The 57,400-nt window shown below is 61.2% G+C and carries 52 protein-coding genes (2 of these 52 only partly in view); 31 read left to right on the top strand and 21 right to left on the bottom strand.

All coding sequences use genetic code 11. The features are described from left to right. The 16 genes from hutU to HU743_RS00640 form a co-directional block, all read left to right on the top strand. Positions 1 to 1,391, top strand: partial view of a urocanate hydratase gene (gene hutU / locus HU743_RS00715; RefSeq protein ID WP_186552114.1) — the 3' portion only. The gene continues 301 nt to the left of window position 1, outside the view; only the last 1,391 of its 1,692 coding nucleotides appear in the window; its start codon lies off the left edge, out of view; it ends in the stop codon at positions 1,389 to 1,391. 163 nt (positions 1,392 to 1,554) lie between these two features. Then, complete coding sequence (locus HU743_RS00710) at positions 1,555 to 3,027, top strand: cytosine permease (RefSeq protein ID WP_186646154.1); 1,473 nt, start codon at positions 1,555 to 1,557, stop codon at positions 3,025 to 3,027. A gap of 69 nt (positions 3,028 to 3,096) precedes the next feature. Beyond that, positions 3,097 to 4,065, top strand: a complete 969-nt coding sequence (locus tag HU743_RS00705; protein ID WP_186552112.1) for an ABC transporter substrate-binding protein — start codon at positions 3,097 to 3,099, stop codon at positions 4,063 to 4,065. 70 nt (positions 4,066 to 4,135) lie between these two features. After that, positions 4,136 to 4,987: a proline/glycine betaine ABC transporter permease gene (locus HU743_RS00700; RefSeq protein WP_186646152.1), complete on the top strand. Its 852-nt coding sequence runs from the start codon at positions 4,136 to 4,138 to the stop codon at positions 4,985 to 4,987. After that, positions 4,984 to 5,814, top strand: coding sequence for a glycine betaine/L-proline ABC transporter ATP-binding protein (locus tag HU743_RS00695; protein ID WP_186646150.1), 831 nt, complete (start codon positions 4,984 to 4,986; stop codon positions 5,812 to 5,814). The genes HU743_RS00700 and HU743_RS00695 overlap by 4 nt, the downstream gene beginning before the upstream one ends. 154 nt (positions 5,815 to 5,968) lie before the next feature. Then, the gene (hutH, locus tag HU743_RS00690; RefSeq protein ID WP_186646148.1) at positions 5,969 to 7,492 is read left to right on the top strand and encodes a histidine ammonia-lyase; all 1,524 of its coding nucleotides are present in this window, start codon (positions 5,969 to 5,971) and stop codon (positions 7,490 to 7,492) included. Positions 7,493 to 7,621: 129 nt separating this feature from the next. Then, positions 7,622 to 9,154, top strand: coding sequence for a histidine ammonia-lyase (gene hutH / locus HU743_RS00685; RefSeq protein WP_186646146.1), 1,533 nt, complete (start codon positions 7,622 to 7,624; stop codon positions 9,152 to 9,154). Positions 9,155 to 9,254: 100 nt separating this feature from the next. Beyond that, entirely contained in the window at positions 9,255 to 10,460 is a 1,206-nt protein-coding gene (gene hutI, locus HU743_RS00680; protein WP_186646144.1) for an imidazolonepropionase, read from the top strand. 10 nt (positions 10,461 to 10,470) lie between these two features. Then, positions 10,471 to 11,274 (top strand): N-formylglutamate deformylase, encoded by an 804-nt coding sequence (hutG, locus tag HU743_RS00675; protein WP_186646136.1) that lies wholly within the window; start codon positions 10,471 to 10,473, stop codon positions 11,272 to 11,274. A 228-nt stretch (positions 11,275 to 11,502) separates the two neighbouring features. Next, positions 11,503 to 12,474, top strand: a complete 972-nt coding sequence (gene pip, locus HU743_RS00670; RefSeq protein ID WP_073471584.1) for a prolyl aminopeptidase — start codon at positions 11,503 to 11,505, stop codon at positions 12,472 to 12,474. Continuing rightward, the gene (dtd, locus tag HU743_RS00665; protein ID WP_186646134.1) at positions 12,471 to 12,908 is read left to right on the top strand and encodes a D-aminoacyl-tRNA deacylase; all 438 of its coding nucleotides are present in this window, start codon (positions 12,471 to 12,473) and stop codon (positions 12,906 to 12,908) included. The genes pip and dtd overlap by 4 nt, the downstream gene beginning before the upstream one ends. A 349-nt stretch (positions 12,909 to 13,257) precedes the next feature. Continuing rightward, the gene (locus HU743_RS00660) at positions 13,258 to 15,042 is read left to right on the top strand and encodes a glucan biosynthesis protein G (protein WP_186646132.1); all 1,785 of its coding nucleotides are present in this window, start codon (positions 13,258 to 13,260) and stop codon (positions 15,040 to 15,042) included. Continuing rightward, positions 15,035 to 17,605 (top strand): glucans biosynthesis glucosyltransferase MdoH, encoded by a 2,571-nt coding sequence (gene mdoH / locus HU743_RS00655; RefSeq protein WP_186552161.1) that lies wholly within the window; start codon positions 15,035 to 15,037, stop codon positions 17,603 to 17,605. The genes HU743_RS00660 and mdoH overlap by 8 nt, the downstream gene beginning before the upstream one ends. Before the next feature lie 194 nt (positions 17,606 to 17,799). Next, entirely contained in the window at positions 17,800 to 18,597 is a 798-nt protein-coding gene (locus HU743_RS00650) for a transporter substrate-binding domain-containing protein (protein WP_186646130.1), read from the top strand. A gap of 176 nt (positions 18,598 to 18,773) precedes the next feature. Continuing rightward, positions 18,774 to 19,736 (top strand): amino acid ABC transporter permease, encoded by a 963-nt coding sequence (locus HU743_RS00645; protein ID WP_186646128.1) that lies wholly within the window; start codon positions 18,774 to 18,776, stop codon positions 19,734 to 19,736. Beyond that, positions 19,729 to 20,463 carry an ATP-binding cassette domain-containing protein gene (locus tag HU743_RS00640; protein ID WP_186646126.1) on the top strand — a complete coding sequence of 245 codons (735 nt, stop codon included), beginning with the start codon at positions 19,729 to 19,731 and terminating at the stop codon, positions 20,461 to 20,463. Before HU743_RS00645 ends, HU743_RS00640 begins: the two co-directional genes overlap by 8 nt. A 164-nt stretch (positions 20,464 to 20,627) precedes the next feature. Here HU743_RS00640 and HU743_RS00635 read toward each other — a convergent pair whose 3' ends face one another. The 10 genes from HU743_RS00635 to ubiE form a co-directional block, all read right to left on the bottom strand. Next, positions 20,628 to 22,544, bottom strand: coding sequence for a methyl-accepting chemotaxis protein (locus HU743_RS00635; RefSeq protein ID WP_186646124.1), 1,917 nt, complete (start codon positions 22,542 to 22,544; stop codon positions 20,628 to 20,630). A 333-nt stretch (positions 22,545 to 22,877) separates the two neighbouring features. Beyond that, the gene (locus HU743_RS00630) at positions 22,878 to 23,585 is read right to left on the bottom strand and encodes a 16S rRNA (uracil(1498)-N(3))-methyltransferase (protein ID WP_186646116.1); all 708 of its coding nucleotides are present in this window, start codon (positions 23,583 to 23,585) and stop codon (positions 22,878 to 22,880) included. Then, entirely contained in the window at positions 23,582 to 24,373 is a 792-nt protein-coding gene (gene tatC / locus HU743_RS00625; RefSeq protein WP_186552153.1) for a twin-arginine translocase subunit TatC, read from the bottom strand. Before tatC ends, HU743_RS00630 begins: the two co-directional genes overlap by 4 nt. Next, positions 24,370 to 24,810 carry a Sec-independent protein translocase protein TatB gene (tatB, locus tag HU743_RS00620; protein ID WP_186646114.1) on the bottom strand — a complete coding sequence of 147 codons (441 nt, stop codon included), beginning with the start codon at positions 24,808 to 24,810 and terminating at the stop codon, positions 24,370 to 24,372. Before tatB ends, tatC begins: the two co-directional genes overlap by 4 nt. Positions 24,811 to 24,820: 10 nt before the next feature. Continuing rightward, on the bottom strand, positions 24,821 to 25,102 hold the full coding sequence (locus tag HU743_RS00615) for a twin-arginine translocase TatA/TatE family subunit (protein ID WP_186552151.1): 282 nt from the start codon (positions 25,100 to 25,102) through the stop codon (positions 24,821 to 24,823). A gap of 25 nt (positions 25,103 to 25,127) precedes the next feature. Beyond that, entirely contained in the window at positions 25,128 to 25,460 is a 333-nt protein-coding gene (locus HU743_RS00610; protein ID WP_007909355.1) for a phosphoribosyl-ATP diphosphatase, read from the bottom strand. Further along, complete coding sequence (gene hisI / locus HU743_RS00605; RefSeq protein WP_007909357.1) at positions 25,453 to 25,854, bottom strand: phosphoribosyl-AMP cyclohydrolase; 402 nt, start codon at positions 25,852 to 25,854, stop codon at positions 25,453 to 25,455. The genes HU743_RS00610 and hisI overlap by 8 nt, the downstream gene beginning before the upstream one ends. A gap of 137 nt (positions 25,855 to 25,991) precedes the next feature. Beyond that, a complete protein-coding gene (gene ubiB, locus HU743_RS00600) occupies positions 25,992 to 27,596 on the bottom strand; it encodes a ubiquinone biosynthesis regulatory protein kinase UbiB (protein WP_186646112.1) in 1,605 nt (534 codons plus the stop codon). After that, entirely contained in the window at positions 27,593 to 28,216 is a 624-nt protein-coding gene (locus tag HU743_RS00595) for an SCP2 domain-containing protein (protein ID WP_186646110.1), read from the bottom strand. The genes ubiB and HU743_RS00595 overlap by 4 nt, the downstream gene beginning before the upstream one ends. Next, a complete protein-coding gene (ubiE, locus tag HU743_RS00590; RefSeq protein ID WP_186531921.1) occupies positions 28,216 to 28,986 on the bottom strand; it encodes a bifunctional demethylmenaquinone methyltransferase/2-methoxy-6-polyprenyl-1,4-benzoquinol methylase UbiE in 771 nt (256 codons plus the stop codon). Before ubiE ends, HU743_RS00595 begins: the two co-directional genes overlap by 1 nt. A gap of 154 nt (positions 28,987 to 29,140) precedes the next feature. Here ubiE and HU743_RS00585 point away from each other — a divergent pair, with 154 nt between their 5' ends. The 3 genes from HU743_RS00585 to HU743_RS00575 all read left to right on the top strand — a co-directional run bounded on the left by HU743_RS00585 (position 29,141) and on the right by HU743_RS00575 (position 30,987). Continuing rightward, on the top strand, positions 29,141 to 29,416 hold the full coding sequence (locus HU743_RS00585) for a polyhydroxyalkanoic acid system family protein (protein WP_186552148.1): 276 nt from the start codon (positions 29,141 to 29,143) through the stop codon (positions 29,414 to 29,416). 232 nt (positions 29,417 to 29,648) lie between these two features. Next, positions 29,649 to 30,071 carry a phasin family protein gene (locus HU743_RS00580; protein WP_186552147.1) on the top strand — a complete coding sequence of 141 codons (423 nt, stop codon included), beginning with the start codon at positions 29,649 to 29,651 and terminating at the stop codon, positions 30,069 to 30,071. A gap of 10 nt (positions 30,072 to 30,081) precedes the next feature. Beyond that, positions 30,082 to 30,987, top strand: coding sequence for a phasin family protein (locus HU743_RS00575; RefSeq protein ID WP_186646108.1), 906 nt, complete (start codon positions 30,082 to 30,084; stop codon positions 30,985 to 30,987). Between the two features lie 237 nt (positions 30,988 to 31,224). On the opposite strand, the gene HU743_RS00570 is transcribed toward HU743_RS00575, so the two are convergent. From HU743_RS00570 to argS, 9 genes are all read right to left on the bottom strand, one after another. Beyond that, a complete protein-coding gene (locus HU743_RS00570; protein ID WP_186646106.1) occupies positions 31,225 to 31,845 on the bottom strand; it encodes a TetR/AcrR family transcriptional regulator in 621 nt (206 codons plus the stop codon). 29 nt (positions 31,846 to 31,874) lie between these two features. After that, positions 31,875 to 33,557, bottom strand: a complete 1,683-nt coding sequence (gene phaC / locus HU743_RS00565; protein WP_186646104.1) for a class II poly(R)-hydroxyalkanoic acid synthase — start codon at positions 33,555 to 33,557, stop codon at positions 31,875 to 31,877. Between the two features lie 139 nt (positions 33,558 to 33,696). After that, a complete protein-coding gene (phaZ, locus tag HU743_RS00560) occupies positions 33,697 to 34,551 on the bottom strand; it encodes a poly(3-hydroxyalkanoate) depolymerase (protein ID WP_186552143.1) in 855 nt (284 codons plus the stop codon). A gap of 94 nt (positions 34,552 to 34,645) precedes the next feature. Further along, positions 34,646 to 36,325, bottom strand: a complete 1,680-nt coding sequence (gene phaC, locus HU743_RS00555) for a class II poly(R)-hydroxyalkanoic acid synthase (RefSeq protein WP_186552142.1) — start codon at positions 36,323 to 36,325, stop codon at positions 34,646 to 34,648. A 256-nt stretch (positions 36,326 to 36,581) separates the two neighbouring features. After that, positions 36,582 to 36,953, bottom strand: a complete 372-nt coding sequence (locus HU743_RS00550; protein WP_041477560.1) for a DUF971 domain-containing protein — start codon at positions 36,951 to 36,953, stop codon at positions 36,582 to 36,584. 139 nt (positions 36,954 to 37,092) lie between these two features. Beyond that, positions 37,093 to 38,430 (bottom strand): ATP-dependent protease ATPase subunit HslU, encoded by a 1,338-nt coding sequence (gene hslU / locus HU743_RS00545; RefSeq protein WP_186552141.1) that lies wholly within the window; start codon positions 38,428 to 38,430, stop codon positions 37,093 to 37,095. A gap of 55 nt (positions 38,431 to 38,485) precedes the next feature. Beyond that, positions 38,486 to 39,016, bottom strand: a complete 531-nt coding sequence (gene hslV / locus HU743_RS00540; RefSeq protein ID WP_003186641.1) for an ATP-dependent protease subunit HslV — start codon at positions 39,014 to 39,016, stop codon at positions 38,486 to 38,488. Positions 39,017 to 39,290: 274 nt separating this feature from the next. Further along, complete coding sequence (locus HU743_RS00535) at positions 39,291 to 40,001, bottom strand: SPOR domain-containing protein (protein ID WP_186619638.1); 711 nt, start codon at positions 39,999 to 40,001, stop codon at positions 39,291 to 39,293. A 1-nt stretch (position 40,002) separates the two neighbouring features. Then, positions 40,003 to 41,739, bottom strand: a complete 1,737-nt coding sequence (gene argS, locus HU743_RS00530; RefSeq protein WP_186646102.1) for an arginine--tRNA ligase — start codon at positions 41,737 to 41,739, stop codon at positions 40,003 to 40,005. On the opposite strand from argS, the gene HU743_RS27325 reads away from it, so the two are divergent. Then, positions 41,738 to 41,860, top strand: a complete 123-nt coding sequence (locus HU743_RS27325; protein WP_264082125.1) for a hypothetical protein — start codon at positions 41,738 to 41,740, stop codon at positions 41,858 to 41,860. The genes argS and HU743_RS27325 overlap by 2 nt on opposite strands. Positions 41,861 to 42,010: 150 nt before the next feature. Here HU743_RS27325 and HU743_RS00525 read toward each other — a convergent pair whose 3' ends face one another. Next, a complete protein-coding gene (locus HU743_RS00525; RefSeq protein ID WP_186646100.1) occupies positions 42,011 to 44,230 on the bottom strand; it encodes a primosomal protein N' in 2,220 nt (739 codons plus the stop codon). Between the two features lie 288 nt (positions 44,231 to 44,518). Here HU743_RS00525 and rpmE point away from each other — a divergent pair, with 288 nt between their 5' ends. The 3 genes from rpmE to HU743_RS00510 all read left to right on the top strand — a co-directional run bounded on the left by rpmE (position 44,519) and on the right by HU743_RS00510 (position 47,020). After that, on the top strand, positions 44,519 to 44,743 hold the full coding sequence (gene rpmE, locus HU743_RS00520; RefSeq protein ID WP_186552137.1) for a 50S ribosomal protein L31: 225 nt from the start codon (positions 44,519 to 44,521) through the stop codon (positions 44,741 to 44,743). A gap of 41 nt (positions 44,744 to 44,784) precedes the next feature. Then, positions 44,785 to 45,567: a thermonuclease family protein gene (locus HU743_RS00515; RefSeq protein ID WP_186646422.1), complete on the top strand. Its 783-nt coding sequence runs from the start codon at positions 44,785 to 44,787 to the stop codon at positions 45,565 to 45,567. Between the two features lie 184 nt (positions 45,568 to 45,751). After that, the gene (locus HU743_RS00510; RefSeq protein WP_186646099.1) at positions 45,752 to 47,020 is read left to right on the top strand and encodes a malic enzyme-like NAD(P)-binding protein; all 1,269 of its coding nucleotides are present in this window, start codon (positions 45,752 to 45,754) and stop codon (positions 47,018 to 47,020) included. 253 nt (positions 47,021 to 47,273) lie between these two features. Here the strand turns inward: HU743_RS00510 and HU743_RS00505 are convergent, their stop codons facing one another. Further along, complete coding sequence (locus HU743_RS00505) at positions 47,274 to 49,721, bottom strand: penicillin-binding protein 1A (protein WP_186646097.1); 2,448 nt, start codon at positions 49,719 to 49,721, stop codon at positions 47,274 to 47,276. A 216-nt stretch (positions 49,722 to 49,937) separates the two neighbouring features. Here HU743_RS00505 and HU743_RS00500 point away from each other — a divergent pair, with 216 nt between their 5' ends. The 8 genes from HU743_RS00500 to HU743_RS00465 all read left to right on the top strand — a co-directional run. After that, positions 49,938 to 51,002 (top strand): pilus assembly protein PilM, encoded by a 1,065-nt coding sequence (locus tag HU743_RS00500; protein ID WP_186549543.1) that lies wholly within the window; start codon positions 49,938 to 49,940, stop codon positions 51,000 to 51,002. After that, the gene (locus tag HU743_RS00495) at positions 51,002 to 51,568 is read left to right on the top strand and encodes a PilN domain-containing protein (protein ID WP_186631897.1); all 567 of its coding nucleotides are present in this window, start codon (positions 51,002 to 51,004) and stop codon (positions 51,566 to 51,568) included. Before HU743_RS00500 ends, HU743_RS00495 begins: the two co-directional genes overlap by 1 nt. Further along, positions 51,565 to 52,188 carry a type 4a pilus biogenesis protein PilO gene (pilO, locus tag HU743_RS00490; protein WP_186549539.1) on the top strand — a complete coding sequence of 208 codons (624 nt, stop codon included), beginning with the start codon at positions 51,565 to 51,567 and terminating at the stop codon, positions 52,186 to 52,188. Before HU743_RS00495 ends, pilO begins: the two co-directional genes overlap by 4 nt. Further along, entirely contained in the window at positions 52,185 to 52,712 is a 528-nt protein-coding gene (locus tag HU743_RS00485) for a pilus assembly protein PilP (protein WP_186631892.1), read from the top strand. The genes pilO and HU743_RS00485 overlap by 4 nt, the downstream gene beginning before the upstream one ends. 13 nt (positions 52,713 to 52,725) lie before the next feature. After that, positions 52,726 to 54,804, top strand: a complete 2,079-nt coding sequence (pilQ, locus tag HU743_RS00480; protein ID WP_186646094.1) for a type IV pilus secretin PilQ — start codon at positions 52,726 to 52,728, stop codon at positions 54,802 to 54,804. Positions 54,805 to 54,808: 4 nt separating this feature from the next. Beyond that, positions 54,809 to 55,327: a shikimate kinase AroK gene (gene aroK / locus HU743_RS00475; RefSeq protein ID WP_045122260.1), complete on the top strand. Its 519-nt coding sequence runs from the start codon at positions 54,809 to 54,811 to the stop codon at positions 55,325 to 55,327. A gap of 152 nt (positions 55,328 to 55,479) precedes the next feature. After that, positions 55,480 to 56,580: a 3-dehydroquinate synthase gene (gene aroB / locus HU743_RS00470; protein WP_186646092.1), complete on the top strand. Its 1,101-nt coding sequence runs from the start codon at positions 55,480 to 55,482 to the stop codon at positions 56,578 to 56,580. A 10-nt stretch (positions 56,581 to 56,590) separates the two neighbouring features. Next, positions 56,591 to 57,400, top strand: partial view of an AAA family ATPase gene (locus tag HU743_RS00465; protein ID WP_186619628.1) — the 5' portion only. It continues 795 nt past the right edge of the window; 810 of the gene's 1,605 nt are visible here — the first part of the coding sequence; it begins with the start codon at positions 56,591 to 56,593; its stop codon lies beyond the right edge, outside the window.

Genomic DNA, 57,400 nt, shown 5'->3' with positions numbered 1-57,400 from the left:
ACGCGCCACGCGTACTGATTGCCAACTCCAACCTGGTGCCGCACTGGGCAAGCTGGGAACACTTCAACGAACTCGACGCCAAAGGCCTGGCCATGTACGGCCAGATGACCGCCGGCAGCTGGATCTACATCGGCAGCCAAGGCATCGTCCAGGGCACCTACGAAACCTTCGTCGAAGCCGGTCGCCAGCATTACAACGCTGACCTTAAAGGTCGCTGGGTGCTGACAGCAGGCCTCGGTGGCATGGGCGGCGCACAACCGTTGGCCGCCACCCTGGCCGGCGCCTGCTCGCTGAACATCGAATGCCAGCAGGTCAGCATCGATTTCCGCCTGAAAAGCCGTTACGTCGATGAGCAAGCCAAAGACCTCGACGACGCCCTGGCGCGCATCGACAAATACACCAAAGAAGGCAAAGCCATCTCGATTGCCCTGCTCGGCAACGCAGCGGAAATCCTCCCGGAGCTGGTCAAGCGCGGCGTGCGTCCGGACATGGTCACCGACCAGACCAGCGCCCACGACCCGCTCAACGGTTACTTGCCGGCCGGCTGGAGCTGGGACGAATACCGCGCCCGCGCCAAGACCGAACCGGCCGCGGTGATCAAGGCTGCCAAGCAGTCGATGGCCGTGCACGTCAAAGCCATGCTGGAATTCCAGAAGCAAGGCATCCCGACCTTCGATTACGGCAACAACATTCGTCAGATGGCTCAGGAAGAGGGCGTCGAAAACGCCTTTGATTTCCCAGGCTTCGTGCCGGCCTACATCCGTCCGCTGTTCTGCCGTGGCATCGGCCCGTTCCGTTGGGCGGCGTTGTCGGGTGATCCGCAAGACATCTACAAAACCGACGCCAAGGTCAAAGAGCTAATCCCCGACGACGCGCATTTGCACAACTGGCTGGACATGGCCCGCGAGCGCATCAGCTTCCAGGGTCTGCCGGCGCGTATCTGCTGGGTCGGTCTGGGCTTGCGCGCCAAGCTGGGTCTGGCCTTCAACGAAATGGTCCGCAGCGGCGAGTTGTCGGCGCCGATCGTGATCGGTCGCGACCACCTCGATTCCGGCTCGGTCGCAAGTCCCAACCGCGAAACCGAATCGATGCAGGACGGCTCCGACGCCGTGTCCGACTGGCCATTGCTCAATGCGCTGCTCAACACCGCGAGCGGTGCGACCTGGGTGTCCCTGCACCACGGCGGCGGTGTCGGCATGGGCTTCTCGCAGCATTCGGGGATGGTGATCGTCTGCGACGGTACCGATGAAGCGGCCGAGCGCATCGCGCGCGTGTTGCATAACGACCCGGCTACCGGGGTCATGCGTCATGCCGATGCCGGCTACCAGATCGCAATCGACTGCGCGAAAGAGCAGGGGCTGAATCTGCCGATGATTACCGGCAGCAAGTAACACGCTTTTGCTTTATGTGGGAGCGAGCTTGCTCGCGAAAGCAATCTTTCAGCCAGCAAAGATGTTGAATGTGCTGGCCTCTTCGCGAGCAAGCTCGCTCCCACAGAAAAGCAGCTCCACCGAAGCTCAGTGAACCCGAATAACAATCCACAGAGGTTGAATCATGGCGGTTAACCACGAACGTGCAGGCAGCAAACCGTTGATCGAAAGGCGTTCGATCGATTACATCCCGGAAGCGGAAAGACACGGTCGTCTGTTCAGCCAGTTCACCCTGTGGATGGGCGCCAACCTGCAGATCACCGCGATTGTCACCGGGGCCCTGGCCGTGGTGCTGGGCGGCGATGTGTTCTGGTCGTTGATCGGTCTGCTGATCGGGCAACTGCTCGGCGGTGGCGTGATGGCGCTGCATGCGGCGCAAGGTCCGAAACTGGGCTTGCCGCAGATGATTTCCAGTCGTGTGCAGTTCGGCGTTTACGGCGCGGCGATTCCCATCGTGCTGGTGTGCCTGATGTACCTGGGCTTCACCGCCACCGGTACGGTGCTGTCCGGGCAGGCGCTGGGTCAGTTGTTCAACGTCAGCGACAGCGTTGGCATCCTGATTTTTGCCAGCGTGATCGTGCTGGTGACGGTGCTCGGTTATCGCGTGATCCACTGGATCGGCCGCGTCGCCAGTGTCATTGGCGTGATCGCCTTCGTGTTCCTGTTCTGGCGGCTGATGAGCCAGACCGACGTTGGCGCACTGCTGCAAATTCGCCACTTCAGCTGGAGCAGTTTCCTCCTCGCGGTATCGCTCGCCGCCTCTTGGCAGATTGCTTTTGGGCCTTACGTCGCTGACTACTCCCGTTACCTGCCGAGCAATACGTCGGCGGTCAAAACCTTCTTTGCCGCCGGTGCAGGTTCGGTGGTGGGCGCTCAGGTTGCGATGATTCTCGGGGTCTTTGCCGCGGCCTCGGCCAACGGTCAATTCGCCGGACATGAAGTGGCCTACATCGTCGGTTTGGGCGGCACCGGCGCCACCGCTGCGCTGCTGTATTTCAGCATCGCGTTCGGCAAGGTCACCATTTCGACGCTGAACTCCTACGGCAGCTTCATGTGCATCGCGACCATCATCAGTGGTTTTCGCGGCCACTTGCAGGTCACGCGTTTGCAGCGGCTGGTGTTCGTGCTGTTTATCGTCGGCGCGGCAACCTTGATTGCCTTGCTCGGCCAGCATTCGTTCCTTGGTGCGTTCAAGTCTTTCATCCTGTTCCTGCTCGCGTTTTTCACGCCGTGGAGCGCGATCAACCTGGTGGACTACTACTGCATTACCCGCGAGCGCTATGACGTGCCGGCGCTGGCCGATCCGAACGGTCGCTACGGCCGCTGGAACCTGCTGGGTATCGGCGTCTATGTGTTCGGCGTGCTGGTGCAGCTGCCGTTCATCTCGACCAAGTTCTATACCGGGCCGCTGGTGGCTGCCCTCGGTGACGTGGACATTTCCTGGATCATCGGTCTGGTGCTGCCCGCCGCCGTCTATTACGTCTGCGCAAAAAAATGGCACAGCGCAGTGCCCGATCACCTGATTCTGCCGGTCGAGCAGAACAGCGTTGTACAACCTAAAACAAGCGGGGCCGGTCGCGCTGCGGCGCAGGCCTGAATTGGACGTGGACAGGCTGGATGCCTCTTGACTGCCGTAAGCCCATTCATGATTAGGAGCGTCACAACAATGAAATCGAACAAGACCCTGCTGACCACATTGCTGTCCATGGGCCTGTTGGCCAGTGCCGGCGCGACCCAGGCTGCCGGCTGGTGCGAATCGGGCAAACCGGTGAAATTCGCCGGCCTGAACTGGGAAAGCGGCATGCTGCTGACCGACGTCATGCAAGTGGTGCTGGAAAAAGGCTACGGCTGCAAGACCGACAGCCTGCCGGGCAACTCCATCACCATGGAAAACGCCCTGAGCAGCAACGACATTCAAGTGTTCGCCGAAGAGTGGGTCGGCCGCAGCGAGGTCTGGAACAAGGCCGAGAAGGCCGGCAAGGTCGTCGGTGTCGGCGCGCCGGTGGTGGGTGCAATCGAAGGCTGGTATGTGCCGCGCTACGTGATCGAAGGCGACGCCAGGCGCAAGCTGGAACCGAAAGCGCCGGAGCTGAAAAACATCGCTGACCTGGGCAAATACGCCGCCGTGTTCAAGGACGCCGAAGAGCCGTCCAAGGGCCGTTTCTACAATTGCCCGGCCGGCTGGACCTGCGAACTCGACAACAGCGAAATGCTGAAAAGCTATGGCCTGGAAAACAGCTACACCAACTTCCGTCCGGGCACCGGACCTGCGCTGGATGCAGCCGTGCTGTCGAGCTACAAGCGTGGCGAGCCGATCCTGTTTTATTACTGGTCGCCAACCCCGCTGATGGGGCAGGTGGATCTGGTCAAGCTTGAGGAAAAACCCGGCGTCGACAAGACCGTGAGCATCAAGGTCGGCCTGTCGAAAACCTTCCATGACGAAGCGCCGGAACTGGTCGCCGTGCTGGAAAAGGTCAACCTGCCGATCGACCTGCTCAACCAGAACCTGGGGCGCATGGCCAAGGAGCGCATCGAGTCGCCAAAACTGGCGAAAATCTTTCTCAAGGAACATCCTGAAGTCTGGCACGCATGGGTGAGCGAAGACGCAGCCAAAAAGATCGACGCGGCCTTGTAGGTCGAGCCATTCCGGCTGCCGCCACCGGCAGCCGGACGCTTGATCGCAACCCCTTGATTGAGAGTCTCTTATGTTTCCCGAAAGCTTTACCTTTTCCATCGCCGACTGGGTCAACGGTTGGGTCGATTCGCTGGTCACCAACTACGGCGATGTGTTCCGCCACATCTCCGACACCCTGCTCTGGGCCATCGTCAACCTCGAAGGTCTGCTGCGCGCGGCGCCGTGGTGGCTGATGCTGGCGATCGTCGGTGTCGTCGCCTGGCACGCCACGCGCAAAGTGGTAACGACGGCCGTCATCGTCGGTCTGTTGTTCCTCGTCGGCGCGGTCGGCCTGTGGGACAAGCTCATGCAGACCCTGGCGCTGATGATGGTGGCGACGCTCATCTCAGTGCTGATCGGTATTCCGCTGGGGATTCTCTCGGCACGCAGCAATCGCCTGCGTTCGGTGTTGATGCCGCTGCTCGATATCATGCAGACCATGCCCAGTTTCGTGTACCTGATTCCGGTGCTGATGCTGTTCGGCCTGGGCAAGGTCCCGGCGATTTTCGCCACCGTGATCTACGCCGCGCCGCCGCTGATTCGCCTGACCGACCTCGGTATTCGCCAGGTCGACGGTGAAGTGATGGAGGCGATCAACGCTTTTGGCGCCAACCGCTGGCAGCAGCTGTTCGGTGTGCAACTGCCGCTGGCCCTGCCGAGCATCATGGCCGGGATCAACCAGACCACCATGATGGCCCTGTCGATGGTGGTGATCGCCTCGATGATCGGTGCCCGTGGCCTGGGCGAAGATGTGCTGGTGGGGATTCAGACCCTCAACGTCGGACGTGGTCTTGAGGCCGGTCTGGCGATCGTGATTCTCGCAGTGGTCATCGACCGCATTACCCAGGCGTACGGTCGGCCACAGCACGAGGTGAGCAAATGATTAACGCAACCGTGAGCAAGATCGAAGTCAAAAACGTCTTCAAGATTTTCGGCAACCGCGCCAAGGATGCGCTGGCCATGGTCGGTCAGGGCAAGACCAAGGATCAGGTGCTGAACGAAACCGGTTGCGTGGTCGGGGTCAACGACCTGTCGCTGAGCATCGGCACCGGCGAGATCTTCGTGATCATGGGCCTGTCCGGCTCGGGCAAATCCACCTTGGTGCGCCACTTCAATCGCCTGATCGACCCGACCAGCGGGGCGATTCTCGTCGACGGCGTGGACATCCTGCAATACGACATGGACGCCCTGCGCGAATTTCGCCGGCACAAGATCAGCATGGTGTTCCAGAGCTTTGGCCTGCTGCCGCACAAGAGCGTGCTCGACAACGTCGCCTACGGCCTGAAAGTGCGCGGCGAGAGCAAGCAGATGTGCGCCGAACGCGCGCTGCACTGGATCAACACCGTGGGCCTCAAAGGTTACGAAAACAAATACCCGCACCAGCTCTCTGGCGGCATGCGTCAGCGTGTCGGCCTCGCCCGGGCATTGGCGGCGGACACCGACATCATCCTGATGGACGAAGCGTTCAGTGCGCTGGATCCGTTGATCCGCGCCGAGATGCAGGACCAGTTGCTGGAGCTGCAAAAGACCCTGCACAAGACCATCGTCTTCATCACCCACGACCTCGACGAAGCCGTGCGCATCGGCAATCGCATTGCGATTCTCAAGGATGGCCGATTGATTCAGGTCGGTACGCCGAGAGAGATCCTGCATTCGCCAGCGGACGAGTATGTCGACCGGTTTGTGCAGCGGCGGGCGGCGGTGGTGTAAGCGGATTTGTGGAGAGACCGCTTTTGTGGCGAGGGAGCTTGCTCCCGCTCGAGCGCGCAGCGGTCGCAAGTTTTGGGCCTGCTTCGCAGTCCAGCGGGAGCAAGCTCCCTCGCCACAGGTTTCATGTATCAACAGAATCGGTATGAGGCTTCAGATGTCCCAGGCTGAAAAAAACGTGATCACCGGTGCCCACCTGCGTTGGCAGGACGTGGTCGCTGTCGCCCGTCATGGCGCGCGGCTGGAGCTGTCCAGCGAGACTTGGACGCGTATCGAAAACGCCCAAGGCATCGTCCAGCGCATTGTCGCCAGCGGTGAGCGCGCCTACGGTGTCAACACCGGCCTGGGCGGTTTGTCTAACGTCTCCCTGCAAGATGAACAACTCAGCCAGCTCTCGCGCAACACTCTGCTCAGCCATGCCTGCGGTGTCGGCCCGGTCCTCAGCAACGAGCAAACCCGCGCGATCATCTGCGCCGCCATTCACAACTACAGCCACGGCAAATCCGGCCTGCATCGGCGAGTCGTTGAAGGACTGCTGGCGCTGCTCAATCGCGGCATCACCCCGCAGGTACCGTCGCAGGGTTCGGTGGGTTATCTGACCCACATGGCGCACATCGGCATAGCGCTGCTCGGCGTCGGCAATGTCAGCTATCGCGGGCAGATCGTGCCGGCGCAACAGGCGCTGGCCGAGGAGGGCCTGCAACCTGTGCCGCTCGGCGCGAAGGATGGTTTGTGCCTGGTCAACGGCACGCCGTGCATGACCGGCCTCAGCTGCCTGGCCATCGCCGATGCGACACGCCTGCTGCAATGGGCCGATGTCATCGGTGCGATGAGCTTCGAAGCCCAGCGTGGTCAGATCGATGCGTTCGATGCCGAGATCATCGCGCTGAAAGCGCATCCGGGCATGCAGCAGGTCGGCGCCAATTTGCGTGCGCTGCTTGAGGGCAGCGAAGTGATCGCTTCGAGCAAGGGCATTCGCACCCAGGATGCGTTGAGCATTCGTTCGATCCCGCAGGTGCACGGCGCCGCGCGAGATCAACTGGAACATGCGATCAAACAGGTCGAAACCGAACTCAACGGCTGCACCGACAACCCGTTGCTGCTCGGCACGCCGGACAACTTTCGGGTCATGTCGCAAGCCAACCCGCACGGGCAGTCGGTGGCGATGGCGGCGGACCTGCTGGCGATTGCCATGGCCGAAATCGGCTCGATTGCCGAGCGCCGCCTCGATCGCCTGGTCAACCCGCACGTCAGCGGACTGCCGGCGTTTCTGGTGGCCAATCCGGGAGTCAACTCCGGGATGATGATCGTGCAATACGTCGCGGCGTCGCTATGCGCGGAAAACCGTCAATTGGCGCAACCGGCGGTCCTCGACAATTACATCACCTCGGGCCTGCAGGAAGACCACCTGAGCATGGGCACCAACGCCGCGCTGAAGCTGCACCGTGCGCTGGAAAACTGCACGCAGATCCTCGCCATCGAATACCTGCTGGCGGCGCAGGCGCTGGAATTTCTCAAGGAACAACGCTTCGGCGCTGGCACCGATGTCGCTTGGCGCCTGCTGCGCGAAACGGTGCCGGCCTACGATCAGGATCGCTGGCTGGCGCCGGACATCGCCGCTGCGGCGAGCGTGTTGAAAGCGCCGAATGTGCTGCACAGCGTTTTACCGAATTTGCACTGACAACTACCCCTGCCAGCGTGCCAAGGCGCGGATCGTTCAAAAGACGAGAGGCGACGGATAACGGAATGCTCCGGAGCGACTGGCAGTTTCTCTTTATTCAAGAGACGAACTCACAAAAGGAGCACATTAATGACTGCGCTGAACCTGATCCCCGGCCAACTGAGCCTGGCCCAACTGCGTGACGTCTACCAGAACCCGGTCACGTTGACCCTCGACAACAGCGCCAGCGCGCAGATCGAAGCCAGCGTCGCCTGCGTCGAGCAGATCCTTGCCGAGAACCGCACTGCCTACGGCATCAACACCGGTTTCGGCCTGCTGGCCTCGACGCGCATCGCCAGTGAAGACCTGGAAAACCTCCAGCGCTCGCTGGTGCTGTCGCACGCAGCCGGTGTCGGCCAGCCGATCAGCGATGAGCTGGTGCGGCTGATCATGGTGCTCAAGGTCAACAGTCTCAGCCGTGGGTTCTCCGGGATTCGCCGTCTGGTGATCGACGCACTGATCGCGCTGATCAATGCCGAGGTTTACCCGCACATTCCACTGAAAGGTTCGGTGGGTGCATCGGGCGATCTCGCGCCATTGGCGCACATGTCGCTGGTGCTGCTGGGCGAGGGCAAGGCGCGCTACAAGGGCGAGTGGATGGAAGCGACCGAGGCGCTGAAAATCGCTGGCCTGACGCCGTTGACGTTGGCAGCGAAGGAAGGCCTGGCGCTGCTTAACGGCACTCAGGTTTCTACAGCATTTGCGCTGCGGGGATTGTTTGAAGGTGAGGACCTGTTTGCCGGTGCACTGGCGCTCGGCAGTCTCACCGTTGAAGCCGTGCTGGGTTCGCGCTCGCCGTTCGATGCGCGCATTCACGCCGCCCGTGGTCAGAAGGGCCAGATCGACGCCGCTGCGGCTTATCGCGATCTGCTCGGTGAGCGCAGCGAAGTGTCCGCCTCGCACCAGAACTGCGACAAGGTTCAGGACCCGTACTCGCTGCGCTGCCAGCCGCAAGTCATGGGCGCGTGCCTGACGCAGTTCCGTCAGGCTGCTGAAGTGCTGGCGATCGAGGCCAACGCGGTGTCGGATAACCCGCTGGTGTTTGCCGCCGAGGGCGATGTGATTTCCGGCGGCAACTTCCACGCAGAACCGGTGGCGATGGCCGCTGACAACATGGCCCTGGCCATCGCCGAAATCGGCTCGCTGAGCGAACGCCGGATATCGCTGATGATGGACAAACACATGTCGCAACTGCCGCCGTTCCTCGTTGCCAATGGCGGTGTGAACTCCGGTTTCATGATTGCCCAAGTGACGGCGGCGGCGCTGGCCAGCGAGAACAAGGCGCTGTCCCATCCGCATTCGGTCGACAGCCTGCCGACCTCGGCCAACCAGGAAGACCACGTGTCGATGGCCCCGGCGGCGGGCAAGCGTCTGTGGGAAATGGCTGAAAACACCCGCGGGATTCTTGCGGTGGAATGGCTGGCGGCGGTGCAGGGCCTGGATCTGCGCAACGGCCTGGAGACCTCGCCGAAACTGGAACAGGCGCGGGCGATCTTGCGCAAGGAAGTGGCGTTTTACGAGAAGGACCGGTTCTTCGCCCCGGACATCAATGCGGCGACCGAGTTGCTGGCTTCGCGGTGTTTGACTGAGCTGGTTCCGGCGAAGCTTTTGCCGAGCCTGTAAGGGACTATTCGCGAGCAGGCTCGCTCCCACAGTTGGAATGCGTTTCCCTGTGGGATCGAGCCTGCTCGCGAAACGATTTTGAACAAGACGAGGACTTGGGATGAAAACCCTCTGGCAGCACTGCCACGTCGCAACCATGACCAACGGCGCCTATTCGATCATCGAGGATGCCGCGATCGTCACCTCGGGCGCGCTGATCGAGTGGATTGGCCCGCGCACTCAGTTGCCGTCCGGCGAATACCCGGCGGTCAATGATCTGCAAGGCGCCTGGGTCACTCCCGGCCTGATCGACTGCCACACCCACACGGTGTTCGGCGGCAATCGCAGCGATGAGTTCGAAAAGCGCCTGCAAGGCGTCAGCTATGCCGAGATCGCAGCGCAGGGTGGCGGCATCGCCAGCACCGTGCGCGCCACTCGCGAAGCCACTGAAGACGAGCTGTTCGCCAGCGCCGCCAGACGTCTGAAAAGCCTGATGCGCGATGGCGTGACCACCGTTGAAATGAAGTCTGGCTACGGTCTCGATCTGGCCAATGAGCGCAAGATTCTGCGAGTCATCCGTCGCCTGGCCGAAGCGCTGCCGATCAGCGTACGCAGCACTTGCCTGGCGGCGCACGCCTTGCCGCCGGAGTACAAGGACCGCGCCGACGATTACATCGATCTGGTCTGCGATCAGATGCTGCCGGCCCTCGCCGCTGAAGGTCTGGTCGATGCCGTGGATGCGTTCTGCGAATACCTGGCGTTCTCGCCGGCGCAGGTCGAGCGGGTGTTCGTCGCCGCACAACGACTCGGTCTGCCCGTGAAGCTGCATGCCGAGCAACTCTCCTCGTTGCACGGTTCCAGCCTCGCCGCGCGTTATCAAGCCTTGTCCGCCGATCATCTGGAGTTCATGGACGAGGACGACGCCATCGCCATGGCGGCCGCCGACACCGTCGCGGTCCTCCTGCCGGGGGCGTTCTACTTTCTGCGCGAGACGCAGTTGCCGCCTATGGACGCCCTGCGCAAGCACAAAGTGAAGATTGCCATCGCCAGCGACCTAAATCCCGGCACCTCGCCGGCGCTGTCGTTGCGCCTGATGCTGAACATGGCCTGCACCTGTTTTCGCATGACCCCGGAAGAAGCCCTTGCCGGCGCGACGATTCATGCCGCGCAAGCGCTGGGCATGGCCGAGAGCCACGGCTCGCTGGAGGCCGGCAAGGTCGCCGATTTCGTCGCCTGGCAAATCGATCGGCCGGCGGATCTGGCCTATTGGCTCGGCGGTGATCTGGACAAGCGCGTCGTGCGTCACGGCGTTGAATCAAATCTGTAGGAGAGCGGTTGTGGACAAGGTTCTGAACTTCAAACAAGGCCGCGTGCCGCTGCTGATCAGCATGCCGCACGCAGGCGTGCGTCTGACCCCGGCGGTCGAGTCCGGGTTGATCCCGGCGGCCAAAAGCCTGCCGGACACTGACTGGCACATTCCGCAGCTCTACGATTTTGCTGAAGAACTGGGCGCCAGCACCCTGGCTGCGGAATATTCGCGCTTCGTCATTGATCTCAACCGGCCGTCCGACGACAAGCCGTTGTACGCCGGGGCGACCACTGGTTTGTATCCTGCGACGTTGTTCGACGGCATTCCGTTGTTCCAGCAAGGTCTGGAGCCGTCTGATGAAGAGCGGGCGACGTATCTGCAACAAATCTGGACGCCGTACCACCGCACCTTGCAGGAGGAGCTGGCGCGGCTGAAAGCCGAGTTCGGCTACGCGCTGCTGTTCGACGCGCACTCGATCCGTTCGATCATCCCGCATCTGTTCGACGGTAAACTGCCGGACTTCAACCTCGGCACGTTCAATGGCGCCAGTTGCGATCCGCAGTTGGCCTCGCAACTGGAAGCAATCTGCGCCCGCCATGATCAGTTCAGTCATGTGCTGAACGGTCGCTTCAAGGGCGGCCACATCACCCGCCAGTACGGCAACCCGGCGCAAAACATCCACGCCGTGCAACTGGAACTGTGTCAATCCACTTACATGGAAGAGTTCGAACCGTTCCGCTACCGCGCCGACCTGGCCGAACCGACGCGGGTGGTGCTCAGGGAATTGCTGCAGGGCCTGCTGGCCTGGGGCAAAAAACACTACAACACCTGACCTGCGAGGGGGGCGCTTGTGTGGCGAGGGAGCTTGCTCCCGCTTGAGTGCGCAGCGCTCACAGGTTTTTCGGGCCGCTGCGCAGCCCGGCGGGAGCAAGCTCCCTCGCCACAGGTTTTGATTGATGTTCTGGAACATGCTCATTGACGCAAATCGGGTTTATGATGCCCAACGGCAGAATAATAGAAGTCCCCTCAGGGATGACCTCGACCCCTTACGGAGCGCGCAATGCAGACTTTGTTTCCGCAGATCAAACCTCACGCCCGGCACGATCTGGCTGTCGATGACACCCATACACTGTATGTCGACGAAAGCGGCTCGCCGGAGGGTCTGCCGGTGGTGTTCATCCACGGTGGCCCCGGGGCTGGCTGCGACGCGCAGAGCCGACGCTATTTCGATCCGAACCTGTATCGCATTGTTACCTTCGACCAGCGCGGTTGCGGTCGCTCCACCCCGCATGCCAGCCTGGAAAACAACACCACTTGGGATCTGGTCGAAGATCTTGAGCGCATCCGCAAGCACCTGGGCATCGAAAAATGGGTGCTGTTCGGCGGCTCGTGGGGTTCGACCCTGGCGCTGGCCTACGCGCAGACCCATCCGGAACGCGTCCATGGCCTGATCCTGCGTGGGATCTTTCTCTGCCGTCCGCAGGAAATCGAGTGGTTCTACCAGGCCGGCGCCAGCCGCCTGTTTCCCGATTACTGGCAGGACTACATCGCGCCGATCCCGCTGGACGAGCGCGACGACCTGCTCAACGCTTTCCATAAACGCCTGACCGGTAATGACCAGATCGCCCAGATGCACGCGGCCAAAGCCTGGTCGACGTGGGAAGGGCGTACCGCGACCCTGCGGCCGAACCCGCTGGTGGTCGATCGTTTCTCCGAGCCGCAGCGCGCGCTGTCGATCGCGCGGATCGAATGTCACTACTTCACCAACAATGCTTTCCTTGAGCCGAACCAGTTGATCCGCGACATGGGCAAGATCGCTCACTTGCCCGGCGTGATCATTCATGGTCGCTACGACGTGATCTGCCCGCTCGACAACGCCTGGGAATTGCATCAGGCCTGGCCCAACAGCGAATTGCAGGTGATCCGCGACGCCGGGCACGCGGCATCCGAACCGGGCATCACCGATGCGTTGGTGCGCGCCGCGAGCAAAATGGCTCAGCGCCTGCTCGACCTGCCACTCGAAGAAGCATGAAGGCGCTGTTACAGCGCGTACGTGGTGCGCGGGTTGAAGTGGCCGGCGAAGTGGTTGGCGCGATCGATCAGGGGTTGCTGGTGCTGGTGGCGGTCGAACCCGACGACACGCGTACCAGCGCCGACAAACTTCTGCATAAAGTGCTTAACTATCGGGTATTCGGTGACGCTGAAGGCAAGATGAACCTGTCGCTGAAGGATGTGAGCGGCGGATTGCTGCTGGTCTCTCAGTTCACCCTCGCCGCTGACACCAAAAGCGGCTTGCGGCCAAGCTTTTCGACAGCGGCGCCACCGGCCTTGGGCGAAGAATTGTTCGACTATCTGTTGAGCCAGGCGAAACAGGTGCATGGCACTGTGGCATCAGGTAGATTCGGCGCCGATATGCAGGTGCATCTGGTCAACGATGGTCCCGTTACGTTTTTGTTACAGACCTGACAGTGGCTGAAACACCTTTTTCGGAAATTTCGACGTTTTCAGGCTGTTTTCGCGATAAATACTTTGTTACCCCTGATGCGTTGTCATCCGGGCTACTAGATAATCGCGCGCTGCGGGGATCGACATTCGTTGATCCGTTTTTGCTTAGGTAGAGACTTGTCTGGATCCGATTGGGGAATCATTTTGCCCCGGCGGAGTCGGAACATTGCTCGCCAACTTGGCAAGGGTGCGCTGGAAGGTCGGTTGTTCATAGCCGAAAACCCCACAGGCACTTCATCTGGCCGTTGGTTTATTGATCTGTTTTCGGCGAGGGTTGCTCGTGATTGTTAGTCCCTGTAATGCAGCAAAAATGTCTGCCAAACGCATGCGAAGTGCTCTGGTAGCGGGTTCGGCGCTCCTGTGCCTGCTCAGCGCCGGTCAGCTTTGGGCGTTCAATCTTGACGACGTATCGGCCAAGGCTAAAGAGCTGGCCGGGCAGAAGTTCGAAGCCCCGCGCAGCAACCTGCCGAACGAATTCCGCGAAATGAAGTTTGCGGACTATCAGAAAATTCGCTTCCTCACCGAGAAAGCCGAGTGGGCGGACAAGAAGACGCCGTTCAAACTGTCTTTCTATCATCAGGGTATGCACTTCGATACACCGGTGAAAATCAATGAAATCACGACGAACACCGTCGAAGAGATCAAATACGATCCGACCCGCTTTGATTTCGGCGACCTGAAATTCGATCCGAAAGCCACCGAGCAACTGGGTTACGCCGGTTTCCGTGTGCTGTACCCGATCAACAAGGCCGACAAGCAAGACGAAATCATGACCATGCTCGGCGCGAGTTATTTCCGCGTTGTCGGCAAGGGTCACACCTATGGCCTGTCGGCCCGTGGTCTGGCAATCGATACCGCGCTGCCGTCGGGCGAGGAATTCCCGCGTTTTCGCGAATTCTGGATCCAGCAGCCGAAGCCGGGCGACAAGCACCTGGTGATCTTCGCCCTGCTCGATTCGCCGCGCGCCACGGGTGCCTACCGACTGACCCTGCGTCCGGGCAGCGACACCATTGTCGACGTCAAGGCGCAAATGTTCCTGCGTGACAAGGTCGGCAAACTGGGCATCGCGCCGCTGACCAGCATGTTCCTGTTCGGTGCCAACCAGCCGTCGAAAGTCCTTAACTACCGCCGTGAGCTGCACGACTCCAGCGGTCTGTCGATCCATGCCGGCAACGGCGAGTGGATCTGGCGCCCACTGAACAACCCGAAACACCTGGCCGTGAGCAACTTCAGCGTCGAAAACCCGCGCGGTTTCGGTCTGCTGCAGCGTGGCCGCGACTTCAGCCATTACGAAGACCTCGACGATCGCTACGACAAGCGTCCAAGCGCCTGGATCGAGCCGAAAGGCGATTGGGGCAAGGGCACCGTCGATCTGGTAGAAATTCCGACCGCTGACGAAACCAACGACAATATCGTTGCGTTCTGGAGCCCGGAAAAAATGCCGGAGCCGGGCCAGCCGCTGGACTTCGCCTACCGCATGCACTGGACCATGGACGAAGCCGCGCTGCACGCACCGGACAGCGCCTGGGTGGCACAGACCCTGCGTTCGACCGGAGACGTCAAACAGTCGAACCTGATCCGTCAACCCGATGGCAGCGTGGCCTACCTGGTCGACTTCGAAGGTCCATCGCTGGCCGCGCTGGCACCGGATGCCGACGTGCGCAGTCAGGTCAGCGTCGGCGACAACGCCGAGCTGGTCGAGAACAGCGTGCGCTACAACCCGGAAACCAAGGGCTGGCGCCTGACCCTGCGGATGAAGATCAAGGACGCGAGCAAAGCGACCGAGATGCGCGCCGCGCTGGTGCAGCCGATCGTCACCGCTGATCTGACCAAATCGTCGCTGCCGGCCTCCAACTCGTCGGTCGCCAAGGCTGACAAGGTCGCCGCCAAGCAACAGGAAAAACTCGACAAGGAAGCCAAGGCCGCCGAAGCCAAACAGGCCGAAGCCAAGCCAGCCGCAGATGCCAAGGACAAGGCCAACAAAGACGCCAAGCAGCCAGTCGCTGCCGACGCGGCCCCAGCCACACCGGAATCGGCGCCGACTGAAGAAGTCCTGACCGAGACCTGGAGCTATCAGTTGCCTGCCGATGAGTAACTCTCAAGTACAGCCAGAGACTCTGTCCGAGTATCTGGCGCATCTGCCGATGACCGACGAGCAGCGCGCGGAACTCGCGGGCTGCCAGTCGTTCAGCGAGTTGCATGAACGCCTGTCATCTTCGACGTTCGACGATCCTGCCGAAGCCGCTCAGGCTTCGGTGGGCAAGCGCTTGACCCTGAGCACCGCCGAAGAACTTGCCGACGCAGAAATGTTGGTGCTCGACGCCAGCGGCCGGGTCAGCATGAAGGCTACGCCGCCGATCCGTCGGACCAAGGTTGTGCCGGAGCCATGGCGCACCAATATTCTGGTGCGCGGCTGGCGCCGCCTGACCGGCCGGACCAATCCGCCGCAGCCGCCGAAAGACGCCAACGTGTTGCCGGCCGCGCGCTGGCGCACGGTCGGCTCGATCCGTCGCTACATTCTGTTGCTGCTGATGCTCGGCCAGACCATCGTCGCTGGCTGGTACATGAAAGGCATCATGCCGTACCAGGGCTGGTCGTTCGTCGATCTGGAAGAAGTCCTGCATCAACCGCTGCTGCAAACCGCCACGCAAGTGCTGCCGTATGCGCTGCAAACCAGCATCCTGATTCTCTTCGGAATTCTGTTCTGCTGGGTCTCGGCCGGTTTCTGGACCGCGTTGATGGGCTTCCTCGAGTTGCTCACTGGTCACGATAAATATCGTATCTCCGGCAAAAGCGCCGGCAACGAGCCGATCCCGAAAGACGCACGCACCGCGCTGGTAATGCCGATCTGCAACGAAGACGTGCCGCGCGTGTTCGCCGGTCTGCGTGCGACGTTCGAATCGGTAGCGGCCACCGGTGACCTGGATCGCTTCGACTTCTTCGTCCTCAGCGACAGTAACGACACCGACATCTGCGTCGCCGAGCAACAGGCCTGGCTGGACGTCTGCCGCGAAGCCAAGGGCTTCGGCAAGATCTTCTATCGCCGTCGCCGTCGCCGGGTCAAACGCAAGAGCGGCAACCTTGACGACTTCTGCCGTCGTTGGGGCGGTGACTACAAGTACATGGTGGTACTCGACGCCGACTCGGTGATGAGCGGCGAATGCCTGACCAGTCTGGTGCGCCTGATGGAAGCCACCCCGGACGCCGGGATTATCCAGACCGCGCCGCGGGCGTCGGGCATGGACACTCTGTATGCGCGCATGCAGCAGTTCGCGACCCGTGTGTACGGCCCGCTGTTCACCGCCGGTCTGCACTTCTGGCAGTTGGGTGAATCCCACTACTGGGGACACAACGCGATCATTCGCATGAAGCCGTTCATCGACCACTGCGCCCTGGCGCCGTTGCCGGGCAAAGGTGCGTTCTCCGGTGCAATCCTCTCCCACGACTTCGTTGAAGCGGCGCTGATGCGCCGTGCCGGCTGGGGCGTGTGGATTGCCTACGACCTGCCGGGCAGTTACGAAGAGCTGCCGCCGAACCTGCTCGACGAACTCAAGCGTGACCGTCGCTGGTGCCACGGCAACCTGATGAACTTCCGCCTGTTCCTGGTCAAGGGCATGCACCCGGTGCACCGCGCGGTGTTCCTGACCGGCGTGATGTCCTACCTGTCGGCGCCGCTGTGGTTCTTCTTTCTGGTGTTGTCGACGGCGCTGCTGGCGGTGAACACGCTGATGGAACCGCAGTACTTCCTCGAACCGCGCCAGCTCTATCCGTTGTGGCCACAATGGCATCCGGACAAGGCGATTGCGCTGTTTTCGACGACCATCGTGCTGCTGTTTCTGCCGAAGCTGTTGAGCATCATCCTGATCTGGGCCAAGGGCGCGAAAGAGTTCGGTGGCAAGTTCAAGGTGACCCTGTCGATGCTGCTGGAGATGCTGTTCTCCATGTTGCTGGCGCCGGTGCGGATGATTTTCCATACCCGTTTCGTTCTGGCCGCGTTCCTCGGCTGGGCGGCAACCTGGAATTCGCCGCAGCGTGACGACGACTCGACGCCGTGGAGCGAAGCGGTCAAGCGTCACGGCCCGCAGACCCTGCTGGGCTTCTTCTGGGCGCTGCTGGTGATCTGGCTGAACCCGAGCTTCCTGTGGTGGCTGGTGCCGATCGTCGGTTCGCTGATGCTGTCGATCCCGGTGTCGGTGATTTCCAGCCGTGTCGGCCTGGGCCTCAAGACCCGCGACGAGAGCCTGTTCCTCATTCCCGAGGAATACAATCCGCCGCAAGCCTTGCTGGCAACCGATCAGTACACCCACGAGAACCGTTGGCACGCACTGAACGACGGCTTCGTTCGCGCAGTGGTCGATCCGCAGCAGAACGCCTTGGCGTGCTCGCTGGCGACCTCCCGTCACGGTCAGGCCGAACCGATCGAGTGGCTGCGTCAGGAGCGTGTGCGGCACGCGATCAAGGTCGGCCCGGCCGGGCTGAACAACCATGATCGCCTACAACTGCTCAGCGACCCGGTGGCGTTGGCGCGTCTGCACGAGCAAGTCTGGGCCGAAGGTCACGCCGAGTGGCTGGACGCCTGGCGCGCTTCGGTGAAAGCCGATCCGCATGCACCGTTGCTGCCGTTGCGACCGGTGAGCCTGCAGGCTCAACCGGCATAAATAGAGAAGCCCCGCACATGCGGGGCTTTTTTTTAAGCTTTTACGGCCTGACCAGTAACAACAATTCCCGGCAAAAAACCTTGTGCAAACGAACGAGTGCGTTAGCATCCGTCCCCGAATTGGCGCGCCTGGGCTTTTTTGCCTGCCTCTGTCGGTTTTCGCGCCGCACACGCAATGGTTTTGGGGACTTGAAGATGAAGAAGTATCTGTCGATGCTGCTGGTCGGCGTCACGGCACTGGTTGCAGTCAATGCGGCGCAGGCCGGCGCGATCGATGACGCGGTCAAGCGCGGCACCTTGAAAGTCGGCATGGATCCGACCTACATGCCGTTCGAGATGACCGACAAGCGTGGCGAAATCATCGGTTTCGAAGTCGACATCCTCAAGGCCATGACCAAGGCCATGGGCGTCAAGCTGGAGCTGGTTTCCACCGGTTACGACGGCATCATTCCGGCGCTGATGACCGACAAGTTCGACATGATCGGCAGCGGCATGACCCTGACCCAGGAACGCAACCTGCGCCTGAACTTCAGCGATCCGTTCATCGTCGTCGGCCAGACCCTGCTGATCCGCAAGGAGCTGGAAGGTACCGTCAAGTCCTACAAAGACCTGAACACCGCCGACTATCGCATCACCTCCAAGCTCGGCACCACCGGCGAAATGGTCGCGAAAAAACTGATCTCGAAAGCCAAGTACCACGGCTACGACAACGAGCAGGAAGCCGTGCTCGACGTGGTCAATGGCAAGGCCGATGCCTTCATTTACGATGCGCCGTACAACGTCGTCGCGGTGAACAAGGTCGGTGCCGGCAAACTGGTGTTCCTCGACAAGCCGTTCACCTACGAGCCGCTGGCCTTCGGCCTGAAGAAGGGCGATTTCGACAGCCTCAACTTCATCAACAACTTCCTCCACCAGATCCACGAAGACGGCACCTACGATCGCATCCATGACAAGTGGTTCAAGAGCACCGAGTGGCTCAAGGACATGGAATAACCCGGTCACCTGTGGCGAGGGAGCTTGCTCCCGCTCGGCTGCGAAGCAGTCGTAAACTGGTTGACTCGTTCTACCCGACATTGCGCGATGGCTGATTTCAGGGCTGCTGCGCAACCCAGCGGGAGCAAGCTCCCTCGCCACAGAGGAAGTGGGCCCTGAATGTTATGGATTTTCCTTTGATGAAACAGAAAAAAGCCCAATGGCCCTGGCACGTCCTCACCGTGCTGGTGCTGGTCGGCCTGGCGGGCGCGTTGTATTACGCGACGTCGCTGATGTCCTACGAATGGCGCTGGAACCGCGTGCCGCAGTACTTCGCCTATCAGGCCGAAGAGACCCAGCGCGCCGCGGACATTTCCACCGTCACGGAACTGGTGCGCAAGGGCAGCAGCGCTCAGGTCACGCTGCGCAACGACGCGGGTGACGAACAGCACCTGACCGTCGACGAGAACAGCCTGCAATTCGCTCAGGGCGACGATGTCGCTGAAGGCGACGTCGTGGGCGTGACCCGGCACTGGGCGGCAGGACCGCTGTTGTGGGGCCTTTGGACCACGCTTTGGTTGTCGGTGGTCTCCGGCGTGCTCGGGTTGCTGATCGGCCTGGTCACCGGTCTGTGCCGCCTCTCCAGCAACCCGACCCTGCGCGACCTTTCAACGATTTACGTTGAATTGGTGCGTGGCACGCCGCTGTTGGTGCAGATCTTCATTTTCTACTTTTTCATTGGCACAGTAATGAACCTGTCCCGCGAATTCGCCGGGATCGCCGCGTTGTCGCTGTTCACCGGTGCCTACGTGGCGGAAATCATCCGTTCCGGTGTGCAGTCGATTGCCCGCGGGCAGAACGAAGCGGCGCGTTCGCTCGGTCTGAGTGCCGGTCAGTCGATGCGCCATGTGGTGCTGCCGCAAGCATTCAAGCGCGTGCTGCCGCCACTGGCCGGTCAGTTCATCAGTCTGGTCAAGGACACCTCACTGGTGTCGGTCATCGCTATTACCGAACTGCTGAAAAGCGGCCGGGAAGTCATCACCACGTCGTTCTCGCCGTTTGAAATCCTGTTCTGCGTGGCCGGCCTGTACCTGTTGATCAACCTGCCGCTGTCGAAAATCGCCAGCCGGCTTGAGCGGAGGCTCGCGCAAAGTGATTGAAGTCCGCGATCTGGTAAAAGTCTTCGACACCCGGGGCCAGGTGGTGCGTGCCGTGGATAACGTCAGCACCACGGTCGCCAAGGGCGAAGTGCTGGTGGTGATCGGCCCGTCCGGTTCCGGCAAGTCGACCTTTCTGCGCTGCCTCAATGGATTGGAAGAATTCGATTCCGGCTCGGTGAGCATCGACGGTCTGCAACTGGCCGACGCGAAAACCGACGTCAACGCCTACCGCCGCGAAGTCGGCATGGTCTTCCAGCATTTCAATCTGTTTCCGCACATGACCGTGCTGGAAAACCTCTGCCTGGCGCAGAAAGTCGTGCGCAAGCGCGGCAAGAAAGAGCGCGAGGCCAAGGCCATGGCGCTGCTGGAAAAGGTTGGCATTGCACAGAAGGCCAACGAGTTTCCCTCACGCTTGTCCGGCGGCCAGCAGCAGCGCGTGGCGATTGCCCGGGCGCTGGCGATGGAGCCGAAAGTCATGCTGTTCGACGAGCCGACCTCGGCGCTGGACCCGGAAATGGTCGGCGAAGTGCTGGACGTAATGAAGAACCTGGCCGTGGAAGGCATGACTATGGTCTGCGTCACCCACGAGATGGGTTTTGCCCGGGAAGTGGCGGATCGGGTGTTGTTTTTCGATCACGGCAAACTGCTCGAAGACGCTGCGCCGGCGGAGTTCTTCGCAGCGCCGAAGGATCCGCGAGCTCAGGCTTTCCTGCGTCAGGTTCTCTAGCTCACACCTTTCTGTGGCGAGGGAGCTTGCTCCCGCTCGGCGGCGAAGCCGTCGTAAACCGGTCAATCCGAATTCATTTGAGCGAATTCGGTTGACTGGTTTTGGGGCTGCTTCGCAGCCCAGCGGGAGCAAGCTCCCTCGCCACAGTAGTTTTGCAGTAATGTTTAAACCTTGAAACGGCCCACCAGCATCTGCAGATGCGTCCCCAGCCGCGCCAGCTCCACGCTGGAAGCTGCGGTCTCTTCACTCGCCGCCGAGGTCTGATCCGACACATCGCGCACATTCAGCACGCTACGGTTGATCTCTTCGGCCACCGCGCTTTGCTGCTCGGCAGCAGCGGCGATTTGCTGGTTCATCGCCTGAATCGCCGACACGGTGCGAGTGATGCTTTCCAGTGAGCCACCGGCACGGCGGGTCAGTTCGACGCTGCTGTCGGTCAGGCTGCGGCTGTTGTCCATGATCGTTGCCACTTGCTGGGTGCCGTTTTGCAGGCCGACGATCAGTTCTTCGATCTCTTCGGTGGACTTCTGCGTGCGTTGCGCGAGGCTGCGCACTTCATCGGCCACCACGGCGAAACCACGCCCGGCCTCACCGGCACGGGCCGCTTCGATGGCGGCGTTGAGCGCCAGCAGGTTGGTTTGCTGAGCCACCGACTTGATCACGTCGAGGACGCTGCCGATCTTGTCGCTTTCGCGCTTGAGCTCGCTCATGGCTTCGGTGGAATGCCCGACCTCAACGGCCAGACGCTCGATCTGGGCGATGGCTTCGCCGACAACCTTGTCGCCTTCGCGGGCCTGTTGGTCAGCGGCGACGGCGGCTTCGGAGGCTTCCTCGGCGTTGCGCGCGACTTCCTGCACGGTGGCGGCCATTTCGTTCATGGCGGTGGCAACCTGATCGGTCTCGATTTTCTGATTGTTGACCCCGGCGCTGGTCTGCTCGGTCACCGCGGACAGTTCTTCGGCCGCGCTGGCGATCTGTGTCACGCCGTCGCTGATGCCGCCGATCAATTCGCGCAGGCCCTGGGTCATGGTTTGCATCGAGCGCTGCAGCTGGCCCAGTTCGTCGCGGCGCAGGGACACCAGGTTGTGAGTCAGGTCGCCCGCCGCGACGCGCTCGGCGACTTTCAGGGTCTGGGTCAGCGGAATGATGATCTGGCGGGTGATCGCCCAGGCGGCAATCAAGCCGAAGGCCAATGCCAGCGCGGTGGCGATCAGCAGCAGGTTCTTGGCGCGCGCCGCGTCGGTATCGCGCACGACGGTTTGCGATTCGGTGAGTTTCTTGCTGAGCGCCATCAGGATGTCACCCTGCGCGGTCATGTTCGCCAGTGCAGCGGTGTTCTTAATCTGCGAATCACGGAATTGGGCAACGGCGGCGCGGTAGGCCTTGAGCGAGTCGGTGGCTTGCTGCAGGTTGGCGATGTGCTGTTCCGGCACGCGGGACGGCAGGCTCTCGAGATTTTTCAGGGCATTGTCGATGGCGGTCAGCGCCGGTTGTTCGGCTTCAGCCTTGCCGCTGTAGGTATAACCACGTACCTGATAGCGCGCCTGCTGCAGCAATTTGCTCAGCTCGATCACCGCGTTGTATTGCGCGACGCTGTCGCCTTGCAGCAGCGCGCTCTCGACGTCGCCGACCTTGGCCACGGCATTATCGGCATTGGCGCCGAGCTTGCTGCGCGCGTCTTCGCGCTGCACGGTGGCCTGGGTCATTTCGCCGAAGGCGCGTTTGTATTGCGCCACGGCGGCCAGTTGCTGATCGACCATCGCCACATCGGACGGCTGCTCGATCATGCCGCGTGCCGATTGCAGGCCGCTTTCGAGTTTGTTGAGGAACTCATTAACCGCGCCCGGGCCTTGTTCGCCACGGCGCATGTCGTAGTCCATGCGCGCCAGGCGCAGGTCTCGGGTCAGCTCGTTGAGGCTGGAGATGAAGCCGAGCTTGTCGCCGCGGCTGATGATGCCGCTCATGCCGGTCCAGCCGGTGAAGGTGATCAACAGCGTCAGCAACAGCACCAGGCCAAAACCGATGCCCAGCTTAAGTTTGACGCTGACGTTTCCAAGACTTTCGGCTAACCATCGGTACATGCGACCACTCCCTTCGGACCACTAATTGGACTTATGGGGACTGTATCGGCCGGGTGATGGCAATCTGTAACGCCTCTTTTCCTCCATCGCTCGTGATCCTGTGCAAGGGAGCATGCCCGCGCTCGTGATCCTGTGGCAAGGGAGCATGCTCGCGCTCGTGATCCTGTGGCAAGGGAGCTTGCTCCCGCTCGTGATCCTGTGGCAAGGGAGCTTGCTCCCGCTCGGCGGCGCAGCCGTCGTAACACCAACAGTTGCGTTGCTTGTTGGAGAAAAAACGATGGCCGCTTCGCGCCCAAGCGGGAGCAAGCTCCCTCGCCACAAAAGGTTGGTGGGTTAGAAGAGTCGAGCGAGCAGGGCGGTGACGGCGGTTTCGACGCGCAGGATGCGCTCGCCCAGTTGCACCGGTTGCAGGCCGGATTTGGCCAGCAAATCGATTTCGTAGGGAATCCAGCCACCTTCGGGGCCGATGGCCAGGGTCACCGGTTCGCTCAGCGCGCGTGGGCAGGGCGGGAAATTGCCGGGATGGCCGACCAGGCCGAGGGTGCCCTCGGTGATCGCTGGCAGTCGATCTTCAACGAAGGGCTTGAAGCGCTTCTCGATGATGATCTCGGGCAACACGGTATCGCGAGCCTGTTCAAGACCGAGAATCAACTGCTCACGAATCGCCTCAGGCTCTAGGAACGGCGTCTGCCAGAAGCTTTTCTCGACGCGATAGCTGTTGACCAGAATCACCTTTGCCACGCCCATGGTTGCCACGGTCTGGAATACCCGGCGGAGCATTTTTGGCCGCGGCAGGGCCAGCACCAGGGTCAGCGGCAGCTTGGTCGGTGGCGGTTGATCGAGGCTGACGCGCAGCTCGGCTTCGCCGGCATCAAGGCGCAATAATTCAGCCGAGCCCATCAGGCCGTTGATACGCCCGACGCGCAGGCTGTCACCGACCTGCGAACGGTGAACCTCCTGCATATGGGTCAGGCGGCGATCACGCAGCACCACCCGGTCGGCCGCAATGAAGTCGGCCTCTTCGAGCAACAGCAGGTTCATGCCTGGGTCGCTGGCGGCTGGTCGTTGTGATCGTCGGCCGGGTCTTCGTCCGGGCGTTCGCGTTTGCTGATCAAGCCGCCGAACAGAATGCCGATTTCAAACAGCATCCACATCGGTACCGCCAGCAGGGTCTGCGAGAAGATGTCCGGCGGGGTGAGGATCATGCCGACCACGAAGCAGCCGATGATCACGTACGGACGGATCTTCTTCAGGTAGGCCACATCGACCACGCCGATCCACACCAGCAGTACCACGGCCACCGGGATTTCAAACGCCACGCCGAAGGCGAAGAACAGCGTCATGACGAAATCGAGGTAGCTGGCGATGTCGGTCATCATTTCCACGCCGGCCGGGGTGGCGGCGGCGAAGAATTTGAAGATCAGCGGGAATACGAAGTAATAGGCGAACGCCATGCCGGTGTAGAACAGCAGGATGCTGGACACCAGTAGCGGCACCGCGATGCGCTTTTCATGCTTGTACAGGCCCGGCGCGATGAAGCCCCAGATCTGATGCAGGATCACCGGGATCGCGAGAAACAGCGAAACCATCATAGTCAGCTTCAGCGGCGTCAGGAACGGCGACGACACATCGGTGGCGATCATCGTCGCGCCGACCGGCAGGTACTGGCGCAGCGGCGTCGAGACGAAGGTGTAGATCTGCTGGGTGAAGGCGAACAACCCGGCAAAAATGATGAAGATCGCCGCCACACAACGCAGCAGGCGAGTGCGCAACTCGGTGAGGTGCGAAACCAGCGGCATGTGCTGGTCGTTTTCGGGGAGATCGCTCATGGGGCTCGCGGCGGCAGTGTAGGGTCTTTAGGCGCTGGTGCAGTCGGCGCGGCGGTCGGGGCTACGTGTTCAACCGAGGTTTCAGCAGGAATCGCGTCGGTCGCCGCAACAACGGGAGCCGCTGCGGGAGGCGTCGTCGGCGCATGAATCGTCGGCTCTGCCACTGGCTGCACAGGCGTTGGCTCCTGGTGAACCGGGGTGAAAATCTTCCGTGCCTCCTGTTCCAGCGACAGAATGTGCTCGTTGTGCAGTTGCCGACGAATTTCGTCGGCACCGATCTCACGTTCAACTTCCTGTTTGATCGCGTTGAAGCTGCGCTTCAGCCGGCCGACCCACAGCCCGGCGGTGCGCGCAGCGCCCGGCAGACGCTCGGGGCCCAGCACCAGCAGGGCGACGAGGCCGACGAGCAGCAGTTCAGAGAAGCTGATACCAAACATTAGTCAGTGCTCACACGTCTTTGCGGATCGGCTCTTCGACTTTCTGCGCCTGCACGTCGATGGTGTGCGGCGGGTTGGCCTGAGCGGTGGTTTGCGGCTGCACCGGTGGCACAGGTTGCGCCGGAGGGGTCACGCTCGGCTCGGCCGGTTTTTCGTCATCGTTCATGGCTTTGCGAAAGCCCTTGATCGACTCGCCCACGTCGGTGCCGAGGTTTTTCAGTTTCTTGGTGCCGAACACCAGCACCACGACTACCAGAATGACGACCCAGTGTTTCCAGTCAAAAATGCCCATGTGGCGGTTCCTCTCAAATAGTTGTTCAGGCGGACGGACGCGAGGCTTTCTCGACGTGTCCGGACAGGCCGAAGCGACGGTCCAGTTCATCCAGGACGGCCTGCGGATGCTGCCCCAGTTGGGCGAGCATGACCATGCTGTGGAACCACAGGTCAGCGGTCTCGTAGATCACGTCGCTGCAGTCGCCGCTGATGGCAGCGTCCTTGGCGGCAATAATGGTTTCGACCGACTCTTCGCCGACTTTCTCCAGAATCTTGTTCAGCCCCTTGTGGTACAGGCTGGCGACATACGAACTGTCGGCGGCTGCGCCTTTGCGCTCCTCGAGCACTTCGGCCAGACGGGTGAGCGTGTCACTCATGCTTGTGTCCTGCGCTATAGATGGCGTGCGGGTCTTTCAGTACCGGGTCGACCGTTTTCCAGTCGCCGTTTTCGAAGACACGGTAAAAGCAGCTTTGACGGCCGGTATGGCAAGCGATGTCGCCGATCTGTTCAACCATCAGGATGATCACGTCGGCATCACAGTCCAGCCGCATCTCATGCAGGGTCTGCACATGACCGGACTCTTCGCCCTTGCGCCACAGCTTGCCACGCGAACGTGACCAGTAGATTGCACGATTCTCTGCGGCTGTCAGTTCCAGCGCTTCGCGGTTCATCCAGGCCATCATCAACACGCGCCCGGTCTTGTGATCCTGGGCAATCGCCGGCACCAGGCCGTCAGCGTCCCACTTGATCTCGTCCAGCCAGTTCTTCATCTTCAGTTCCTGAAGCAGCTGCAAGCTATAAGCTTCAAGCTGCAAGTAAGGGCAGTGTCGCGTTTTGCCTGTCGGGCGGTTCAAGTCGCCGCCCCGTCGCTTGAGGCTTGCAGCTTATAACTTGCAGCTCAAACCTGCTATCGGCGAACGACCAGATACAAGCCGACCGCCACCATGATACCCGCAGGCCAATGCGCCCAATCGGTCAACGGACCACCCGCGGCGAGGATCGCGCCCCCGGCCAGATGGGCGCAGCCGAGCAAGCGCAAGAACCAGTCGTCCTTGCGTTTGTGCCACGGTGGCGGCGGGTCTTTGGCGTGGGGTTGCGACATGCGTTCGAGCAGGTCGCGGGCCATGTTGGCCAGGTGCGGCAATTGTTCGAACTGGCTCTGCACGTTGCCGATCAAGGCTTTCGGGCTGACGCGCTCGCGCATCCAGCGCTCCAGAAACGGCTGCGCGGTGTTCCACAGATCCAGATCCGGGTACAGCTGACGACCGAGGCCTTCGATGTTCAGCAGGGTCTTTTGCAGCAGCACCAACTGCGGCTGCACTTCCATGTTGAAGCGCCGCGCGGTCTGGAACAGGCGCATCAGCACCTGGCCAAATGAAATATCTTTTAACGGTTTTTCGAAGATCGGTTCGCAGACAGTCCGGATTGCCGCTTCGAATTCGTTGAGCTTCGTTTCCGCCGGCACCCAGCCCGAATCGATGTGCAACTGCGCCACACGGCGGTAGTCACGCTTGAAGAAGGCAAACAGGTTGCGCGCCAGATAGTCCTGATCTTCAGGCGTCAGGCTGCCGACGATGCCGCAGTCGATCGCAATATATTGCGGGCTCCACGGATTGACGGTGCTGACGAAGATGTTGCCCGGGTGCATGTCGGCGTGGAAGAAACTGTCGCGGAAGACTTGGGTGAAGAAGATTTCGACGCCGCGCTCGGCGAGCATTTTCATGTCGGTGCGCTGGTCGGCGAGGGTCGCCAGATCAGTGACCTGGACCCCGTAGATGCGCTCCATCACCAGCACTTTCGGCCGGCACCAGTCCCAATAGACTTGCGGCACGTACAGCAACTGCGAACCTTCGAAGTTGCGGCGCAACTGGCTGGCGTTGGCTGCCTCGCGCAAAAGATCGAGTTCGTCGTAGATGGTTTTTTCATAGTCCTGCACCACATCGACCGGGTGCAGCAGGCGCGCATCGGCGGAGAACTTCTCGGCAGCGCGGGCGAGGATGAACAGCCACGCCAGATCCTGGGCGATGATCGGCTTCAGTCCCGGGCGGATGACCTTGACCACCACTTCTTCGCCGCTTTTCAGTTGCGCCGCATGCACTTGCGCCACCGAGGCCGAGGCCAGCGGTTCAACGTCGAAACGGCTGAACACTTCGCTGATTTTTTTGCCCAGTTGCTCTTCGATCAGTTTGATCGATAGCTGAGAGTCGAAGGGCGGCACGCGGTCCTGCAGCAGCATCAGCTCATCGGCGATGTCTTCCGGCAGCAGGTCGCGGCGGGTCGAGAGAATCTGCCCGAACTTGATGAAGATCGGCCCCAGATCCTGCAACGCCAAACGCAAACGCGCACCCCGGTTCAGTTCCAGTGGCTTGCGCGGCAGCCAGCGCCACGGCAGCAGAAAGCGCACGGCCAGGAGAAACCAGGGCAGCGGCAGGTCGAACAGCAGGTCATCGAGGCGGTAGCGGATCACGACGGACTGGATGCGCAACAAACGGCGGACGGCGAGCAGCTTCATGCGTTATCGCTTGGGTCGAGGGATCGGGAAAGGCGCTCGAAACGCGCCTCGAGACGTTCCAGATCGAGTTTGATCCGGTCCAGTTCGCTGAACCGCGCTTCGGCTTCGCGCTGCCCGACGAGGGTGCGCGACTCTTCGGCGAGGTATTCGGCGAGGTTCTGGTTGAGGCTGGCAAATCCTTGTCGATACCAGCGTGCGCGGCTGCGCAAATGGCCGCCGAGCAATGGCGTGGCGACCGGGCCGAGCCAGCGCGAGAGTTCGTACTCCCAGTCCAGCTCAAGGTCCTGCAGTACGCCGGCCAGCTCCAGCAACACGCCGCTGTCGCCATCGAGCTCGACTTCCGGGGCATGCAGCACCGCGGTCTTGTCTTTGCTCAAGGCCAGTTTCAGCAGGCTGGAGGCGGGCGCCCGCAGGGTGCAATCGACGTTCGCTGCCCACTGTGAAGCGAGCATCAGGCCTTCGTCACTCGGCAAAATATACAGTTGCAGCGCCGGGCTGCGGCAATCGACGGCAATCACTTTGCCAGTCAAGTGCGCCAGCCGCGGCAGCGCCGTGCTGTCGAGACGCAGCACCCGGTTGAGGCCGAGTTCAACGCTGGCGAGCAGCCCGGTAAGCAACATCAGGGCTTGATGCCGCGGTGCAGGGCGACAATGCCTGCGGTCATGTTGTGATAGGTCACGCGGTCGAAACCGGCGTCGACCATCATCGACTTCAGGGTTTCCTGATTGGGGTGCATGCGGATCGATTCGGCCAGGTAGCGATAGCTTTCCGAGTCATTGGTGATCAGCTTGCCCATCAGCGGCATGAAGGCAAACGAGTAGGCGTCGTAGGCCTTCGACATCAGTGCGTTGGTCGGCTTGGAGAATTCCAGCACCAGCAGACGTCCGCCGGGTTTGAGTACGCGCAGCATCGAACGCAGGGCGTCTTCCTTGTGCGTCACGTTGCGCAGGCCGAAGGCGATGGTCACGCAATCGAAATGGTTGTCCGGGAATGGCAGTTTTTCCGCGTCGGCCTGGACGAATTCGACATTGCCGGCGACACCCAGATCGAGCAGGCGATCACGTCCGACCTTGAGCATCGATTCGTTGATGTCGGCGAGTACCACCTGGCCGGTCGGGCCAACGAGGTGGGAGAACTTGCGAGTCAGGTCGCCGGTGCCGCCGGCGATGTCGAGCACGCGGTTACCGCTGCGCACGCCCGACAGTTCGATCGCGAAACGCTTCCACAAACGGTGCATGCCGCCCGACAGAAGGTCGTTCATCAGGTCGTATTTGGCGGCTACCGAATGGAAAACCTCAGCGACTTTTTCCGCTTTCTGGCTTTCCGGAACGTTTTTGAAACCGAAGTGCGTGGTGGGTTCGGCATCGCTGCCTTTGCGCTGATCAGTCATATCGCTGTCACCAAAAGAGAATGCGCGACATTCTAATCCCCAAGCCATGCTTTGTCTTGGAGTGGCTAAAGGTAAGATGGTCGACCTTCGGGACGATTTGCCGCAGCCGCGGTCAAGATTTACCGACAGATACTCATCAATCAGGAGTCATCCAATGGCCAAAATCAGTGTTGAGCGTGCGCACAGCCTGGGCAAGGAAGCCGCCCGCGAGAAAGCCGAAAAACTCGCCGCAAAGCTGAAAGATCAGTACGGCCTGGAGCCGCAATGGTCGGGCGACACCCTCAACCTCAAACGTTCGGGCGTGAAAGGTGAAGTGCACGTGGCGGACGATTCGATCAAGGTCGACGTCGAGCTGGGCCTGATGATGTCGGCCATGAGCGGCATGATCAAAGCCGAGATCGAGAAAGCCCTCGACAAAGCTCTGGCCTGAGTCCCTTGTGCAACGCGATCCCCTGTAGGAGTGAGCCTGCTCGCGATAGCGGTCTGTCAGGCGACATCATTTTTGACTGATACACCGCTATCGCGAGCAGGCTCACTCCTACATTTGTTTTTGTGGTGCTCCCGCTGGTTAGGGTGCCCTTTCTAATTTTTCGACCTACTTTGTGCCTCAGCCCGACACGTTCGCGGGCAGTTCCTCAATCCTTCTGCGCGTGAGGTGCACCATGGCCAAAGTTATTCTGAAGAAAAAAATCGACGCTCCGACCTCCACTGTAAGCGACGTCAAATCCTATGCCCGCAAGATCTGGCTGGCAGGCCTGGGGGCCTACGCCAAGGTCGGGCAAGAGGGCAGCGAGTACTTTCAGGAGCTGATCAAGGCCGGTCAAGCGGTTGAAAAGAAAGGCAAAAAAGCCGTCACCGAAAAACTCGTCGCAGCCAATGCCGAGATCGATGAAGCCGCCACTCAGGTCAGTTCGTTCAAAGGTCGCGTCGAGGTGCAACTGGACAAGGTCGAGAAGGCCTTCGACAACCGTGTGGCAAGCGCCTTGAATCGTATCGGCATTCCGTCTAAACATGACGTTGAGACACTCTCTGCTAAGCTCGATGAGCTGACGGCATTGCTCGAACGCGTCGCGCGTAAATCTTAAGGAGAACGGGATGGCTGGTAAAAAGAACACCGATAAAGAAGGCAGCTCGTGGATCGGGAAGGTCGAAGACTACTCCCGAAAAATCTGGCTGGCGGGTTTAGGCGTGTACTCGAAGATCGACTCTGACGGCACCAAGCTCTTCGATGCATTGGTCAAAGACGGCGAGAAAGCCGAGAAACTCACCAAGTCCGCCGTCGGCAAGAAAGTCGAGGACTCGACGACATCGGCCAAGTCGCGCATCAGCGGCGTGAAAGACCGCGCCCTGGGCAAGTGGGACGAGCTGGAGGGGGCTTTCGACAAGCGCCTGAACAGCGCGATCTCGCGCCTTGGCGTACCGAGCCGCAACGAGGTCAAGGCACTCAATGCCAAGGTCGACACGCTGACCAGACAGATCGAAAAACTCACCGGTCTGAAAGCGCAGCCTGTGGCGGCGAAAACCGCTGCGGCAAAACCGGCCACAAAAACGGCAGCGGTCAAACCTGCGGCGAAAACCGCAGTCAAGCCGTTGGCCAAAGCGGTGGCTAAACCTGCTGTGAAAGTGGCGGCCAAGCCGGCGGCCAAAACTGCCGCTGCCAAGCCTGCGGTCAAGGCTGCAGCCAAACCGGCCGCAGCCAAAACCGCTGCGAAACCGGCCGCTAAACCTGCGGCTAAAACTGCAGCGAAACCAGCGGCCAAGCCAGCAGTGAAAACCGCGGCCGCCAAGCCTGCTGCGAAGCCTGCAGCGAAATCGGCTGCGGCGAAAAAACCTGCTGTGAAAAAGCCGGCCGCGCCGAAAACCGCTGCGCCGAAACCGGCCGCCACGCCATCGGCTGCTCCGACAGCGGCGGCCAGCGCGTCGAACTCCGTTTCGGCTCCGACCCCGGCGGCTACCCCGACTGCAACTTCGACACCGTCGACGCCAACCAGTCAGTCCTGACGCTTCAGAGCAAAACAAAACGCCCGGCCTGTGAAGGTCGGGCGTTTTTCGTGCATCTCACTATCACCGCAAATCCCTGTGGGAGCGAGCTTGCTCGCGAAGGCGTCCGTTCAGGCAATTGAGTTGCCGGATGACATACCGAATGCGGTATGTCATCCGGCAACTCAATTGCCTGAACGGACGCCTTCGCGAGCAAGCTCGCTCCCACATTGGATAATCATCGCAACGTAGTACCGCTCAGTCGTGATCCTCAAGATATTGCAGCGCCATCCGCTCAGTCGCCACCTTGACCGGCGGCAGCAGATGCGGTGCCACCAGCATCATGATCTGGTACACCACCAGCCTGACTTCCCCCGCACGGTGGAGAATTCGTTGGTAGTCCAGGGAGAACAGCAACGTCAACGTGATCTGCTCGACCAGTTGGCCCAATGCCTGAGTATCGCTGACCAACTGCCCGGAAGCCTTCAACCTTGCCAGCAACGACGCCAGCGTCCTCTTCAACGCATTGAGCAAATGGCGGATGCCCTTGGCCAGTTTCGGCAAGCGTCCGGCGAGGTTTGACAGGTCCTGAAACAGGAAGCGGTACTGCGCCAGCCGCTCGACGATCAAATGCAGAAACAGCCAGTAGTCCTCCGGCGCCAGTTCGACCTCGGGCGGCGGGTCGAGCAACGGCGTCAGTTCCAGTTGAAAGCGTTCGAACAGACCGAGAATCAGCGGCTCCTTGCCATGAAAGTGGTAGTAGAGGTTGCCCGGGCTGATGCCCATTTCGTTAGCCACTTCCATGGTGGAGACGTTCGGCTCGCCCTTTTCGTTGAACAGTTGCAAAGCACATTCGAGAATCCGGTCGCGGGTTTTCATCCAGTCTTCTTAGAAAATTCGCTTGAGCGTCAGCGCACATGCACGTAAGTGCCGGGCGCAGCCTCCATCGGTGGATAGTTCGGGTTGCCGAGGGTCATCCGGGTTTCCTGTTGCGCGCCCGAGCGCTGCTGTACCCATTCCAGCCATTGCGGCCACCAGCTGCCGTCGACGTGTCTGGCATCGTAGTACCAGGCCCGCGGATCGCTGCTCAGCTTGCCGTTCTCGACGTACGCGGCTTTTGCATTGTTCGGCGGGTTGAGGATGCTCTGCACGTGGCCGCTGTTGGACAGCACAAAGCGGCGGTCGCCGCCGAGCAGCAGGGTCGAGCGGTACACCGCGTCCCACGGCGTGATGTGGTCGTTCATGCCGGCGACGCTGAAGCTGTCGACAGTGACCTTCTGCAGATCGATCGGGGTGCCGCAGACCTCCAGGCCGCCCGGATGGGTCAGTGGGTTGTGCTTGAAGAAGTCCAGCAGATCGCCATGAAACGCCGCGGGCAGGCGGGTGTTGTCATTGTTCCAGTAAAGAATGTCGAAGGCCGGCGGCTCTTTGCCCAGCAGGTAGTTGTTGACGAAATAGCTCCAGATCAGGTCGTTGGGGCGCATCCAGGCAAACACCTTGGCCATGTCGCGACCGTCGAGCACGCCCTTCTGGTAAGAGCGACGCTTGGCGGCTTCGAGGGTTTGTTCGTCGGCAAACAGCGTGGCCGGCGTTTCGATCTGGCTGTCGAGCAGGCTGACCAGATAAGTGGCACTGGCGACGCGACGCAGTTGCCGTTTGGCCTGCAGATGCCCTTGCAGGGCGGCGATGGTCAGGCCTCCGGCACAGGCGCCCATCAGGTTGACCTCGCGCGCGCCGGTAATCGCCCGGCAGATGTTCATCGCTTCCTCCACCGCTTCGACGTAGCTCGACAGGCCCCACTCACGGTGTCGCACATCGGGATTGCGCCAGCTGATCATGAATGTCTGCAGACCGTTTTTCAGGGCGTACTGGACGAAGCTGTTGTGCGGGCTCAGGTCAAAAATGTAGTACTTGTTGATTTGCGGCGGCACCACCAGCAGCGGCTTGGCGTACTGCTTTTCGCTCATCGGTCGGTACTGGATCAGCTCGAGCAGTTCGTTGCGAAACACCACGGCCCCGGGGGTGGTCGCGACCGTTTTGCCGACCTCGAAAGCCTGTCGTGTCACCTGCCTCGGCAGACCATCATTGTGCAGCAAGTCATCGAACAGATGGCTGAGGCCACGGACCAGGCTGTGGCCGCCTGAATTGAACAGCTCCTTGACCGCCAATGGGTTGAGCAGCGTGTTGGACGGCGCGACGGCATCGTTGAGCAGAGTGAAGGCGAAGTGCGCACGGGCACGGTCGTCAGGGTTCATGTCGCTGTCGTCGATCCAGCTTTTCACTTGCTTCTGCCAGGCCAGATACGCTTGCAGGCTGCGCCGGTAAAACGGGTTCAGGCTCCAGGCCGGATCGGCAAAGCGGCTGTCGTTCGGGTTGGTCGGGTGCAGGGTTTCGCCGAGCAGCACGCGGCCCAGTTGGCCGCCAAGTTTCAACGCATGCCTGGCACTGTGGACCGGGTTGCGCAGGCCATGGGCAGCAACGCTGCGCAAAGTCGAGAGCAGATCCCGACCGCGCAGGCCGGCGATCGCACTTTGTGCGTTGATGAACACGGCGGGGCTGGGCACCACGCCCGTCGCTGGTTTGTCACGCATGACTCAACACTCCTTCGTCTTCAGGCCAAAAACAAACGCGCCGAACCAGAACACCATAGACGCTGTTGCGGGTTGCTGCCTGCGCGGCGTCCTGCCGCGCTGGCGTGTAAAACGTCCTGCATAAAGCCTGCCGCAGCGGTTATCCGCCCAGCGATGTCGGATGCGGGTGCATCACGGCGCGTTGCCGCTCCTCCTGGAGAAATTTCATGATGATCGGCGCCACTGCTTCGGCGCGGGTGATCAGGAACAAGTGACCGTCGTCGATGACGTGCAATTGCGCATTGGGAATGCGCCAGGCAAGCAAGCGCATGTTGATCAGCGGAATCAGCGGATCGTCATCGCCGGCCAGCACCAGCGTCGGCTGATGGATCTTGTGCAGCCAGTGGATGCTGGTCCAGCCCAGGCCTGCGAACAGTTGCCAGTAGTAACCGAGCTTGCCCGCCGAGCGCACTTTTGCCGCGTGGCTGGCCGCCAGGGTCGGATCGCGGCGGAACGAGCCGCCGTAGATCAACGGCGCGATGCGGATCACGTGGGACGGTTGGATATAGCGCCGCGGACTCGCCATCATCCACAGCACCTTCGGCTTGCCCGGCACCATCACCGCGCCGGCGGCAGTCGCGGCCAACACCAGTTTCTTGCAGCGCTCGGGGTAGTCGTAGGCAAACTGCTGCGCCAGCGCGCCGCCCCACGACACACCGATCACGTTGACCTGGCCATAATCGAGGTAGTCGAGCATGCGTGCCGTCAGCTTGGCCAGCCCGGGAAAACGATACGGCCGATTCGGTGTCGACGATCCGCCGACACCGGGCACGTCGAAGGCGATCACTTCCAGATCCGGGTCCAGCGCCGCGACAAACGGAAACACCAGCTCCAGGTTGGCGCCGATGCCGTTGAAAATCAGCAAGGGCGTCAAGTGCGGCTTGCCCGGGCGTACCGCCGTGCGGAGGGTCTGGCCATCCAGATCGACGGTGCGGAATATGAACGGTTGCGGCATGGGTCAAACCCTTCGGGTCAGTTGGGAGCAGTTGCAAGCCGCAAGCTTCAAGCCGAACCCGTTCAGCCTGTCGCTTGCAGCTTGAAGCTTGCCGCTATCTCTCATGTACGTAAGTGCCTGGCGCAGCCTCGCCCGCCGGGTATGCCTTGTTGCCCAGTTTCGTCGGGGCCTTTTTCAGGTTGCCCGAGCGTTCGGCCAGCCAGGCTTGCCAGTGCAGCCACCAGGAGTCGGTGTGTTTGGTCGAGTTCTCCTGCCAGTCATCGGCCGTCGCGGCCATTTCTTCACCGGTCATGTAGCGCGATTTCGGATTGCCCGGCGGGTTGAGAATGCTCTGGATATGGCCGCTGCTCGACAGCACAAATTCAACTTTTCCGCCAAACAGCTGCGCCGACTTGTAGCAGGACTTCCACGGTGTGATGTGATCGTTGGTGCCGGCCAGCGAGAAGATGTCGGCAGTGACCTGCTTGAGGTCGATCGGCGTGCCGCACACTTCCAGTGCATTGGGGCGAATCAGTGGGTTGTTTTTGAACATCTCGATCAGGTCGCCGTGGAATGCCGCTGGCAGGCGCGTGGTGTCGTTGTTCCAGAACAGGATGTCGAAGACCGGCGGCTCGTTGCCGAGCAGGTAGTTGTTGACCCAGTAATTCCAGATCAGGTCGTTGGGGCGCATCCAGGCGAAGACCTTGGCCATGTCCTTGCCTTCGAGCACGCCGGCCTGATACGAGTGGCGCTTGGCGGTCTCCAGGGTTTGCTCATCGACAAACAGCGCGACGTCGCTGTCCAGCGTCGTGTCGAGCACACTGACCAGCAACGTAAGGGCATTGACCTTGTTCTCGCCCAGCGCCGCGTAGTGGCCGAGCAGGGCGGTGCAGGTGATGCCGCCAGAGCAGGCACCGAGCATGTTCACGTCTTTGCTGCCGGTAATTGCGCTGACCACGTCGACGGCTTCTTTCAGCGCCTCGATATAGGTCGACAGGCCCCACTCGCGCTGGGCCTTGGTCGGATTGCGCCAACTGACGATGAACGTCGGCACGTTGTTGCGCAGGCAGAAGCGCGCCAGGCTCTTGTCCGGGCTCAGGTCGAAAACGTAGAACTTGTTGATCTGCGGCGGCACCACGAGCAACGGCCGCTCGTGGACCTGCTCGGTGATCGGTCGGTACTGGATCAGTTCCAGCACATCGTTGCGAAACACCACCGCGCCTTCGGTCACGCCCAGGCTCTTGCCGACCTCGAACGCGCCCATGTTGACCTGGCTCGGCATGCCGCCGTTATGCACCAGATCCTTGGCCAGATGCGAGAGGCCGTCGAGCAGGCTTTTACCGCCGGTTTCGAAGAAGCGTTTGACCGCTGCCGGGTTGGCGGCGGTATTGGTCGGGGCCATGGCTTCGGTCATCAGATTGATGACGAAGTGCCCGCGAGCAATGTCTTTCGGTGACAGGCTGCTGTCATCGATCCAGGCGTGGAGTTCCTTGCGCCAGGCCAGATAGGTTTGCAGGTAACGTTTATAGAGCGGGTTCTGGCTCCACGCCGGATCGGCAAAGCGGCGGTCATCGCCGGCCGGTTGCAGAGCCGATTTGCCGAGCAGCACATTCTTCAGCTCGAGGCCGAAATGGGTCACGTGCCTGACGCTATGGATCGGTTGTCTGATGGCCTGTTTGAGCACCATGCGAGCAGAGGCCAGCAGATCCTTTCCGCGCAGCCCGACGACGGGATTAAGCCCCAGGGTGTTTTCCGAGGCTTGGTACTTCAGGTCATCGTTATTCTTGTTACTCATCTACGACGCTCCATTGTCCTGAGACGAGTACCCGGTGTGCGCTGTCGGTTCCACAGCCAATGCCGGGTACTGCTGCTCGGGTGACCGTTGATTCTGCATAGCTGCTTTACAGGCTTAGAGCACTGCAGGGAACTTGCCAGCTCCATTGGTTACCCGAGTTTAATTTTTTTCGCAAGCGGCCCATCCTGGGCCGTATGAGCGCAGCATTCAAACAGATGAAATTAGAAAATGCCCTCTAAAGAGCAAGAGCCACGGCCTAGAGCATCAGCTTGACGAATGACTCGTTCGGGTCGCGGGACTTTCCGGCGGCGCGCAGCTCGGCCAGATAATCGTCCCAGAGTTCGTTCTGGCGTTTGCCGAGTTCGTAGAGGTATTCCCAAGTGAACAGGCCACTGTCATGCCCGTCATCGAAGGTCAGTTTCAGTGCGTAGTTGCCGGCCGGTTCCAGCTTGCTCAAACCCACGTTGAGCTTGCCGAATTGCAGGATCGGTTTGCCGTGGCCCTGGACCTCGGCGGAGGGAGAATGCACGCGTAGAAATTCGGCGGGCAGGGTGAATTCCTCACCGGACGCGTAGGTCAGCGTCAGGGTTTTCGAGGCTTTGTGCAGTTTGATGTCGGTGGGAATCATGAAAACAGCCTTCAGCTGCAAGCAACAAGCCGCAAGCTTAACTCAGCTCGCAGCTCGCAGCTTGTAGCTTGTAGCTTGTAGCTTGTAGCTTGTAGCTTGTAGCTTGTAGCTTGTAGCTTGTAGCTTGTAGCTTGCAGCTTTACAGAATGTAGCGGGACAGGTCTTCGTTCTGCGCCAATTCGCCGAGGTGGCTGTTGACGTACTCGGCGTCGATCAGGATCGGCGTGTCGTCATGGGCGCTGGCCAGATCGCCGGCACTGAACGACACCTCTTCGAGCAGACGCTCAAGCAATGTGTGCAGGCGACGGGCACCGATGTTCTCGGTCTTCTCGTTGACCTGCCAGGCGATCTCCGCCAGACGCTTGATGCCCTCGGGCTGGAACTGGATGTTCAGGCCCTCGGTTTTCAACAGCGCACAGTATTGCTCGGTGAGCGAGGCGTGCGGTTCGCTGAGGATGCGTTCGAAGTCTTCCGGGCTCAGCGCCTTGAGTTCGACGCGGATCGGCAGACGACCTTGCAGCTCCGGCACCAGATCGCTCGGCTTGCTCAGGTGGAACGCACCGGAGGCGATGAACAGGATGTGGTCGGTCTTGACCATGCCCAGTTTGGTATTCACGGTGCAGCCTTCGATCAGCGGCAGCAAATCGCGCTGTACGCCCTCACGGGAGACATCGGCACCGCCGACGTTGCCGCGCTTGGCGACCTTGTCGATCTCGTCGATGAACACAATGCCGTGCTGCTCGACGGCTTCCAGCGCCTTGGCTTTGAGCTCTTCTTCGTTGACCAGGCGCCCGGCCTCTTCGTCGCGGACCAGCTTCAGTGCTTCCTTGACCTTGAGCTTGCGCGACTTCTTCTTGCCCTTGCCCATGTTGGCAAACAGCGACTGCAGCTGGTTGGTCATTTCTTCCATGCCCGGCGGCGTGGCGATTTCGATGCCGGACACTTCAGCGACTTCGATTTCGATTTCCTTGTCATCCAGCTGACCTTCGCGCAGGCGCTTGCGGAACAGCTGGCGGGTGTTGGAATCGGAGCTCGGCGCTTCTTCATTACTGAAGCCCATGCGTGCCGGCGGCAGCAGCGCGTCGAGGATGCGGTCTTCGGCGGCGTCTTCGGCGCGGTGGCGCACGCGGGTCATTTCCTGCTCGCGAAGCATCTTGATCGCAGCGTCAGCCAAATCACGAATGATCGATTCGACGTCACGGCCGACGTAACCGACTTCGGTGAACTTGGTCGCTTCGACCTTGATGAACGGTGCGTTGGCCAGTTTCGCCAGGCGCCGGGCGATCTCGGTTTTACCGACACCGGTCGGGCCGATCATCAGGATGTTTTTCGGGGTCACCTCAACGCGCAGCTCTTCAGGCAGTTGCATGCGGCGCCAGCGGTTGCGCAGGGCGATCGCGACGGCGCGCTTGGCATCGTCCTGGCCGATGATGTGGCGGTTGAGTTCGTGGACGATTTCGCGGGGAGTCATGGACATAATAATTGGCGGTCCTCAAGCAGAAACAAGCCGTGGCACATTGGCCGCAACAGGCTTATTCAGCGAGATCCTGCTCCTCAATGGTCTGGGTGTGGTTGGTGAATACGCAGATGTCGCCGGCGATGCCGAGGGCGGTTTCGACGATTTCGCGAGCCGACAGGTCGGTCTTTTTCAACAGCGCGCTGGCCGCCGCCTGTGCGTAGGCGCCGCCGGAGCCCATGGCGATCAGGCCATCTTCGGGTTCGACCACGTCACCGTTGCCGGTGATGATCAGCGAGGCGTCTTTATTGGCGACCGCGAGCATGGCTTCGAGGCGGCTCAGGGAGCGGTCGGTGCGCCATTCTTTGGCGAGTTCGACAGCGGCGCGGACCAGGTGGCCCTGATGTTTTTCAAGCTGGCCTTCGAAACGTTCGAACAGGGTGAAGGCGTCGGCAGTGGCCCCGGCGAAACCGGCGATGACCTGGCCGTGGTACAGGCGACGGACTTTTTTCGCGTTGCCTTTCATCACGGTGTTGCCGAGAGAAACCTGGCCGTCGCCGCCCATGACGACTTTGCCGTGGCGGCGGACTGAAACGATGGTGGTCAAGGGAAGAGTCTCCACACAGCTGGGCGAAAGTGCCTTATGCCCATTCATATGGGGGTGGTGACAGGGATTTCAACCATGGCGCGGCAGAGGGGACGAGCGGTGTGGTGAGGGGATGCAAGTCCCTGTGGCGAGGGAGCTTGCTCCCGCTCGGCTGCACAGCAGTCGCAAATTCAGCGGATGCGGTCTGTCTGATGCCCGAATTCACAGGGTTTAGGGGCGCTTCGCACCCCAGTGGGAGCAAGCTCCCTCGCCACAGCAAGCTCCCTCGCCACAGTCAGCGGCTCTGGCGTTGTTGTAACAACAGGTTGCTGAAGCCTGCACCGGCCAGTTGTTTCTGCGCCGTGGTCAGTTGTTCACGGTTGCTGAAAGGCCCGACCAGAACGCGATACCAGGTCTCGTCCTTGACGGTGCCGGACTCTACCGCCACCGTTTGGCCGAGCAGAATGATCTGCGCACGGACCTTGTCAGCATCCGTCTCCTTGCGGAACGAACCGGCCTGAAGGAAGAACTTGGTCACCGGCGCCGCTTTGCTCACCGGCGGCGCGGGTGGCGGGGTGATCCCGGCCAGGGCTGCCTGAGCCCGTGCAGTATCGATCTTCGCTGCTTCGGCCGGGGTCACTGGCGTGGTCGGGATCGCCGGCACTTGTGGCGTCGGCAGGGTTTTCTCCGGCACGGCGTCCGGCGGTACGATCACTTCCGATTCCGGCAGCAAGGTGTAGAAGTCATACTTCGGCTTGACCGGTTGCGTCGGACTCGGCGGGGTCTTGTTGGCCTCGGCGATCTTCGACGCTTTCTGCTGCTGCTCGACCTTCTCGCGCTTGACGGTATCGCTGCCCTTGCCCGGTTCCAGTTTCATCAGAAACACGATGAACGCACCGACGGTCAGGCCGATGGCCATCCACAGCCAGCCCGGAATCGGTTGTTTCGCAGGTGCCTGATAGCGGCTGGCGCCGCGTTTGGGTGCAGGTTTTTTCTTGGCGGCCAACTTACATACGCTCCAGAGTTTCCAGACCCAACAGCTCCAGGCCTTGCTTGAGGGTGCGACCGGTCAGTGCGGCCAGGCGCAGGCGGCTCTGCATTTGCGCCGGGGTCTCGGCGGCGAGGATCGGGCAGTTCTCGTAGAAGCTGGAGAACAGGCCGGCAACGTCATACAGGTAGGTGCAGAGAATGTGCGGCGTGCCTTTCTCGGCAACGCTGTTGAGCACTTCGCCGAACTGCGCCAGTTTCGCCGCCAGTTCGTGCTCGTGTTCTGCTTCGAGAACGATCTGTCCCTCGACTTCGCTGAAATCCTTGCCCAGTTTGCGGAACACGCCGGCCACCCGGGTGTAGGCATACAGCAGGTACGGTGCGGTGTTGCCTTCGAAATTGAGCATCAGGTCGAAGTTGAAGCTGTAGTCGCTGGTGCGATGCTTGGACAGGTCGGCGTATTTCACCGCGCCGATGCCGACGACCTTAGCGATGTTGCGCAATTCGTCTTCGGCCAGGGTCGGGTTTTTCTCTTTCACCAGGCTGTAGGCGCGCTCCTGCGCTTCGGTCAGCAGGTCGATCAGCTTCACGGTGCCGCCGTCACGGGTCTTGAACGGACGGCCATCGGCGCCGTTCATGGTGCCGAAACCCATGTGTTCCATTTCCATCGGATGGGTGACGAAACCGGCCTTGCGCGCCACGGCGAACACTTGCTGGAAGTGCAGGGCCTGACGCTGGTCGACGAAATACAGCGCACGATCGGCCTTCAGCTTGCCGCTGCGGTAGCGCACGGCGGCGAGGTCAGTGGTGGCGTACAGGTAACCGCCGTCAGCCTTGACGATGATCACCGGCAGCGGGTCGCCGTCGGCATTCTTGAACTCATCGAGGAACACGCACTGGGCGCCGTTGCTCTCAACCAGCATGCCCGCGGCCTTGAGGTCGTTGACCACGTTGATCAGATCGTCGTTGTAGGCGCTTTCGCCCATGACGTCGGCCATGGTCAGTTTGACGTTGAGCAGTTCGTAGATCTTCTGGCAGTGCGACAGCGAGATGTCCTTGAACCGGGTCCACAGCGCCAGGCATTCGGCATCGCCGGCCTGCAGCTTGACCACCAGGCCACGGGCGCGGTCGGCGAATTCTTCGGATTCGTCGAAACGCTGCTTGGCGGCGCGGTAGAAGTTTTCCAGATCGGACAGCTCGTCGCTGGTGATCGGGTTTTCCTGCAGGTACGCCATCAACATGCCGAACTGGGTGCCCCAGTCGCCAACGTGGTTCTGGCGGATCACGTCGTCGCCGAGGAATTCGAGTACGCGCGCCACACCGTCGCCGATGATGGTCGAGCGCAAGTGGCCAACGTGCATCTCTTTCGCCAGGTTCGGTGCCGACAGGTCGACCACGGTGCGCTGCGCCGGGCCGGCCTTGCGCACGCCGACATGGGCATCCGCGAGGGCGGCGTCGAGGCGCGCGGCCAGGGCCTGGGTATTCTGGAAGAAGTTGATGAAGCCCGGGCCGGCGATCTCGGCCTTGGTGACGTTTTCGTCAGCCGGCAGCGCGGCGATGATTTTTTCCGCCAGATCACGTGGCTTCATGCCCGCAGGTTTGGCCAGCATCATTGCGATGTTGCTGGCGAAGTCGCCGTGGGTCTTGTCGCGGGCGTTCTCCACCTGAATCGCCGGCGACAGGCCTTCAGGCAACACACCTTCGTTGACGAGTTGGGTGAGGGCTTGCTGGATCAGCTGGCGAATGGTGTCTTTCATGGTCTTCTCTTTCGACCGCAAGCGCGGCGGGCGCATCGGTGCGCGGGTGGAAAAACTGGGCATTATCCGTTGCGAAGACGGGCTTGCCAACCTTAGCAGGCAGCTTATGGACTTGTGGTGACAAATTGCCCTGTGGCGAGGGAGCTTGCTCCCGCTCGACTGCGAAGCAGTCGTAAAAAAGTAAGCTGCAGATATAAGGCCAGATTGCCAAGCCTGATATCAGGAGCGCTTCGCGCCCCAGCGGGAGCAAGCTCCCTCGCCACAGGTCAGCTCAATACAAATCCACCGGATCGACATCCAGCGACCAGCGCACCGCCCGCCCGCTCGGCATCTGTTCCAGCACCAGCAGCCAACTCGCCAGCAACCGGTGCAGCGGTGCCCGCGCCGACGCCTGCAACAATAGCTGCGCACGATAGCGCCCGGCGCGGCGTTCCATCGGCGCCGGCACCGGTCCGAGCAACTCGATCGCGCTCAGATTCAGCTCGGCCAGCAAACGCTCGGCCGCGCTGCACGCTTCATCGAGAAAGCCCTCCGCCTGCCCCGGCTTGTGTGCTTCGGCGCGCAGCAGCGCCAGATGCGCAAACGGCGGCAGCCCGGCGGCACGGCGCTCGCTCAGCGCTTGCTCGGCAAAGGCGAAATAGCCCTGCTCGGTCAGTTGCACCAATAAAGGGTGATCGGCCAGATGCGTCTGGATGATGACTTTGCCCGGCTCTTCCGCCCGTCCGGCGCGCCCGGCGACCTGCACGATCAACTGCGCCATGCGCTCGCTGGCGCGGAAGTCGCCGGAAAACAGGCCGCCGTCAGCATCCAGAATCGACACCAGCGTCACCCGTGGAAAATGGTGCCCCTTGGCCAGCATCTGCGTGCCGACCAGAATGCATGGCTGGCCTTTCTGGATGGTCGCGAACAGCTGATTCATCGCGTCTTTGCGCGAGGTGCTGTCGCGATCGACGCGCAGCACCGGGTAATCGGGAAACAGAATCGCCAGGCGTTCCTCGGCGCGCTCGGTACCGGCGCCCACCGGCCGCAGATCGACCTTGTTGCACTTCGGACACTGGCGCGGCGTGCGCTCGACATAGCCGCAGTGGTGGCAGCGCAGTTCGCCGTAGCGCTGATGCACGGTCATGCGCGCATCGCAACGCGAGCACTCGGACATCCAGCCGCAATCGTGGCAGAGCAGGGTCGGGGCAAATCCGCGTCGGTTGAGAAACACCAGTACTTGCTGGCCATTGGCGAGGGTCTGGCCGATGGCTTGCTGCATCGGCCCGGAAATGCCGCTGTCCAGCGGCCGGCTTTTCACATCCAGACGCAGGAAGCGCGGTTGTTTGGCGCCGCCAGCGCGCTCGTTCAGGCGCAGCAGGCCGTAGCGCCCGGTGTAGGCGTTGTGCAGGCTTTCCAGTGACGGCGTCGCTGAGCCAAGTACGATCGGGATATTTTCCTGCCGCGCGCGCACCAACGCCAGATCGCGGGCGTGGTAGCGCAAACCTTCCTGCTGTTTATAGGAGCCATCGTGCTCTTCATCGATGATGATCAGCCCGGGTTTTTTCATCGGCGTGAACAGTGCCGAACGGGTGCCGATAATAATGTCGGCCTCGCCATCGCGGGCGGCAAGCCAGGCTTCAAGGCGTTCGCGATCATTGACCGCCGAGTGCAGCAGGGCGATGCGCGCATTGAAACGCTGCTCGAAGCGCGCCAGGGTCTGCGGTCCGAGGTTGATCTCCGGGATCAGCACCAGCGCCTGCTTGCCGGCCTCGAGGGTTTCGCGGATCAGCTGCAAATAGACTTCGGTCTTGCCGCTGCCGGTTACCCCAGCCAGCAGAAACGCGTGATAGCTGTCGAAGCCGGCGCGAATAGCTTCATACGCCGCACGTTGTTCACTGTTGAGCGGCAGTTCCGGTTGCGCCAGCCAATGTTCATGGCGCGTGCCGGGCGCGTGCCGGCGAATTTCTACCTGCACCAGCCCCTTGTCCAGCAGCAGATCGAGGCTGTCCTTGCTCAACATCAGTTTGCTCAGCAACTGATGAGCCACGCCGTGGGGGTGCTGGGCCAGCGTGGTCAGGGCTTCACGCTGGCGCGGCGCACGGGCGACTCGCGGGTCGTCGACGCTGGCGCCGGGGGCAATCGACCAGAAACGTTCCTGCCGGGCCTCGGCCAGCTCGCCCTGACGCAGCAGCACCGGCAGCGCCCAGTTCAAGGTGTCGCCGAGGCTGTGCTGGTAATACTGCGAGGTCCACAGGCACAGCTTGAACAGCGCCGGCGGCAGCGGTGAAGTCGCGTCGAGCAGGGCCAGGGCCGGCTTGAGTTTTTCCACCGGCACTTCGCTGGTATCGGTGACCTCGACCAGAATCCCGATCATCTCGCGCCGCCCGAACGGCACCCGCAGGCGCATGCCCGGCTGCAATTGCTCGCGCCGCACGCCGGCCGGCGCCCGGTAGTCGAACAGGCGGCGCAGGGGCGAAGGCAGGGCGAGGCGCAAAATGGCGTCGGGCACGCGGGGGGATCTCTATAAACGGGCGGTATGGCTAGGCACATAACCTTGTAGGAGTGAGCCTGCTCGCGATAGCGGTCTGTCATTCAACATTTATGTCGTCTGAAATACCGCTATCGCGAGCAGGCTCACTCCTACAAGGGAATCGCGTATTGGGCCGGGAGCCTAGCAGACGGTCGGTCTCGGTGACAGCTTGCGTGATCGAAAAGGTCTGGTAGAATCCGCGGCCTAATTACGTGCGGTATTCAACAATAGTGTTGGGTGGCGGCACGCTAGCCTGAGGAAGACACCATGAAAGCCGATATCCATCCGAACTACCCGGAAATTGCTGTTACCTGCAGCTGCGGTAACAAGTTCGAAACTCGTTCGACCTTCGGCAAAGCCCTGTCGATCGACGTTTGCAACGAATGCCACCCGTTCTACACCGGTAAGCAGAAGACTCTGGACACCGGCGGTCGTGTGCAGAAGTTCGCAGACCGTTTCGGCGCTTTCGGCAAAGTTGCTCCAAAAGCCTGAGGCTGATCATTTTGGAAAGTCGTCTCGACTTCTCCGGACTGATGAAAAAGGCGTCCCTTGCGGGCGCCTTTTTTGTGTCTGCGATTTGGCTGTCCGGCGCGCAGGCCTTCTGTCCAGCGCCCTCAGGGCTGACCAGTGTCAGCGTGCAGCGCGTGGTTGATGGCGACACGCTGCGCCTGAGCGATGGCCGCAGCGTGCGGATGATCGGCCTCAACACGCCGGAACTGGGCAAGCAGGGCCGCAGTGACGAGCCATTCGCGGTGGCGGCGCGCAAACGTCTGCAAGCCTTGGTGGATGACAGCGGCGGTCGGGTCGGTTTACTGCCTGGCAAGCAGGCGAAAGATCACTACGGGCGCACCCTGGCGCATGTTTACAGTGCGCAAGGCGCCAATATCGAGGCGCAAATGCTCGCCGATGGCCTTGGATTTCAGGTCGCGGTGGCGCCGAATGTCGATCTGGTTGCCTGCCAGCAGACCGCCGAGCGCAGTGCGCGGCAAGCCGGTCTGGGTCTCTGGCGCCAGTCGCCTGTACTGAAAGCGCAGCAGATTCAGCGCTCGGGTTTTGCCGTGGTCAGTGGTCGTGTGAGCAAGGTCCAGCGCAATCGCGGCGGAATCTGGATCGAAATGCACGATGCGCTTGTATTGCGTGTTGCACCCAATCTGGTCGGACAATTCGACAATGCCCGGCTCCAGGCCCTCAAGGGCAAGCAGATCGAGGCGCGCGGCTGGGTGGTCGATCGTTCGCGGCGCGGTGGATTACAAACGGGACAGCCGCGCTGGCTGCTTCCGCTGACCGATCCGGCAATGTTGCAGGTTTTGCGCTGACGAAAAAATTGTAGACATTTTTTAAGTCGATTGTGAACAGTCAAGCCCTTGTGCGCCGTGGCTCTTGGCCCAAAGTCGTAGGGCCGGGCGCTTGACAGGGGTGACCGCTCAGTCTTGTGGGGACTTTGCGAGGCGCGTATCCTCGCTGACCAGTCTGTCCAACAGTAAAAAGCGGAATGCCAAAATGTCTGATCTGAAAACTGCCGCTCTCGAATATCACGCCCATCCTCGTCCGGGGAAGCTGAGTGTCGAGCTCACCAAGGCCACTGCTACCGCCCGCGACCTGTCGCTGGCCTACAGCCCCGGCGTAGCTGAACCAGTGCGTGAGATCGCCCGCGATCCTGAACTGGCCTACAAGTACACCGGCAAGGGCAACCTGGTGGCAGTCATTTCCGATGGCACCGCGATTCTCGGCTTGGGTAACCTCGGCCCATTGGCCTCCAAGCCTGTGATGGAAGGTAAAGGCGTGCTGTTCAAGCGCTTCGCCGGCATCGACGTGTTCGACATCGAAGTCGACTCGGAAAGCCCGCAAGCCTTCATCGACACCGTCAAGCGCATCTCCATCACCTTTGGTGGCATCAACCTGGAAGACATCAAGGCGCCAGAATGCTTTGAGATTGAGCGCGCTCTGATCGAGCAGTGCGATATTCCGGTGTTCCACGATGACCAGCACGGCACCGCAATCGTCACCGCTGCCGGCATGATCAACGCTCTGGAAATCGTCGGCAAAACCCTGCAGGACGCGAAAATCGTCTGCCTGGGCGCCGGTGCTGCGGCCATCTCCTGCATGAAGCTGCTGGTGAGCATGGGCGCCCGCATCGAAAACATCTTCATGGTTGACCGTACCGGCGTGATCCACTCCGGCCGTGACGACCTGAACCAGTACAAAGCCGTGTTCGCCCACGCTACCGAAAAGCGCACCCTGGCTGACGCACTGGCAGGCGCTGACGTGTTCGTCGGTCTGTCCGGTCCTAACCTGCTGAGCGCCGAAGGCCTGCTGTCGATGGCAGCGAACCCGATCGTGTTCGCCTGCTCCAACCCGGATCCGGAAATCTCCCCGGAACTGGCGCACGCAACCCGTAGCGACGTGATCATGGCCACCGGCCGTTCGGACTACCCGAACCAGGTCAACAACGTGCTCGGCTTCCCGTTCATTTTCCGCGGTGCCCTGGACGTTCGCGCCAAGCGCATCAACGAAGAAATGAAAGTGGCGGCGGCCAACGCCCTGCGCGAACTGGCCAAACTGCCAGTGCCACAGGACGTGTGCGACGCCTACGGTGGTGCACCGCTGGAATTCGGCCGTGAGTACATCATTCCGAAGCCAATGGACAAGCGCCTGATCACCCTGATCTCCGACGCCGTGGCCAAAGCCGCGATCGAGACTGGTGTGGCTACTCTGCCGTATCCGAAGAACTACCCGCTGAAAAGCGTGGATGACGTGTTCAACGGTTAAAAGCAGCCGCCCATAAAAAAACCCAGCCTGGTGCTGGGTTTTTTTATGGGCGGCTGCAAGCTGCAAGCTGCAAGCTGCAAGCTGCAAGCTGCAAGCTGCAAGCTGCAAGCTACAAGCTACAAGCTGCAAGCTGCAAGCTGCAAGCTGCAAGCTGCAAGCTACAAGCTACAAGCTACAAGCTACAAGCTACAAGCGGTGTGCGGGGTTCGCGCTTTTGCTTGCCGCTTGTAGCTTGTAGCTTGCAGCTGCTCCCCTAGAACAAATCGATCGGCGCCTGTTCATCCGCCGGTAACGGACTGCCCGGCGCTACGCCATTGCCCAGCTCGTTCACCGATGGCGGCGTGTCTTCAGCCTTGAACAGCTCGAAGTACGCGCCCGGTGTGCTCGGCGACGCTGCACGGCCACTGACCGGATCCACCCGCAGGCTGAGCAAACCTTCCGGCTCAGGCTGCACATGCGGCGGCTTGTCTTTCAGCGCGGCCGACATGTAATTCATCCAGATCGGCAGCGCCACGGTGCCGCCGAACTCACGACGACCGAGGCTTTCCGGCTGGTCGAAACCGGTCCAGACCGTGGTCACGTAATCGGCGTTGTAACCGGAGAACCAGGCGTCTTTCGACTCGTTGGTGGTCCCCGTCTTGCCGGCGATATCGCTACGGCCCATGGCCAGCGCACGCCGGCCGGTGCCGAGCTTGATCACGTCCTGCAACATGCTGTTGAGAATGTAGGTAGTGCGCGCATCGACGATGCGTTCAGCCACTGCTGGCGCTTGCGGCACCGCTGGACTACCCGCGGCTTCACCCGCAACCGGAGCGGCGTTGACCGTGAACGATTCGGTGTTCGGTGCGGCGATGCCGTCGGTCGCCGAGCCGCCCTGCGGTACGGTCGGCGGGTTGGCGACAAACAGCGTGTCGCCGTTGCGGCTTTCGATCTTGTCGATGATGTACGGGGTGATCTTGTAGCCGCCGTTGGCAAACGTACTCCAGCCAGTGGCGATTTCCATCGGCGTCAGCGTCGCGGTGCCCAGCGCCAGCGACAGATTCGGCGGCAAGTCCTGCTTGTTGAAGCCGAAGCGGGTGATGTAGTCGATGGTCTTGCCCACACCCATCGCTTGCAGCAAGCGGATCGACACCAGGTTGCGCGACTTGTACAGCGCCTCGCGCAGACGGATCGGGCCGAGGAAGGTGTTGGTGTCGTTCTTCGGCCGCCAGACCTTGTCCAGGTACTCGTCGACGAACACGATCGGCGCATCGTTCACCAGGCTGGCAGCGGTGTAGCCGTTGTCCAGCGCGGCGCTGTAGACGAACGGCTTGAAGCTCGAGCCCGGCTGACGCTTGGCCTGCATGGCGCGGTTGTAATTGCTCTGCTCGAACGCGAAACCGCCGACCAGCGAGCGGATCGCGCCGTTCTGCGGATCCAGCGACACCAGCGCGCCCTGGGCCTGCGGAATCTGGCTGAACTTGAGCGAGTTGTCCTTCTGGCGCTGCACCCGAATCAGGTCGCCGACCTGCGCGACATCGGCTGGCTGGCGCGGGTTGGGACCCATGCTGTTGGTGTTGAGGAACGGTCGCGCCCATTTCATGGTGTCCCAGGCCACGTGTTCTTCACCGGTACGCGTCAGCACTTGCAGGCCGGCCTTGTCGACCTGGGTGACGATGGCCGGTTCCAGGCTGCTGATGGTGCGCTGTTTGGTCAATTCGCTGGCCCAGGCCTCGCGCGTCTTGCCCGGCAGGCGCGACTCGGGGCCACGGTAGCCGTGACGCTGGTCGTAAGTCATCAAGCCTTCGTGCAGCGCGGTGTTGGCCATTTCCTGCAGGTTGCTCGGCACCGTGGTGGTGACGCGGAAGCCTTCGGTGTAAGCGTCGCTGCCATAGCGCCCGACCATTTCGGCGCGGGCCATCTCAGCGATATACGGCGCGTTCACTTCCGGAGTCGGCACGTGGTAGCTGGCGTTCAGCGGCTCGTTGATCGCGGCGGTGTAGTCGGCTTCGCTGATTTTCCCCAGTTTGTACATGCGCCCGAGGATCCAGTCGCGGCGCTCTTTGCTGCGTGCCGGGTTGGCCAGCGGGTTGAAGCGCGACGGTGCCTTCGGCAGGCCGGCAATCATTGCCATCTGCGCCAGGCTGACGTCACGGATCGACTTGCCGTAATACACCTGCGCCGCCGCTTCGATGCCATAGGCGCGGTTGCCCAGATAGATCTTGTTGACGTACAGCTCAAGGATCTCGTCCTTGGTCAGCTGTCGCTCGATCTGCAGGGCCAGAAGAATTTCGGTGGTTTTGCGCGAGAAGCTGCGCTCGCTGGTGAGGAAGAAGTTCTTCGCCACCTGCATGGTGATGGTGCTGCCGCCGGACTGAATGTGCCCGCTCTTGATCAACTGGGTCGCCGCGCGCATCAGGCTGCTTGGATCGACGCCGTAATGGTTGGCGAAATTGTCGTCTTCAGCACTTAGTAACGCATTAATGAAATTGGGCGGAATGTCGGCGAAACGGATCGGCGTGCGGCGCATTTCGCCAAACTCTGCGATCAACTTGTCGTCGCTGCTGTAGACCCGCAGGGGAATCTGCAACTGAATGCTTCTCAGCGCCTCCACAGACGGCAAACCCGGACTAAGGTAAAGAAACGCGCCGCTGAGACTCAATAGCAGTCCGCAGAAAACGGCGACGATGGACCAACCGAAAAATTTCAGCAGACGAATCAAGGCTTTTGGACATCCAAGGCAAAGAATGAATTTGGCGACGGGGTTGCGCTACACACAAAACGACCGGCGCTGGCAGTAAAAAGCGGAAAAAATCGCTGGGCATTATAAGCACTTTTCCGCCGGGGGCGTCATTGGCGCTTCTGTCAAGGCGGGAGTGAAGGAACGCAATGCGTATTACAGAGTCCGTAACTCACGGAAAGTCATAGGGAATTGGTAGTGCTGGGACTCTTCAAGAAAAAGACCAACGCGTTACTGGGCATCGACATCAGTTCCACTTCGGTGAAGCTGCTGGAACTGAGCCGCCACGGCAATCGCTACCGGGTCGAGGCCTATGCGGTGGAGCCGTTGCCGGCCAGTGCCGTGGTCGAAAAGAACATCGCCGAACTCGAGGGCGTGGGCCAGGCCCTGAGCCGCGTGCTGGTCAAGGCGCGTACGGGTCTCAAAAGCGTGGCGGTGGCGGTGGCCGGTTCGGCGGTCATCACCAAGGTCATCGAGATGGACGCCGGGCTGTCCGACGACGAGCTGGAAAACCAGCTGAAGATCGAAGCCGACCAATATATTCCCTATCCGCTGGATGAAGTCGCGATCGACTTCGAAGTCCAGGGCGTGTCGCCGCGCAACCCGGAACGGGTCAGCGTGCTGTTGGCCGCCTGCCGCAAGGAAAACGTCGAGGTGCGTGAAGCAGCGCTGGCGCTTGCCGGGCTGACCGCGCGCGTGGTGGACGTTGAAGCCTATGCGCTGGAGCGCTCGTTCGGCCTGCTGGCGACACAACTGGCCGCCTCCCAGGAACGTCTCACGGTCGCGGTGGTGGACATCGGTGCGACCATGACCACGCTCAGTGTCCTGCACAACGGCAAGATCATTTATACCCGCGAGCAATTGTTCGGCGGCCGCCAGCTCACCGAGGAGATCCAGCGCCGCTACGGCCTGACCGTCGAGCAGGCGGGGCTGGCGAAAAAGCAGGGCGGGCTGCCCGACGATTACATCAGCGAGGTCTTGCAACCGTTTCGCGAGGCGCTGGTACAGCAGGTCTCCCGTTCGTTGCAGTTCTTCTTCGCTTCCGGCCAGTACAACGCGGTCGACCATATTCTGCTGGCCGGCGGCACGGCCTCGGTGCCCGGCCTGGATCGCCTGATCGAACAGCGCCTGAACACCCCGACCCAGGTCGCCAATCCGTTTGCCGACATGGCCCTGAGCAGCAAGGTCAATGCCGGGGCGCTGGCCAGCGACGCGCCGGCGCTGATGATTGCTTGCGGGCTCGCGCTCAGGAGTTTCGACTGATGGCGCGGATCAACCTTTTACCCTGGCGCGAGGAGCGCCGCGAAGAACGGCGCAAGCGCTTCCTGCTGGCCCTGATCGGTGTGCTGGTCGGCTCGGTCGGCGCGGTGCTGATCGCCGATCAGATCATCAGCGCTGCCATTGAAAGGCAAACGGCGCGCAACGACTACATCGGCAAGCAGATCGCCCAGGTCGATGAGCGCATCAAGCAGATCAGCGAACTCAAGGCGCGCCGCCAGCAACTGGTCGAGCGCATGCGCATCATCCAGGACTTGCAGGGCAACCGGCAGCTCAGCGGACGGATCTTCGATCAATTGGCGCGCACCCTCCCGGACGGGGTGTACTTCACCGACGTGAAGATGGTCGGCAAGACCTTGTCGATCAGTGGCGCGGCGGAATCCAACAACCGGGTTTCCGAGCTGATGCGCAACCTCGACGCCTCCGACTGGTTCGACGCCCCGAGCCTGAACGAGGTGAAAGCGACATCGGCCGATCAGTTGGAACAGTCCAACACCTTCGAGCTGACCGTTCGTCAAACCCAGCCAAAGGCCGGGGAGGACGACCGATGAAACCCAACGGATGGCTCGAAAGCCTGCGCAGCGTCGACTTCAACGATCTGGATACCAGCAACATCGGCTCCTGGCCGCCCGCGGTAAAAGTCATTGCCGCAGGGCTTTTGATGGTGTTGGTGCTCGGGCTTGGCTACCACTTTTTCATCAGCGACATGGAGAATCAGCTCGACCTCAAGCGTGAAGAAGAGATCACCCTCAAGGAACAGTTCGCCAGCAAGGCGCGGTTGTCGGCCAATCTCGAGCTGTACACCCAGCAGATGAAGGAGATGGAAAACACCTTCGGCGTGTTACTGCGGCAATTGCCCAGCGACACCGAAGTGCCAGGGTTGCTGGAAGACATCACGCGCACCGGTCTGGGCAGCGGCCTGGAGTTCGAGGAGATCAAGCTGCTGCCGGAAGTCACCCAGCCGTTCTACATCGAACTGCCGATCCGGATCACCGTCACCGGCGCCTATCACGATCTCGCGACCTTCGTCAGCGGCGTGGCCGGGTTGCCGCGTATTGTCACCCTGCATGATTTCGAACTGGCACCGGCCAACCCCGAGGGCGGGCCTAAGCTGCGCATGAGTATCCTCGCCAAGACCTACCGTTATAACGACAAGGGGCTGCAGAAATGACCCCGCTGCGTTTTTTCGGCTTGTCGATGGCTCTGCTGGTTTTGCAGGGCTGCGGTGGCAGCGATGACTTCAGTGATCTCGATGCTTATCTCAATGAAGTGCGTCTGCGCCCGGCCGGCCGGATTGAACCAACGCCGACATTCCGGTCTTACCCGACATTCACTTACAGCGCGGCGAATCTGCGCAGCCCGTTTTCGCGGCAGGTGCGCGTCGATCTGGCCGGGCAGCGGCACGGTTCACGCAACGTCAAGCCTGACCCCAACCGGGTCAAGCAATACCTTGAAGGCTTCAATATCGAGCAGTTCGAGATGGTCGGCACGATCGCCAATGCCTCCGGTTCCTTTGCGCTGTTGCGCGGAGCAGGCGGGGTGCATCGATTGAAAGTCGGCGATTACCTGGGGCGCAACGATGGCCGCATCGTCGCCATCAGTGCCACCCAGGTCGATGTCATCGAAATTGTCCCCGACGGCCAGGGCGCCTGGCTGGAGCGCCCGCGCACCATTCCTTTGAAAGAGCACTCATAGTGGAAGTCGAATAATGAACAGGATTTTCTCCACCCTCGGTTTTTCGCTATGGATAGCGCTGATGTCGCCGATGGTACTCGCGGCCAACCTGAAGACGCTGGACGTAGCGGCGTTGCCAGGGGACCGTGTCGAACTGAAGCTGGCGTTCGACGGACCGCCACCGCAGCCCAAGGGTTACACCACTGAATTGCCAGCGCGGATCGCCCTTGATCTGCCCGGCGTCACCAGTCGGCTGGCGAACAAGACGCTTGATCTGGGCAGCGGCAATGCGCGCACCGCTACGGTGGCGGAAGCCAAAGACCGCACGCGCCTGATTGTCAGCCTGACCCAACTGGCGCCTTACAGTACTCGAGTCGAGGGAAACAATCTGTTCGTGGTGGTCGGGCAGGGTGCGCCTGCTGCTGCGCCGCGCACTGCGGCGGTTGCGCCCCGTGCCACCCCGGCGGCGACAGCGCCTGCCAAACCGTCGGTGCCGCGTAACCGCGCCATACGCGGCGTCGACTTCCAGCGGGGGACGGAGGGCGAGGGCAATGTGGTGATCGACCTGTCCGACCCGACCATCGCCCCGGACATCCAGGAGCATGACGGCAAGATCACTCTCAGCTTCGCCCACACGCAATTGCCGGAAAAACTGCGCGTGCGCCTCGACGTCAAGGACTTCGCCACCCCCGTGCAGTTCGTCAACGCCGCGGTGACCGGGGACCGCACGGTGATCAGCGTCGAGCCCAGCGGCACGTTCGACTATTCCACTTTCCAGACCGACAACAAACTCACGGTCAGCATTCGTCCGATGACGGTGGACGACCTGCAAAAACGCAACGCTGACCGCAACAGCTATGTGGGCGAAAAGCTCTCGCTGAACTTCCAGGACATCGACGTGCGTTCGGTGCTGCAACTGATCGCCGATTTCACCAACCTCAATCTGGTCGCCAGCGACACGGTGCAGGGCGGCATCACCTTGCGTCTGCAGAACGTACCGTGGGATCAGGCGCTGGATCTGGTGCTGAAAACCAAAGGCCTGGATAAACGCAAGATCGGCAACGTGTTGCTGGTGGCGCCGGCCGATGAAATCGCGGCTCGCGAGCGTCAGGAGCTGGAATCGCAGAAGCAGATCGCCGAGCTGGCGCCGCTGCGCCGCGAATTGCTGCAGGTGAACTACGCCAAGGCGGCGGACATCGCCAAGTTGTTCCAGTCTGTGACCAGTGCCGAGGCGAAAATCGATGAGCGCGGCTCCATCACCGTCGATGAGCGAACCAACAACATCATTGCCTACCAGACTCAGGATCGCCTCGACGAACTGCGGCGGATCGTGGCGCAACTGGATATTCCGGTGCGTCAGGTGATGATCGAGGCGCGGATTGTCGAAGCCAACGTCGATTACGACAAAAGCCTCGGCGTGCGCTGGGGCGGCTCGATTCAAAACAAGGGCAACTGGAACGCCTCAGGGGTCAACGGTTCGTCGACCACCATCGGTACGCCGGGGAGCACCAGCACCAACTCGCCGTTCGTCGACATGGGTACCGTCAACAACACCTCCGGTATCGGCATCGCCTTCATTACCGACAACGTTCTGCTCGACCTCGAGTTGACGGCCATGGAAAAGACCGGCAACGGTGAGATCGTGTCACAACCCAAAGTGGTGACTTCCGACAAGGAGACCGCAAAAATCCTCAAGGGCACTGAAATTCCCTATCAGGAAGCCAGTTCCAGTGGCGCGACCTCGGTATCGTTCAAGGAGGCTTCGCTGTCGCTGGAAGTGACCCCGCAGATCACTCCGGATAACCGCATCATCATGGAGGTCAAGGTTACCAAGGACGAACCGGACTACCTGAACAAAGTGCAGGATGTGCCGCCGATCAAGAAAAACGAGGTCAACGCCAAGGTGCTGGTCAACGACGGCGAAACCATCGTAATCGGCGGTGTTTTTTCAAATACTCAGAGCAAGGTTGTAGATAAGGTGCCATTTCTTGGCGATGTGCCGTATCTTGGCCGCCTTTTCCGGCGTGATGTGGTTTCGGAGAAAAAATCCGAGCTGCTGGTATTTCTCACTCCGCGTATCATGAATAACCAGGCGATTGCTGTGAGTCGTTGATTCTGTGCGAAATTTGATACTTGTAGGACCGATGGGTGCTGGCAAAAGCACCATCGGCCGATTGCTGGCCAAAGAGCTGCGCCTGCCGTTCAAAGATTCCGACAAGGAAATTGAGCTGCGCACGGGTGCCAATATCCCATGGATCTTCGACAAGGAAGGCGAGCCCGGCTTTCGTGATCGCGAGCAGGCGATGATCGCCGAGCTGTGCGCGTTCGATGGCGTGGTGCTGGCGACCGGCGGTGGCGCGGTGATGCGTGACGCCAATCGCAAGGCCCTGCATGAGGGCGGACGCGTGGTGTATCTGCATGCGTCCGTCGAACAGCAGGTCGGCCGCACGTCCCGCGACCGCAATCGGCCGTTGCTGCGCACCGCCGATCCGGCGAAAACCCTGCGTGATCTGCTCGCCATCCGCGACCCGCTGTACCGGGAAATTGCCGATCTGGTGGTGGAAACCGACGAACGGCCGCCGCGCATGGTGGTGCTGGACATTCTCGATCGTCTGGCGCAGCTTCCTCCCCGTTAAAGCAGCGCTCGAAATGCGCTATCCTCGGCGTCCTGCCACAGCCCGCCGAGGGCGTGGCGGATGGCGGGCGAGCGGCGTCATACCCGCTACAGTCCGCAGGACACCAATAATTCAGGGCAGGACGCCTGCTTTCATCTTCACTGTGGGGACACATGCAGACACTCAAGGTCGACCTGGGCGAGCGCAGCTACCCGATTCATATTGGCGAAGGTTTGTTGGATCAGCCCGAGTTGCTGGCGCCACACATCCACGGGCGTCAGGTGGCAATCATCTCCAACGAGACCGTGGCGCCGCTCTACCTTGAACGTCTGACCCGCAGCCTGGCGCAGTTCTCGGTGATCTCGGTGGTGTTGCCGGACGGCGAGGCCTACAAGAACTGGGAAACCCTGCAATTGATCTTCGACGGTCTGCTGACCGCCCGGCATGATCGCCGCACCACGGTGATCGCCCTCGGCGGCGGGGTGATTGGCGACATGGCCGGCTTTGCCGCTGCCTGCTACCAGCGCGGCGTCGACTTCATCCAGATTCCCACCACTTTGTTGTCTCAGGTCGATTCGTCGGTCGGCGGCAAGACCGGCATCAACCATCCGCTGGGCAAGAACATGGTCGGCGCCTTTTATCAGCCGAACGTGGTGCTGATCGATACCGCGTCGCTGAAAACCCTGCCGGAACGCGAGCTGTCGGCGGGGCTGGCAGAAGTCATCAAGTACGGCCTGATCTGCGACGAGCCGTTCCTGACCTGGCTGGAAGAAAACGTCGACGCCCTGCGTGCGCTGGACCAAACCGCGCTGACCTATGCGATCGAGCGTTCCTGCGCGGCCAAGGCTGCCGTGGTCGGTGCCGATGAAAAGGAAACCGGCGTGCGCGCCACGCTCAACCTTGGCCACACCTTCGGCCACGCCATCGAAACCCACATGGGCTATGGTGTCTGGCTGCATGGCGAGGCGGTCGCGGCGGGTACCGTGATGGCGCTGGAAATGTCCGCGCGGCTGGGCTGGATCTGCGATGCAGAGCGCGACCGCGGCATTCGTCTGTTCCAGCGTGCCGGTCTGCCGGTGGTTCCGCCGACTGAAATGAGCGAAGCCGATTTTCTGCAACACATGGCAATCGACAAAAAAGTGATCGACGGTCGTCTGCGCCTGGTGCTGCTGCGCCGGATGGGCGAAGCGGTAGTGACCGACGATTATCCGAAAGAGGTTCTACAGGCCACGCTGGGAGCGGATTACCGCGCCCTGGCTCAGCTTAAAGGTTAATAAGATTCCGATGACTAGTTTGCATGCCGACGAGGCGTTTCTCGGCCATTTCCAGTTAAGCCACGACCCTTTCGCGCCACGGGTGCCGGGCTTCAAGTTTTTCCCGGCCCAGCGCAAACCGGTGCTGGGGCAACTGCATCATCTGGCGCGTTACAGCCAGTTGCTGCTGGTGGTCACCGGCCCGCAGGGCAGCGGCAAGACGCTGTTGCGTCAGGCGCTGGTTGCCAGCACCAATAAACAGTCAGTACAGAGCGTGGTGGTGTCCGCCCGTGGTGCCGGTGATGCCGCAGGCGTGCTGCGCCAGGTGGCGCAGGCGCTGGATGTCGCCCAGGCCGAAGTCGGCGCGATTCTGGAGCAGGTGGTGCAACTGGCCCTCACCGGGCAGGAAGTCTATCTGCTGGTGGATGATGCCGAGCAGCTCGACGAGTCCGCGCTTGAAGCGCTGATGGCGCTGGGCGCGGGCACGCCGGAAGGTCGTCCGCATGTATTCCTGTTCGGTGAGTCGTCGCTGATCGCTCAGCTCGAGGCTTTGCAGCTCGAAGAAGAGCGTTTTCACGTCATCGAATTGCAGCCGTACACCGAAGAAGAGACCCGCGAATATCTCGACCAGCGGCTGGAAGGCGCGGGCCGGGGTGTCGAACTTTTCACCGCCGATCAGATCTCTGATATTCACGAAAGCTCCGAGGGCTGGCCGGGCAATATCAACCAGGTCGCTCGCGATGCTCTGATCGAAGTCATGATTGCCAGCCGCTCCGCGGTGAAGCGTCCAAGTATGGGGTTCAACATGCCGAAGAAACACGTATTGGCGATTTCCGCCGTC

The sequence above is a fragment of the Pseudomonas sp. SWRI99 genome (genome assembly GCF_014270125.1).
Lineage (GTDB): Bacteria > Pseudomonadota > Gammaproteobacteria > Pseudomonadales > Pseudomonadaceae > Aquipseudomonas > Aquipseudomonas hamedanensis.
The sequence above is the reverse complement of the archived record's forward strand: the minus strand, read 5'-3'. Positions and strand labels throughout refer to the sequence as shown.

What these genes read in the sequence shown, in the direction of transcription:
- HU743_RS00710 (WP_186646154.1), top strand. Translation starts at nt 1,555, where the DNA reads ATGGCGGTTAACCACGAACGTGCAGGCAGCAAACCGTTGATCGAAAGG.
- HU743_RS00705 (WP_186552112.1), top strand. Translation starts at nt 3,097, where the DNA reads ATGAAATCGAACAAGACCCTGCTGACCACATTGCTGTCCATGGGCCTG.
- HU743_RS00700 (WP_186646152.1), top strand. Translation starts at nt 4,136, where the DNA reads ATGTTTCCCGAAAGCTTTACCTTTTCCATCGCCGACTGGGTCAACGGT.
- HU743_RS00695 (WP_186646150.1), top strand. Translation starts at nt 4,984, where the DNA reads ATGATTAACGCAACCGTGAGCAAGATCGAAGTCAAAAACGTCTTCAAG.
- hutH (WP_186646148.1), top strand. Translation starts at nt 5,969, where the DNA reads ATGTCCCAGGCTGAAAAAAACGTGATCACCGGTGCCCACCTGCGTTGG.
- hutH (WP_186646146.1), top strand. Translation starts at nt 7,622, where the DNA reads ATGACTGCGCTGAACCTGATCCCCGGCCAACTGAGCCTGGCCCAACTG.
- hutI (WP_186646144.1), top strand. Translation starts at nt 9,255, where the DNA reads ATGAAAACCCTCTGGCAGCACTGCCACGTCGCAACCATGACCAACGGC.
- pip (WP_073471584.1), top strand. Translation starts at nt 11,503, where the DNA reads ATGCAGACTTTGTTTCCGCAGATCAAACCTCACGCCCGGCACGATCTG.
- dtd (WP_186646134.1), top strand. Translation starts at nt 12,471, where the DNA reads ATGAAGGCGCTGTTACAGCGCGTACGTGGTGCGCGGGTTGAAGTGGCC.
- HU743_RS00660 (WP_186646132.1), top strand. Translation starts at nt 13,258, where the DNA reads ATGTCTGCCAAACGCATGCGAAGTGCTCTGGTAGCGGGTTCGGCGCTC.
- mdoH (WP_186552161.1), top strand. Translation starts at nt 15,035, where the DNA reads ATGAGTAACTCTCAAGTACAGCCAGAGACTCTGTCCGAGTATCTGGCG.
- HU743_RS00650 (WP_186646130.1), top strand. Translation starts at nt 17,800, where the DNA reads ATGAAGAAGTATCTGTCGATGCTGCTGGTCGGCGTCACGGCACTGGTT.
- HU743_RS00635 (WP_186646124.1), bottom strand. Translation starts at nt 22,544, where the DNA reads ATGTACCGATGGTTAGCCGAAAGTCTTGGAAACGTCAGCGTCAAACTT.
- HU743_RS00630 (WP_186646116.1), bottom strand. Translation starts at nt 23,585, where the DNA reads ATGAACCTGCTGTTGCTCGAAGAGGCCGACTTCATTGCGGCCGACCGG.
- tatC (WP_186552153.1), bottom strand. Translation starts at nt 24,373, where the DNA reads ATGAGCGATCTCCCCGAAAACGACCAGCACATGCCGCTGGTTTCGCAC.
- tatB (WP_186646114.1), bottom strand. Translation starts at nt 24,810, where the DNA reads ATGTTTGGTATCAGCTTCTCTGAACTGCTGCTCGTCGGCCTCGTCGCC.
- HU743_RS00615 (WP_186552151.1), bottom strand. Translation starts at nt 25,102, where the DNA reads ATGGGCATTTTTGACTGGAAACACTGGGTCGTCATTCTGGTAGTCGTG.
- HU743_RS00610 (WP_007909355.1), bottom strand. Translation starts at nt 25,460, where the DNA reads ATGAGTGACACGCTCACCCGTCTGGCCGAAGTGCTCGAGGAGCGCAAA.
- hisI (WP_007909357.1), bottom strand. Translation starts at nt 25,854, where the DNA reads ATGAAGAACTGGCTGGACGAGATCAAGTGGGACGCTGACGGCCTGGTG.
- ubiB (WP_186646112.1), bottom strand. Translation starts at nt 27,596, where the DNA reads ATGAAGCTGCTCGCCGTCCGCCGTTTGTTGCGCATCCAGTCCGTCGTG.
- HU743_RS00595 (WP_186646110.1), bottom strand. Translation starts at nt 28,216, where the DNA reads ATGTTGCTTACCGGGCTGCTCGCCAGCGTTGAACTCGGCCTCAACCGG.
- ubiE (WP_186531921.1), bottom strand. Translation starts at nt 28,986, where the DNA reads ATGACTGATCAGCGCAAAGGCAGCGATGCCGAACCCACCACGCACTTC.
- HU743_RS00585 (WP_186552148.1), top strand. Translation starts at nt 29,141, where the DNA reads ATGGCCAAAATCAGTGTTGAGCGTGCGCACAGCCTGGGCAAGGAAGCC.
- HU743_RS00580 (WP_186552147.1), top strand. Translation starts at nt 29,649, where the DNA reads ATGGCCAAAGTTATTCTGAAGAAAAAAATCGACGCTCCGACCTCCACT.
- HU743_RS00575 (WP_186646108.1), top strand. Translation starts at nt 30,082, where the DNA reads ATGGCTGGTAAAAAGAACACCGATAAAGAAGGCAGCTCGTGGATCGGG.
- HU743_RS00570 (WP_186646106.1), bottom strand. Translation starts at nt 31,845, where the DNA reads ATGAAAACCCGCGACCGGATTCTCGAATGTGCTTTGCAACTGTTCAAC.
- phaC (WP_186646104.1), bottom strand. Translation starts at nt 33,557, where the DNA reads ATGCGTGACAAACCAGCGACGGGCGTGGTGCCCAGCCCCGCCGTGTTC.
- phaZ (WP_186552143.1), bottom strand. Translation starts at nt 34,551, where the DNA reads ATGCCGCAACCGTTCATATTCCGCACCGTCGATCTGGATGGCCAGACC.
- phaC (WP_186552142.1), bottom strand. Translation starts at nt 36,325, where the DNA reads ATGAGTAACAAGAATAACGATGACCTGAAGTACCAAGCCTCGGAAAAC.
- HU743_RS00550 (WP_041477560.1), bottom strand. Translation starts at nt 36,953, where the DNA reads ATGATTCCCACCGACATCAAACTGCACAAAGCCTCGAAAACCCTGACG.
- hslU (WP_186552141.1), bottom strand. Translation starts at nt 38,430, where the DNA reads ATGTCCATGACTCCCCGCGAAATCGTCCACGAACTCAACCGCCACATC.
- HU743_RS27325 (WP_264082125.1), top strand. Translation starts at nt 41,738, where the DNA reads ATGGTCTTCTCTTTCGACCGCAAGCGCGGCGGGCGCATCGGTGCGCGG.
- argS (WP_186646102.1), bottom strand. Translation starts at nt 41,739, where the DNA reads ATGAAAGACACCATTCGCCAGCTGATCCAGCAAGCCCTCACCCAACTC.
- rpmE (WP_186552137.1), top strand. Translation starts at nt 44,519, where the DNA reads ATGAAAGCCGATATCCATCCGAACTACCCGGAAATTGCTGTTACCTGC.
- HU743_RS00515 (WP_186646422.1), top strand. Translation starts at nt 44,785, where the DNA reads ATGAAAAAGGCGTCCCTTGCGGGCGCCTTTTTTGTGTCTGCGATTTGG.
- HU743_RS00510 (WP_186646099.1), top strand. Translation starts at nt 45,752, where the DNA reads ATGTCTGATCTGAAAACTGCCGCTCTCGAATATCACGCCCATCCTCGT.
- HU743_RS00495 (WP_186631897.1), top strand. Translation starts at nt 51,002, where the DNA reads ATGGCGCGGATCAACCTTTTACCCTGGCGCGAGGAGCGCCGCGAAGAA.
- pilO (WP_186549539.1), top strand. Translation starts at nt 51,565, where the DNA reads ATGAAACCCAACGGATGGCTCGAAAGCCTGCGCAGCGTCGACTTCAAC.
- HU743_RS00485 (WP_186631892.1), top strand. Translation starts at nt 52,185, where the DNA reads ATGACCCCGCTGCGTTTTTTCGGCTTGTCGATGGCTCTGCTGGTTTTG.
- pilQ (WP_186646094.1), top strand. Translation starts at nt 52,726, where the DNA reads ATGAACAGGATTTTCTCCACCCTCGGTTTTTCGCTATGGATAGCGCTG.
- aroB (WP_186646092.1), top strand. Translation starts at nt 55,480, where the DNA reads ATGCAGACACTCAAGGTCGACCTGGGCGAGCGCAGCTACCCGATTCAT.